The organism is Verrucomicrobiaceae bacterium, assembly GCA_016713035.1.
GTDB lineage: Bacteria > Verrucomicrobiota > Verrucomicrobiia > Verrucomicrobiales > Verrucomicrobiaceae > Prosthecobacter.
Genome location: JADJPW010000002.1, coordinates 1 through 57671, shown reverse-complemented (window position 1 = coordinate 57671; position 57671 = coordinate 1). Strand labels below are relative to the sequence as shown.

At 58.5% G+C, this 57671-nt stretch carries 52 protein-coding genes, 1 tRNA gene and 3 pseudogenes (1 of these 56 running past the window's edge); 29 read left to right on the top strand and 27 right to left on the bottom strand.

Annotation, left to right across the window (positions count from 1 at the left end; translation table 11 throughout):
* From IPK32_07175 to IPK32_07145, 7 genes are all read left to right on the top strand, one after another.
* On the top strand, positions 1-396 hold the 3' end of the coding sequence (locus IPK32_07175) for an ATP-binding protein (GenBank protein MBK8091757.1). Its footprint begins 1173 nt before the window's first position; the window shows 396 of its 1569 coding nt (coding positions 1174-1569); the start codon falls outside the window, past its left edge; its stop codon occupies positions 394-396.
* Positions 397-659: 263 nt separating this feature from the next.
* On the top strand, positions 660-1229 hold the full coding sequence (locus IPK32_07170) for a hypothetical protein (protein ID MBK8091756.1): 570 nt from the start codon (positions 660-662) through the stop codon (positions 1227-1229).
* A 68-nt stretch (positions 1230-1297) separates the two neighbouring features.
* Positions 1298-2086, top strand: coding sequence for a hypothetical protein (locus IPK32_07165; GenBank protein MBK8091755.1), 789 nt, complete (start codon positions 1298-1300; stop codon positions 2084-2086).
* A 17-nt stretch (positions 2087-2103) separates the two neighbouring features.
* Complete coding sequence (locus IPK32_07160) at positions 2104-2799, top strand: NYN domain-containing protein (GenBank protein MBK8091754.1); 696 nt, start codon at positions 2104-2106, stop codon at positions 2797-2799.
* On the top strand, positions 2792-3346 hold the full coding sequence (locus IPK32_07155) for a hypothetical protein (GenBank protein MBK8091753.1): 555 nt from the start codon (positions 2792-2794) through the stop codon (positions 3344-3346). Before IPK32_07160 ends, IPK32_07155 begins: the two co-directional genes overlap by 8 nt.
* Positions 3347-3474: 128 nt before the next feature.
* Positions 3475-3990 (top strand): hypothetical protein, encoded by a 516-nt coding sequence (locus tag IPK32_07150; GenBank protein MBK8091752.1) that lies wholly within the window; start codon positions 3475-3477, stop codon positions 3988-3990.
* A gap of 26 nt (positions 3991-4016) precedes the next feature.
* Positions 4017-4229, top strand: a complete 213-nt coding sequence (locus IPK32_07145; GenBank protein ID MBK8091751.1) for a hypothetical protein — start codon at positions 4017-4019, stop codon at positions 4227-4229.
* Between the two features lie 177 nt (positions 4230-4406).
* Here the strand turns inward: IPK32_07145 and IPK32_07140 are convergent, their stop codons facing one another.
* Complete coding sequence (locus IPK32_07140; GenBank protein ID MBK8091750.1) at positions 4407-5627, bottom strand: methionine adenosyltransferase; 1221 nt, start codon at positions 5625-5627, stop codon at positions 4407-4409.
* 200 nt (positions 5628-5827) lie between these two features.
* Between IPK32_07140 and IPK32_07135 the strand changes: the two genes are divergently transcribed.
* Positions 5828-6280, top strand: a complete 453-nt coding sequence (locus tag IPK32_07135) for an embryonic protein DC-8 (GenBank protein MBK8091749.1) — start codon at positions 5828-5830, stop codon at positions 6278-6280.
* 88 nt (positions 6281-6368) lie between these two features.
* On the opposite strand, the gene IPK32_07130 is transcribed toward IPK32_07135, so the two are convergent.
* The 3 genes from IPK32_07130 to IPK32_07120 form a co-directional block, all read right to left on the bottom strand.
* Complete coding sequence (locus IPK32_07130) at positions 6369-8660, bottom strand: VCBS repeat-containing protein (GenBank protein MBK8091748.1); 2292 nt, start codon at positions 8658-8660, stop codon at positions 6369-6371.
* 63 nt (positions 8661-8723) lie between these two features.
* Complete coding sequence (locus tag IPK32_07125) at positions 8724-10574, bottom strand: hypothetical protein (GenBank protein MBK8091747.1); 1851 nt, start codon at positions 10572-10574, stop codon at positions 8724-8726.
* 39 nt (positions 10575-10613) lie between these two features.
* Positions 10614-11525, bottom strand: coding sequence for a trypsin-like peptidase domain-containing protein (locus IPK32_07120; protein MBK8091746.1), 912 nt, complete (start codon positions 11523-11525; stop codon positions 10614-10616).
* Between the two features lie 251 nt (positions 11526-11776).
* Between IPK32_07120 and IPK32_07115 the strand changes: the two genes are divergently transcribed.
* The 5 genes from IPK32_07115 (at position 11777) to IPK32_07095 (ending at position 18350) form a co-directional block, all read left to right on the top strand.
* The gene (locus tag IPK32_07115; GenBank protein MBK8091745.1) at positions 11777-12814 is read left to right on the top strand and encodes a transposase; all 1038 of its coding nucleotides are present in this window, start codon (positions 11777-11779) and stop codon (positions 12812-12814) included.
* 79 nt (positions 12815-12893) lie between these two features.
* Entirely contained in the window at positions 12894-15656 is a 2763-nt protein-coding gene (locus IPK32_07110; protein MBK8091744.1) for a 2-oxoglutarate dehydrogenase E1 component, read from the top strand.
* 140 nt (positions 15657-15796) lie between these two features.
* On the top strand, positions 15797-16879 hold the full coding sequence (gene sucB / locus IPK32_07105; GenBank protein ID MBK8091743.1) for a dihydrolipoyllysine-residue succinyltransferase: 1083 nt from the start codon (positions 15797-15799) through the stop codon (positions 16877-16879).
* Positions 16880-17037: 158 nt separating this feature from the next.
* Positions 17038-17940, top strand: a complete 903-nt coding sequence (locus tag IPK32_07100) for a peptidylprolyl isomerase (protein MBK8091742.1) — start codon at positions 17038-17040, stop codon at positions 17938-17940.
* A complete protein-coding gene (locus IPK32_07095) occupies positions 17940-18350 on the top strand; it encodes a hypothetical protein (protein ID MBK8091741.1) in 411 nt (136 codons plus the stop codon). Before IPK32_07100 ends, IPK32_07095 begins: the two co-directional genes overlap by 1 nt.
* 54 nt (positions 18351-18404) lie before the next feature.
* Here IPK32_07095 and dnaJ read toward each other — a convergent pair whose 3' ends face one another.
* The 3 genes from dnaJ to IPK32_07080 all read right to left on the bottom strand — a co-directional run bounded on the left by dnaJ (position 18405) and on the right by IPK32_07080 (position 21723).
* Positions 18405-19574, bottom strand: a complete 1170-nt coding sequence (gene dnaJ / locus IPK32_07090; GenBank protein MBK8091740.1) for a molecular chaperone DnaJ — start codon at positions 19572-19574, stop codon at positions 18405-18407.
* 36 nt (positions 19575-19610) lie between these two features.
* Positions 19611-20204, bottom strand: a complete 594-nt coding sequence (grpE, locus tag IPK32_07085) for a nucleotide exchange factor GrpE (GenBank protein MBK8091739.1) — start codon at positions 20202-20204, stop codon at positions 19611-19613.
* Between the two features lie 115 nt (positions 20205-20319).
* Positions 20320-21723 (bottom strand): SpoIIE family protein phosphatase, encoded by a 1404-nt coding sequence (locus tag IPK32_07080; protein MBK8091738.1) that lies wholly within the window; start codon positions 21721-21723, stop codon positions 20320-20322.
* A 125-nt stretch (positions 21724-21848) separates the two neighbouring features.
* Between IPK32_07080 and IPK32_07075 the strand changes: the two genes are divergently transcribed.
* Both IPK32_07075 and IPK32_07070 read left to right on the top strand, forming a co-directional pair.
* On the top strand, positions 21849-23069 hold the full coding sequence (locus IPK32_07075; GenBank protein MBK8091737.1) for a class I SAM-dependent RNA methyltransferase: 1221 nt from the start codon (positions 21849-21851) through the stop codon (positions 23067-23069).
* A 137-nt stretch (positions 23070-23206) separates the two neighbouring features.
* Positions 23207-23383 (top strand): hypothetical protein, encoded by a 177-nt coding sequence (locus tag IPK32_07070; protein MBK8091736.1) that lies wholly within the window; start codon positions 23207-23209, stop codon positions 23381-23383.
* Between the two features lie 266 nt (positions 23384-23649).
* Here IPK32_07070 and IPK32_07065 read toward each other — a convergent pair whose 3' ends face one another.
* Positions 23650-24555, bottom strand: a complete 906-nt coding sequence (locus IPK32_07065) for a hypothetical protein (protein MBK8091735.1) — start codon at positions 24553-24555, stop codon at positions 23650-23652.
* Between the two features lie 302 nt (positions 24556-24857).
* Here IPK32_07065 and IPK32_07060 point away from each other — a divergent pair, with 302 nt between their 5' ends.
* The 3 genes from IPK32_07060 to IPK32_07050 all read left to right on the top strand — a co-directional run bounded on the left by IPK32_07060 (position 24858) and on the right by IPK32_07050 (position 27770).
* Complete coding sequence (locus IPK32_07060) at positions 24858-26012, top strand: hypothetical protein (GenBank protein ID MBK8091734.1); 1155 nt, start codon at positions 24858-24860, stop codon at positions 26010-26012.
* 99 nt (positions 26013-26111) lie between these two features.
* Positions 26112-26570 (top strand): YhcH/YjgK/YiaL family protein, encoded by a 459-nt coding sequence (locus IPK32_07055; protein MBK8091733.1) that lies wholly within the window; start codon positions 26112-26114, stop codon positions 26568-26570.
* Between the two features lie 309 nt (positions 26571-26879).
* Positions 26880-27770 carry a family 16 glycosylhydrolase gene (locus tag IPK32_07050; protein MBK8091732.1) on the top strand — a complete coding sequence of 297 codons (891 nt, stop codon included), beginning with the start codon at positions 26880-26882 and terminating at the stop codon, positions 27768-27770.
* A gap of 157 nt (positions 27771-27927) precedes the next feature.
* Here the strand turns inward: IPK32_07050 and IPK32_07045 are convergent, their stop codons facing one another.
* The 5 genes from IPK32_07045 to IPK32_07025 all read right to left on the bottom strand — a co-directional run bounded on the left by IPK32_07045 (position 27928) and on the right by IPK32_07025 (position 33768).
* On the bottom strand, positions 27928-28611 hold the full coding sequence (locus IPK32_07045; GenBank protein ID MBK8091731.1) for a recombinase family protein: 684 nt from the start codon (positions 28609-28611) through the stop codon (positions 27928-27930).
* Positions 28612-29103: 492 nt separating this feature from the next.
* Entirely contained in the window at positions 29104-29940 is an 837-nt protein-coding gene (locus tag IPK32_07040) for a DUF4339 domain-containing protein (GenBank protein ID MBK8091730.1), read from the bottom strand.
* Between the two features lie 288 nt (positions 29941-30228).
* Positions 30229-31689 carry a hypothetical protein gene (locus tag IPK32_07035; protein ID MBK8091729.1) on the bottom strand — a complete coding sequence of 487 codons (1461 nt, stop codon included), beginning with the start codon at positions 31687-31689 and terminating at the stop codon, positions 30229-30231.
* Positions 31690-31782: 93 nt separating this feature from the next.
* Complete coding sequence (locus IPK32_07030) at positions 31783-33576, bottom strand: site-specific integrase (protein MBK8091728.1); 1794 nt, start codon at positions 33574-33576, stop codon at positions 31783-31785.
* Positions 33577-33681: 105 nt separating this feature from the next.
* Positions 33682-33768 (bottom strand) — tRNA-Ser (locus IPK32_07025).
* A 101-nt stretch (positions 33769-33869) separates the two neighbouring features.
* On the opposite strand from IPK32_07025, the gene lpxA reads away from it, so the two are divergent.
* A complete protein-coding gene (gene lpxA / locus IPK32_07020) occupies positions 33870-34664 on the top strand; it encodes an acyl-ACP--UDP-N-acetylglucosamine O-acyltransferase (protein ID MBK8091727.1) in 795 nt (264 codons plus the stop codon).
* A gap of 11 nt (positions 34665-34675) precedes the next feature.
* On the opposite strand, the gene IPK32_07015 is transcribed toward lpxA, so the two are convergent.
* From IPK32_07015 to rph, 3 genes are read right to left on the bottom strand one after another with little or no spacing between them, the layout of a single operon-like run.
* Entirely contained in the window at positions 34676-35995 is a 1320-nt protein-coding gene (locus IPK32_07015; protein ID MBK8091726.1) for a PDZ domain-containing protein, read from the bottom strand.
* Positions 35996-36024: 29 nt separating this feature from the next.
* The gene (locus IPK32_07010) at positions 36025-37383 is read right to left on the bottom strand and encodes a sulfatase (GenBank protein ID MBK8091725.1); all 1359 of its coding nucleotides are present in this window, start codon (positions 37381-37383) and stop codon (positions 36025-36027) included.
* 57 nt (positions 37384-37440) lie between these two features.
* Positions 37441-38226 carry a ribonuclease PH gene (gene rph / locus IPK32_07005; GenBank protein MBK8091724.1) on the bottom strand — a complete coding sequence of 262 codons (786 nt, stop codon included), beginning with the start codon at positions 38224-38226 and terminating at the stop codon, positions 37441-37443.
* Between the two features lie 170 nt (positions 38227-38396).
* Between rph and IPK32_07000 the strand changes: the two genes are divergently transcribed.
* Positions 38397-39827 (top strand): S41 family peptidase, encoded by a 1431-nt coding sequence (locus IPK32_07000; GenBank protein MBK8091723.1) that lies wholly within the window; start codon positions 38397-38399, stop codon positions 39825-39827.
* 61 nt (positions 39828-39888) lie between these two features.
* Positions 39889-40800, top strand: coding sequence for a sterol desaturase family protein (locus IPK32_06995; GenBank protein ID MBK8091722.1), 912 nt, complete (start codon positions 39889-39891; stop codon positions 40798-40800).
* A 20-nt stretch (positions 40801-40820) separates the two neighbouring features.
* Here IPK32_06995 and IPK32_06990 read toward each other — a convergent pair whose 3' ends face one another.
* Together IPK32_06990 and IPK32_06985 are read right to left on the bottom strand one after the other, a co-directional pair.
* Positions 40821-42737 carry an adenylate/guanylate cyclase domain-containing protein gene (locus IPK32_06990; protein ID MBK8091721.1) on the bottom strand — a complete coding sequence of 639 codons (1917 nt, stop codon included), beginning with the start codon at positions 42735-42737 and terminating at the stop codon, positions 40821-40823.
* 113 nt (positions 42738-42850) lie between these two features.
* Positions 42851-43396 (bottom strand): NADH-quinone oxidoreductase subunit I, encoded by a 546-nt coding sequence (locus IPK32_06985; protein ID MBK8091720.1) that lies wholly within the window; start codon positions 43394-43396, stop codon positions 42851-42853.
* Between the two features lie 148 nt (positions 43397-43544).
* On the opposite strand from IPK32_06985, the gene IPK32_06980 reads away from it, so the two are divergent.
* The gene (locus IPK32_06980; GenBank protein ID MBK8091719.1) at positions 43545-44819 is read left to right on the top strand and encodes an amidohydrolase family protein; all 1275 of its coding nucleotides are present in this window, start codon (positions 43545-43547) and stop codon (positions 44817-44819) included.
* A gap of 12 nt (positions 44820-44831) precedes the next feature.
* On the opposite strand, the gene IPK32_06975 is transcribed toward IPK32_06980, so the two are convergent.
* The 5 genes from IPK32_06975 to IPK32_06955 form a co-directional block, all read right to left on the bottom strand.
* On the bottom strand, positions 44832-46109 hold the full coding sequence (locus tag IPK32_06975; GenBank protein ID MBK8091718.1) for a c-type cytochrome: 1278 nt from the start codon (positions 46107-46109) through the stop codon (positions 44832-44834).
* A 382-nt stretch (positions 46110-46491) separates the two neighbouring features.
* Positions 46492-48084 carry a hypothetical protein gene (locus IPK32_06970; GenBank protein ID MBK8091717.1) on the bottom strand — a complete coding sequence of 531 codons (1593 nt, stop codon included), beginning with the start codon at positions 48082-48084 and terminating at the stop codon, positions 46492-46494.
* Positions 48085-48154: 70 nt separating this feature from the next.
* Complete coding sequence (locus tag IPK32_06965; GenBank protein MBK8091716.1) at positions 48155-49078, bottom strand: 2-hydroxyacid dehydrogenase; 924 nt, start codon at positions 49076-49078, stop codon at positions 48155-48157.
* Between the two features lie 34 nt (positions 49079-49112).
* Complete coding sequence (locus tag IPK32_06960) at positions 49113-49616, bottom strand: hypothetical protein (protein MBK8091715.1); 504 nt, start codon at positions 49614-49616, stop codon at positions 49113-49115.
* Positions 49613-49978: a hypothetical protein gene (locus tag IPK32_06955; GenBank protein ID MBK8091714.1), complete on the bottom strand. Its 366-nt coding sequence runs from the start codon at positions 49976-49978 to the stop codon at positions 49613-49615. The genes IPK32_06960 and IPK32_06955 overlap by 4 nt, the downstream gene beginning before the upstream one ends.
* 10 nt (positions 49979-49988) lie before the next feature.
* On the opposite strand from IPK32_06955, the gene IPK32_06950 reads away from it, so the two are divergent.
* Positions 49989-51083, top strand: coding sequence for an MFS transporter (locus IPK32_06950; protein ID MBK8091713.1), 1095 nt, complete (start codon positions 49989-49991; stop codon positions 51081-51083).
* The gene (locus tag IPK32_06945) at positions 51059-51319 is read left to right on the top strand and encodes a hypothetical protein (GenBank protein MBK8091712.1); all 261 of its coding nucleotides are present in this window, start codon (positions 51059-51061) and stop codon (positions 51317-51319) included. Before IPK32_06950 ends, IPK32_06945 begins: the two co-directional genes overlap by 25 nt.
* A gap of 326 nt (positions 51320-51645) precedes the next feature.
* Here the strand turns inward: IPK32_06945 and IPK32_06940 are convergent, their stop codons facing one another.
* The gene (locus IPK32_06940) at positions 51646-51798 is read right to left on the bottom strand and encodes a TSUP family transporter (protein MBK8091711.1); all 153 of its coding nucleotides are present in this window, start codon (positions 51796-51798) and stop codon (positions 51646-51648) included.
* A gap of 96 nt (positions 51799-51894) precedes the next feature.
* Here IPK32_06940 and IPK32_06935 point away from each other — a divergent pair.
* A pseudogene (locus IPK32_06935) lies at positions 51895-52543 on the top strand (NIPSNAP family protein).
* A gap of 189 nt (positions 52544-52732) precedes the next feature.
* Here IPK32_06935 and ssb read toward each other — a convergent pair.
* The 3 genes and pseudogenes from ssb to IPK32_06920 form a co-directional block, all read right to left on the bottom strand.
* Positions 52733-53326 (bottom strand): annotated as a pseudogene (ssb, locus tag IPK32_06930) (single-stranded DNA-binding protein).
* Positions 53327-54326: 1000 nt separating this feature from the next.
* A complete protein-coding gene (locus IPK32_06925; GenBank protein MBK8091710.1) occupies positions 54327-54476 on the bottom strand; it encodes a hypothetical protein in 150 nt (49 codons plus the stop codon).
* A 32-nt stretch (positions 54477-54508) separates the two neighbouring features.
* Positions 54509-54709: a hypothetical protein gene (locus IPK32_06920; protein ID MBK8091709.1), complete on the bottom strand. Its 201-nt coding sequence runs from the start codon at positions 54707-54709 to the stop codon at positions 54509-54511.
* Positions 54710-55379: 670 nt separating this feature from the next.
* Here IPK32_06920 and IPK32_06915 point away from each other — a divergent pair.
* The 4 genes and pseudogenes from IPK32_06915 to IPK32_06900 form a co-directional block, all read left to right on the top strand.
* A pseudogene (locus tag IPK32_06915) lies at positions 55380-56127 on the top strand (ATP-binding cassette domain-containing protein).
* On the top strand, positions 56099-56440 hold the full coding sequence (locus tag IPK32_06910) for a hypothetical protein (GenBank protein MBK8091708.1): 342 nt from the start codon (positions 56099-56101) through the stop codon (positions 56438-56440). Before IPK32_06915 ends, IPK32_06910 begins: the two are co-directional and overlap by 29 nt.
* Entirely contained in the window at positions 56437-56829 is a 393-nt protein-coding gene (locus IPK32_06905; protein MBK8091707.1) for a hypothetical protein, read from the top strand. Before IPK32_06910 ends, IPK32_06905 begins: the two co-directional genes overlap by 4 nt.
* A gap of 373 nt (positions 56830-57202) precedes the next feature.
* The coding region (locus tag IPK32_06900; protein ID MBK8091706.1) for a glycosyltransferase at positions 57203-57671 on the top strand (469 nt) is incomplete at its 3' end.

The following is a 57671-nucleotide window of genomic DNA, read 5'->3' as shown; positions in this document are numbered from 1 at the left end:
TGGAATACAACGACGCTTTTTCACGACGAAGACTGCACTGAAACAGCGGCAAGCTTGAACCCAGCACAAGCTGCCGTCTTGAGGTTGCTATTCACAAAAATTGACGGAACGACGCGCACCCCCATCTCTCATGCACAGGCTTTTGATCTGCTGAGCAGAGTGATTGATGTTTTTTCATCCTTTGATGACAGGACGAAGAAAAGTCGCCTGCGAGATATTCGACGCGGGCTTGGTGATATTGCAGCCAGTTTAGGCCTACCCCGAAACGCAATTATGCAAAACGGAACACAAAAATCGTACCCCAAGGGGCAGTACGTGTTTCTAAAGAGCGAGCAAGAAAATAAAATGCCTTTGAGGGAGGATTTTATAAACAGCCCGAGACTTAAAATTCGCTGACTGAGCGCCCTGATTTGATGCTCAGAGTGTGCTGATAGTGTGTTTTTTGTTGTGTGCTATTAGTGTGCTGATGGTGTGTTTTACAGGAGTCTGTTCTGCCATTTTACTGAAGAGACGATGAACAGTTTGGCGGAGGATGTGTGCCTCTAGTGTGCCTAAACGGTCAGCCGAGAATGGCTTAATTGCAGACCATTTTGATGAGATGATCTTCTTTTGTCTTCGCCGCTATTGGCAAGGCACTTACCAACCATAGATCCAAAAACATGACCACCCTCCAATACAAAAACGAAACATACATCACCGCCGGTAAAGGCCCCTGCGCTGGTGCACAATGCTACTTCAATGCCCGCACGAGCGAAGTCCTGACAGTTTATCAGGCCATCTGCATCAACACGGGGCCAGCCTTCTCGCTGTTGTGCGTTCCTGGCAATCCAGCTCTACAGTCCGTCTTCATATCCCGCGCTGTCTTGAGTGGCCTGCGCCTTGAGGACAAGCTGCTTGTTCTCCCAGATCTCACGGACCCTGCCCGCCCTCGTGCGGTAGCAGCGTGGCTTGCTACGCCGTCCCACTTGCCAAAGACGACGTTTCCAAAGCCCGTGCTTGCCAACAAGCCTCGTCCGATGCCGAAACCGCAGCGTCTAAAGGGCGTCATTTGCTTTGTCGCAAAAACAGGCACTTTCGGAAGAATTCTCAGCGACCAGCAGGAGAGTCTCTTCGTCGCTGGTAGTGAACTGGCACCCGGTATGGCGCTCCGCCTCGGCACGCGTGTCTCCTTCACGCGAGTGCTAAACCCACAAGGTCCAGCTGCGTCACAAGTTAGCCTTTCGGCGTGATCGAACTCAGGCGGGCGGCTACCGCCGCCCGCCTGTCAACTTCACCTTCAACGTCCATGCCCACTTCCATGAGCCTCCTCAACGACATCCTCAACGGTTTCTTCAATCCTGCTCCACAGCCCAAACCCACACCTCGTCCGTCCATGAACATTCACACTCCCCCCACTTCGTCAGCCAAACTGCCGGATACCAACACCAAGCTGGCCATCAGCAAAATCGCCGCCCAGATCGACTTTGCCTCCAAGGCTTACCAACGCACGCTCTGGCCGGAAGGCGCTTCGCGTGCCGACCTGCTCCATGACCTGGAACTCATGCTCGCCGCCGCTGATCTCAACCAAATCACCGTGGAACTGCATGCGGGTGGCTGTGTGGCCCACGAGTTCTGCTGGGGTTTCACTGGACGCACCTTGTTGCTGCCAAAGGACTTTGACCTCGCGAAGGGCATGGAGCTGCCACTGCTGGATTTGAAGCGCATCACGGGTCATCGTCTGATGGTAACACGCCACAACAAGGAGCAGAGCTACGCTCATTTACTGAAACTCAATTGGGGGACGGTGACGCCCATGCAGCAGGAGGCAGGCGGCCAGTTCGCTTCCGAACATGCTGCAGCCATCACAGGCGGACGAATCAGCGGCACCATGCGTGTGGGAGACAGCGCCCGACACACCCTCGTGGTCACCTCTGCCGGTGATAAGTTTGCCTTCGCTCAAGACATGCAGCTCAAAGGGCAATCTGTGTGGCTCAATCCCCGCCACGCAGCCCCAGGGCTTCACTTTAAAATCGGTGCCAAGGTCTCCGCCGTGGTCGTCAGCACTCCCCGTGGCCTCCAAGGCCGTGACATTCGTCTTGCCGCGTAAAACTCACACCCATGAATATGAACTCACTCATTTTTCCCAGCCTCGGCTTCTGCCGAAGCCGTGTCCCGCAAACCCGGCACGCTGCGAAATCGCCTAGCCGCCCTGCACTGCCGCAGGAAACGGACCTTTCCGTTTTCAGCCTCAGCCGCGTCATTGCTATCTTCGACGAGGATAACCTTCGCATCTCCATGGGCAAGGAGCACCACGCCCGTCTCTCCTACCGCCTGCTGTATGACAAACTGGTGGCCACAAGTGCCTCCCTCCATGCCGTAGCGGTGCTGACAGATGAACCGGGCCGCCAGCAACGTGCCTGCTACCTCAAGAATCGTGGTTGGGTGCCTTTGGTGATCGAGCGTGAGGTCGTGACTACCTGTCACGGCGCTGAGGTGAAGTCGAACGCCGACACCGATCTGGCGGTGGAGGCCGGGAGGCTGCTGAGCCTACATCCTTGCGACGTGCTCTGCCTCGGCAGTGGTGATGGCGATCTCGTGCTCGCCATCGCCAAAGCAGTGCGTCGTTGCTGGCCGCAAACGAAGGTAGTCACAGTCGCGGTGCCTGGCTGTACCTCCGCTCGTCTTCGCAAGCACAGCGAACTGATCCATCAGCATGTCCCTATCGGGGCGGACATCACGCGCAGTGGCGGAAGCCGTCCGCGTCATCGCCGCATTCGTCCCACCCACACCAACCCCCAACTCCACGCCTGCCATGTGTGACTACAACATCGAATCCGCCAATGCACTGCGCCAACTGAAGGTGAAGCCACGGTTTGCCAGCCAAGTGCTCGAAAAGCGTGCCCATCGTGTGCTGATCCAATCCATCGCCAAAGGGCGTGTGCGCCCAGGTCACGACCTGCGCACCGGCCACAAGCTCCCAGACGGTGAATTGGCACGCGGCCACTACATGGCCCCGGCGAGCTTTGACCAAGCACTCCAGAAGATGAATGCCAGTCCCGACCGGTGTCAGTGGTGCGGGGCCACATTGCCAAAGGCTCTCGTGTCCCAACACCGCGTCCCTCACGACCATCGCGAGCACATTAAGCACCATTTCCATCACGATTGCTGGCAAGCCCGACTTCTAGCTGTGGCTGTCGTTTTTGGGCATGTGCCAGGCCGTGCGTTTCTTTGCGACCATGATCGCAAGCAGCCGAGCAAACCTTCTCGCTCCGCACCAACTGAAACCATCATCATCACCCGCAAGCTGCGACATGTGGTCACGGCGATCCAGCGCTACGTCCTTCGACGTCCCAGCAAAAGCCGCTAACCCAAGCCTCCGTCATGAATCTTCTCCAGATGATCCACCGGTGCTTTGCGCCTCGCCCTTATCACAAGGCCCGGAAGAGTCCGAAGGCCAAGCACCGCCGCAACCAGCCAGCTAAACATCAGAAACCGATGCACAAAGCGAAGGCCACAACACCGTCGCGACCAAAGGGCCTAATACGGCTTTTCAAGCCCACCAAAGCAAGGGAAAGCCATGTGATTGCCTATCACGGAACGCCCCAGGTCGAGAATGCGAGGTCGATCCTTCGTCACGGCTGGATGGTCTCCACCGGTAACGCCTACGGTGATGGAGTTTACCTAGCTGCTGACCTTGTCACAGCGCAGGGATATGCCAGAGGCGGCGGCGTCATCATCAAATGCCGTGTGCGTTTGAGCCGCTGCTGCCAGTGGGACTCCTCCTGGCAGCAGCGCTATGACGACTGGTGCCGCAAACGCAAAGTCATCGCGGACAACTCCGCCAAGACCGCCTTCCTGATCCAGGCAGGCATGCGAGTTCTCCGTGCTGGCAGCATCTTAGTCGTCCTCTCGCCGCAATACGCCAATGCCACGGCATGGAAACTCCGCCGTCCTGAAATCAAAATCCTGTCCATCCACAGCTCCTCCGACATGAAGAGCATCAACGTTTGAACCTCAATCATCCCATCTACCGTATCATGAAAAAGCTCATCATCGAAACCTCTAAAGGCACAAAACACTACCAACTCAGCCCTGATGCGAAGGGTTTTGACATCTATCGCGTCACCACTGGCTTCCTGTGTGACTCACGAAAGTATGTCGGTCACGGTTCATCCCTTGAAAACGCAGTCGCCATTGCCCGAATGGACGTTGGTGAGAGTGTTATTCGTGGAACCAAACTAAAAGACTGATTCATCTGACTGCACGTCATGTGGTCATGTCAGGCCGTGTTTGCGAACTCTGCCTTTTGACTGAATTAAAAAAGCCGCGCAGGGTCGCTGCGCGGCTTCTTTGAGTATTTCGGGCAAAGTAGCTTTGTTGTTGCGCAACAAAGGCTGGTGGCCAGTTGCACCGCAACTGGGCAACTTTTACTTCGCGGCTTTCTTGAGAGCGTCGGCCTTGTTGGTGAGCTCCCAGGTGATGTCCTTGTCGTCGATCTTGCCGAAGTGACCGTAGTTGGTCGTCTTCGAGTAGATCGGACGGAGGAGGTTGAGCTGCTTGACGATGTCGGCAGGCTTGAAGGAGAACACTTTGAGGACGGCGGCGAGGATCTTGTCATCGCTGATGGTGCCGGTGCCGAAGCTGTCGATGTGGACGCTCACTGGCAGCGGGTGACCGATGGCGTAGGCGAACTGCACTTCGCATTTCTCGGCGAGGCCGGCGGCGACGACGTTCTTGGCGACCCAGCGGCCCATGTAGGCGGCGCTGCGGTCCACTTTGGACGGATCTTTGCCGGAGAAGGCACCACCGCCGTGACGGCCCATGCCGCCGTAGCTATCGACGATGATTTTACGACCTGTGAGGCCGCTGTCGCCCTGAGGGCCACCGACGACGAATTTGCCGGTCGGATTGATAAGATACTCGGTGTCCTTGGTGAGCATGTTCTTCGGCAGGACTTTCTTGATGACCTGCTCGATGCAGAATTTCTCGATCTCGGCGTGGCTCACGTCTGCGGTGTGCTGGGTGGAGATGACGACGTTCACGATGCGGGTGGGCTTGCCATCGACGTATTCGACGGAGACTTGGGATTTCGCATCTGGGCGCAGCCATTTGGCGAGCTTGCCAGCCTTGCGGATGCGGGTCAGTTCGCGGCCGAGGCGGTGGGCAAACATGATGGGCGCGGGCATGAGCTCGGGCGTTTCGTTGCAGGCATAACCAAACATAATGCCCTGGTCGCCTGCGCCTTGTTCGCCGTGCTTTTTGCCTTCGGCTTCCGCGGCGTCCACACCTTGGGCGATGTCGGGGCTCTGGATGGTGAGGTAGTTATTGATGAAGATCTGGTCGGCGTGGAAAACATCGTCCACATTCGTGTAACCGATGCCGCGAATGGCGTCACGGATGACTTGGCCAACGTTGATGACCTCGTCGATGGGCTTGGTGGTGCCGAGCTTCTTGTTCTGGAGCTTCGGGATGGTGATTTCACCACCGACGACGACGACATTGCTCTTCACGAAGGTTTCGCAAGCGACGCGGCTTTTCAGGTCAATCTTGAGGCAGGCGTCAAGGATGGCGTCAGAGATGGTATCGGCGACTTTGTCAGGATGGCCTTCGCCGACGGACTCGGACGAAAAGATATAGCTACGGGGCATGGTGGTAGGTAGGTTGGGTGTCGTGTGCCTGGAGCTGCGGCCCTAGGCGTGGAGGGCCGCGAGGGTAGTCCCCGATACATGGGCGTCAACGTGGAATTCGGAGCCGCTGAAGTTGCTCATTTTAAGCCGGGACAAGGTCCGCAATGCATGCAATGCGTGCCGCGCCGACATCCAAGGCACAAATACATATCCACCCCATTATGAAACCTACCCAACTCATCCTGGCCATGCTCGCTCTCTGTGGCATGACCGCCTGCGAAAAGACACCGGAAGCCAAAAAAGCCGCCGACGACACCCATAAGGCCGTAGAAGCCGTCAAAGACGCTGCGAAATCAGGCATTGATGCTGCTGCTAAAGAAGCAGAAGCCGCCAAGACCGCCGTCACCGACAAGGCTGCCGAAGTCAAAGACGCCGTCGCCGACAAAGCTGCTGAACTGAAGGCCGAAGCCGAAAAGAAAGCCGCTGAACTCAAAGCTGCTGCTGAAAAGCAAGCCCAGGAAGTCAAAGACGCTGCCGCTGCCAAAGCCGGTGAAGCCGCCGCTGCTCTGCAAGATGCTGCAAAGAAAGCCCAAGAAGCTCTGACTCCCGCCGCTCCTGCTCCCGCCGCTCCTGCTCCTGCTGCTCCGGCCCCAGCCCCTGCTCCAGCGAAATAAGTCGAGGCACCCGTCTCTAGGACTCTGCCCGTGGACCCACCTGACCTCAGGGAGGCTCCACGGGTTTTTTGTGCCCTGGGGGCACCCTTCAGCGCTTCCGCGTATAGAAAAGAGCCCGGTCGTGGCAGAGGAGCACGAGGTCGAGCTTGCCATCAGAGTCGATGTCGAGCGCGGTGTAGTCATGGGGCTCGTTTTCACGGCCAGCCTTGCCACGGAAGTGCGGATCAGTTTCAAAGATGCGGAAATGCAGGCTGCTAACCCATTCACGATCTTTTTCGGGCTGAAAAACTTCAATGACACGACTGCGAGTGGTATCGAGCAGCGCAATGTCATCCACCTCTGCTCCAGAAAAGGCTGCGGGAATGAGGTCGGTCGGTTGGGTGTCCTTCAGGTCACTATCGAAGGTGGCGACCGTTTCGAGCTGGAGGCTGCCCCCATCGAGTGGCGTGATCTGGAAGCTGGATTTCCCCAGCAGCAGCAGGCGCTCCCCGATGCTGCTCTGCACCAGGCGGATGAGGTCTGGCGTCATGGCTGGCAGCGGGTGACTGTGCTGGCTGCGATAGACTCCGTCGCCCCCTGCGGCGAGGTCGTAGAGGCGGCTATGTGCAGTATCGATGAGTACGACACGGAGCTTTTTATCCGCGCCACGCTTCAGCAATGCTGCGTGGATCTCCGCACCAGAGTCTGGTGCATTGAATTGCTCCACGACGCTGGCTTTGCCATCCGCTCCCGCACGGAAGACGCGGGCGAGCTGATCGCGTGCGATGATAAACTCATCCTTCCCATCTCCATCGAGGTCCCCCGTGGTCAGCGCCGTCGGGGTGAGCTTACTGACAAAGGCATCTGGGATGCCATCGAGGCGTTTGAAGGGCGTTTTTGCCTCTGCCGTGCTCAGGAGCACCTGCATGGGGCCGATGCTCGAAAAGACGGCGAGGTCGCCTTTGCCATCCTGATTGGCATCCAGCACGCGGAGGGCGCTGGCACGGCTACTGCCTGTCAGAGCACTGAGTTCATGCATGCTGCTGCTCCATTTGCCGTCCTTCGCAGCGAGAGTGAGGAGTTGCGGATTTGATTTGATGTCCATGACGACCTGGATGAGCCCAGGTGCGGCCGCGATGCTGCCGTGAGCGAGTGCGAGGAGATTCTCCCCCTCTTTGGCCTGATGGATGATCTCTGGGTAAGCGAGGCGGTCCTCTTTCCAATGAGCGACACCGACGGCCTTCTCCGAGCTGCTGAGGAGAAGGACATCATTTTTTTGATCACCATCCGCATCCGCCACGATCAATGAGTCCACACCACCGAGGATTGGGAATTCGCGCCCTTGACTGAAGCTGCCATCTTTCGCCCCGCTAAAGAGCCACAGGCGGGCACTCTTCGGCTCGGACATGATGACATCCGCATTGCCATCGCCCGTGAGGTCGCCATAGGCCACGGCTCCGCCCTTGCCCTCTGTCGGCGGCATGGCGTGGCGGATGGTGGAGGCACGGTCGCTGCCGGGTTGAGCCTTTGCCTCCGTGAGGCGTGCTACCTCGACCATACCAGTCTCATCTTGAATCCAGGCGATACCCGTCTTGCCAGCACCAATGCGCACCGGGTGTAGCCAGTGCCTACTGTTGGGTATTTCGACCCGCCACTCTTCGCCAAAACCGCCGCCACTGCCCTGCTGCAGTCGCACGAGCAGCGCATCCCCCTCCGGTGCGGTGTAGAAAAGATCCGGCAGCTTATCCGCATCGAGATCCGCGACATGTAGCCCCGCACAGCCACTCTCCCCGAGTGCGTATCCCAGCGGCTCGGCCCACTCACCAGGCTTCCCCTGCTGCAGGAGCACCAGCAGCCGCGTATTCGTCAGCAAGGCCAGATCGGTACGTCCATCCGCATTCAAATCCGCTGCGGCTAGCACCTCGGTATCCTCTGTGACGGAATCGAGTGCGAATTCTCGCTTCGCTGTCCAGCCGCCTTTCCCATCCTGCATGCGCAGGACCAGCTTGTCCTCATCCGTGACGATCGCGAGATCCGGCTTTGCATCCCCATTCCAGTCACCCACAGCCATCGCCATCGCCGCATGGCCGATGACCAGCGGTTCCTTATCAAAACGCGAGACTTCGAGCACCGGATTCCACCGATCCTCGCGGGAAGTCTTCTCCGGCGTGCCGGATTTCACGCCATCTTTCCGCTGGAGCAGCAGCTCGATGCGTGCGCGGTCAGAATTGATGATGGCGATGTCCGTGAGGCCATCGCCATTAAAATCTGCCGCTCGGGGGCAAGCTGTCGCCCAGTCGATCTTCACCACCTCCGGCCCATCGAAGTAAAGCGGCTCCACCCCTGCGGCCATGACGCCACACGCAGCCCAGGCCGCGAAGCAGACTCTAGGTGAATGCACCCACGACAACGAAAATGGCGACCTCATAATAGACAGAAGATGGTTGAGAGCGAGAGAGCAGGGCTATTTGGCCTCGACTGGCGTCGTCAGGCTGCGCCCATGGATGCAGTCAGCATGCGTGTAGCTAGAGCTAAGCATCGTGCCGAAGTACTTGCGGAAGGTAGCGTCCGAAGGCCGATTTTTCGCATCCAGTAGCTTCGCTAGCGTCTCGTCTGAGTTTTTCTCAGCACCTGTAGCATCACCCGACTTCGCAGGGCCCTTGCCAGGGCCTTTTTTCTTGGCGGCACCAGCTTTTTTCATACCAGCCTGCTGCTTCGAAATGGTCTCCATCGCGGTAAAGAAGGTGCTGATGAGTCGGCTAAAATCCGTCACTCCCACGCCATTATTGCCCTTTGGCAGCATCGCTAGCTGCGCCTGTGTGCGCGGGGAATCCCAGAGCGATGGGCCAGCAGGATCCTTGAGCCGACCGAGCACTTTCTTCATCACATCGAGCTGACCGATGCCGATAAAGAGCTGCTTCCCTGTATTGCAATACGCGATCTCCTGACCACCCGAATTGCTCTTCGCGGCTTTGAGGCTGTTCAGCGTGTAACCTAGATAATCAGACTCCTCAAAAGCTCCAAACCCACTCGTAGAGAGCATGTTCCCCAGCCCCTTCAGCGCAGAGCCGAGCTTCTCGCTATTTTTGACCGTGAAGCCGATAACTTGGCTCTGCTTGAGCGCATCCACACCATCCTGCGCCTGATACATCTCGTCCCCCAAGCTCGCGAAAAAGTCATCCCGCAGCTTAAAGCCAGCCTGCTGCTCCATGCTCCCCAGTCCCATCGCCGCCATCATACCCATCTGCGGACTGAGCTTCATCACCGCGCCCATGAGGCCATCGTAGAAATTCACCCAATCAAAACGGCCCACACTCGCCGCAGCGACATCCGCAGGCATGAAAGCGGGCAGTGTCACCTCAGTAGCCGGATGCCGCATCCAGGAGAGGATGCCCTCAGGCTTTTCTTTGTGCATGATGAAGAAATCCGTCGTGGAGCGATCATCCTGCATATCGACCGTGAAAGCCAGTGACTCAAAGGCATCCAGCCCCAATGCGGCAAAAATCTGCTCCGCTGTGACAGGCACCGGAGATTTGCTCTTTTTCATACCTTCCACAGCAGCCTTTTTTGCGATGACGAGCAGCGGCTTCAAATTGAGGTGAACAAAGATGTCTGCCGTCCCTTCGCGGAGCTGCGAGACACGAGCCGCTTGAGCCATGAGCTCCGCCCCACCCTCACCGCTGCCAGACTTCAGGGCAGCGATCATGGAGGAGAGACCCTCGCGGTTATTACCCTCTACAAAAACGCCGTCGATGATCGCATGCGCATCCAGCCACTTCGCATCCGCCGCATCAGATTCAGCCCGGATATGCACTGTCACACCGTGGATTTCCTCCGTGAGCTCCTTGAGATTCGCGTGCTTCTTCTTTTTGTTTTCGATCTCCTGCTTCTTTTGCTCGGTCAGCCTAGCCTCGTTATCCCCAGCCTCACTGAGAGCGACGAAAAACATATTCTCCTTCTTTTCGAACGCCACCCCCTTGGAACCCAGAAAAACCACCGTCGAGCCTCGCGCCTCCTTCAAGGTATCGTACAAACCTGTGCCGTAGATTTCTTTGAAATGCTTATCCCAGGGGAACTCGCCATCCTCCTTCGTCGGCTCCAGCCAGCGCACCGCTTCCTCATCCTGCATGAACTTCGCAAAGCTACTCTTGTCCCAATCCGCCAAGACCTCCTGCGTATCCTTCATCGCCAAAGTGAAGAAAGTGTCCTTGGGAGCGAGTTTGATCCATTGCTCCACCTTATCCGCATGAGCGGCAGGCAGGACAGATAGAAAAGCAGCCGTCAAAGCGGCGAGGAGTGAGCGTGTGTATTTCATGGGATAAATCAGCTAAGGGAAAGGAGAGGGAAGAATCGATCAAGAACGAGGAGAGGCCGCATCAGGCCCTTTTTCACCCGCAGACGGAGCCGGTGGTGGCAGGTAGCGGAAGCCAGCATTCGGATTGCGCGGATCGAACGCGAAAGCCTCGCGGTTCTTTAAAAAGAGCCTCAGCATATTCGCCGGGATCGAAAACCCCAGCCCCTCCACTCCCACACCAGCGGCCTTCATATTGTTCACACCCACCACCTCACCACGGGAATTAAAAAGCGGGCCACCCGAGTTACCAGGATTGATCTGCGTCGTGCTCTGGATGTACCAGCGGCCACTATTTTCTCTCGCTCGAATGCTCACAATCCCCTGTGACACACTGCGCTCCAGGCCCAGCGGGCTCCCGATCGCGAAAACCTGCTGCCCCTGCGTCAGCGCATCCGAATCGCCCAACGGCACAAAAGGCAGCGCCTCCACAGCTTTCTCATCATCAATCTGGAGAATCGCCAAATCCAAATAGCCATTCATAGCGACGATCTTCACCTTCGAAAACGACTGCTTCTCCAAACCGCCCTGCTTTTTCCGATACACCAGCACCGTGATCTCGCGCTCGCCCGCAATGACATGCTGATTTGTAATCACATGGCCCATTTTATTGATAATAAAGCCCGACCCCAGCCCCGAAGCCGTCTGAATCTGCACCACCGCCTCAGCCACCCGCTGCACATTCTTTTCCACCGTCATCGACTCACGATTCGGCTCCACGAAATACATATCCTCGCCCAGCGTCGTCGATTTCTGTCCATCTACAGGTTTCGCAACATCCTTATCAATACGCGCAATATCCACACGCGGCAGCGAAAGGATGGTTTGCCCTAAATCGAGCACCAAAGAGTCCTCACGCTCCTTCAAAACCTCCGCACGGAGCTCCGAGCCATTTTTCAGCACGACCAGCACCATCTCCGCCGCCGAAGCCACACCCGCAGCCCCAAGAGCTACGATAGACATAGATAGAATAAAATTTCGAGTCACAGCCAGAAAGCTAAACACTCCCGCCGGTTCATACGAGCACTTTTTACCCCCCAACCCAAAAACCGCCTCCGCCCTGCCCGAACCACGCAATACATCCACACGCCCAACTGAACGTTTAATAGTCTGTCCCTTTATCAATATGTTATTGCACGACCTCTCTTTCTCGCCACGCTCCGCCCATGCGTCAGCCTCGGCTCAAGGCACCCAAGCACCACCCCACTGCTTTTTACCACTGCGTCTCACGCATCGTGAACCGTGACTTCGTCCTCCTGGAGCAGGAGCGGGAGCACTTCGTGCGCCTCATGCGCATGTATGAATCCCTCTGCCAGGTCCGCGTGATCACTTTTTGTGTCCTCTCCAATCATTTTCATGTCCTCGTCGAGGTGCCGCGCAGACCGGATGTGCCGCCAGATGAGTCTGCGGGGCTGGAAATCATCCGCCAGGCCTTCGGCAAGTCCGTCGCCGGGATCGTGGAGGCTGAATTGCAGCACTTGCGCCAGATCGGAGCAACAGCGCAGGCCGAGCAGATCCTCGATGGCTGGCGGGCACGTATGTGGGACATCAGCGCCTTCATGAAGTCCCTCAAGCAACGCTTCAGCCAGTGGTTCAACAAGCGCCACAAGCGCCGCGGCACCCTTTGGGAGGAGCGCTACCGTAGCACCCTGGTGGAAGGTGGCACCGCCCTGGCCATGACCGCCGCGTATGTCGATCTCAATCCCGTGCGGGCAAAGCTGGTCACCGACCCGAAAGACTACCGCTGGTGCGGCTATGCCCAAGCCGTCGCGGGGGTGAAAAAAGCCCGCCAAGGCATCGAAAAGGCCGCGCAGGCACAATCGAGCACCACCAGGCCTGACGTCGGGTATGTGGAGTACTACCGCACCCTGCTCTTCACCTGGGGCACGGCGAGTAAGGCGAGAGCGGATGGCAGCAGCCGGGGCAAAATCCGCGAAGAGGACTACCAGAGCGTGCTCCAAGCAGGCGGAAAACTCCCCGTAGCTGAGGCGCTGCGCTGCCGGGTGAGATACTTCACCGATGGAGCCGTGATAGGGGGCAAAGACTTCGTCAATGCCATCTTCCGGGCGCGGAGATCACGCTTTGGAGCAAAGAGGAAGGACGGAGCCCGGAGGCTACGCGGAGTGCAGCAGGATGACCCCGCCGTGGAGCTGCATGTACTGCGTGATTTGCAGGTGGACGTGATTCGGCCTGCCCAGGGCTGATTTTAAGGCCATCACAGGTTGCACTTATGTGCTTTGGGCGCATTCTGGCAGCCCCCTTCCCCCCACTGAAAAAAGCTCAATGAGTGCCTCACTCCCTTACCGCGCCAATGCGGACTTTCTCGAGTCAAAATATCTCGAATGGAAAAATGACCCTAGCTCCGTCGAGCCGCTTTGGTCCTCCTTCTTTGAAGGATTTGAGCTCGGCATGGCGAAACTAGCCACCAGCAGTGCAAAGAGTAGTGGGGACACCACGCCTGCTCTCTCTGAAAAGACTCTGAGCTTCCGCATGCGTGTGACGAACGCCTTGCAGCACTTCCGCGCTCTGGGACACACGGCTGCGCATTTGGACCCGCTTAGCCAGCAGGGGCCGGAGATCGCCTCATTCTCACTCGCGGGCCTGGGATTCACCGAGGACGAGCTGGAGGAGGAGGTGCAGACGCACATGTTCCGCAGCGGCCAGGCTATGAAGCTCAAAGACATGCTCGCAGACCTACGTCGCCTCTATTGCGGCAAAACGGGCTTTGAGTTCATGCACATTCATCACCCCGAGGTGCGCACTTGGCTCCTCGACCGCATCGAGGTCGACAACACCACTCCACCGAGCGCCAAAGAGCATATCGACGCTCTGCGTTGGCTTTTGGAGGCTGAGTCCTTCGAGCGCTTCCTGCACCGCCGCTTCGTCGGCCAAAAGCGCTTCTCCGTCGAAGGCGGTGAGTCCATGCTCGTCGCCCTAGAGACCATCCTGGAGGGTATGCCTGCCCACAGTGGACGTGAAATCGTCCTCGGTATGGCCCATCGTGGTCGTTTGAGCGTTCTCGCCAATTTCCTGCGCAAGCCACTCGAATACCTCTTTTACGAGTTCAGCGAGAATTACGTGCCAAACATGGTCAGTGGTGATGGCGATGTGAAATACCACCTCGGATTTGAGACGGTCCGCAAAACCACCAGTGGCGACAGCATCGGTGTCATGCTCGCACCGAATCCGAGCCATCTTGAGGCTGTCGATCCCGTCGTGGAGGGCATGGCCCGTGCACGGCAGCGCTCACTGGGTGACACCAAGGACCGCAAAAAAGTCATCCCCGTGCTCATCCATGGCGACGCCGCTTTCGCAGGCCAGGGACTCGTCGCGGAGGTGCTCAATCTCTCCCAGCTCCCCGGCTACCGCACGGGCGGCACCATCCACATCATCGTCAATAACCAGATCGGCTTCACCACGATGCCTGAGGATGCCCGCAGCAGCCATTACTGCACGGATGTGGCGAAAATGATCGAGGCCCCCGTCTTCCATGTGAATGGAGACTGCCCCATGGAGGTCGTCCGCGCGGCGAAGCTCGCCCTCGACTTCCGCCAGACCTTCGGCCGGGATGTCATCATCGACATCGTCTGCTACCGCCGCCACGGGCATAATGAAACCGATGAACCCGGCTTCACCCAGCCGAACATGGCCCGCGCCATCGCGCAGCACCCATCCACCGCGACCCTTTTCCGGCTCGATCTCGCCACCCAGGGCATCCTCGACGAAGCCGGGGCCGCAGCCCTCCAGCGCGAGCTGGACGAAGAACTCGAAGCCGGCGTCACCACGCTTGCTGAAAAGGACAAGTCCGCCAACGGAGGCAATCCCTTCGAGGGCAGCATGGCCATGCCACAGCCCGCCTATGACTACACACCCGTAAAAACCGGCGTGGAACTCAAAAAACTCACCCAGGTGGGCCAGCGCCTGCTGGAAGTGCCAGAGGGCTTCAATCTACACCCGACCATCTCCAAGCGCTTCCTTGCGGCACGGAAAAAAGCCATCGAAGCCGGCGAAGGCATCGACTGGGCCTACGCCGAATCCTTGGCCTTCGGCACACTCCTCACCGAGGGCCACGGCGTGCGACTCAGCGGCCAGGATGTGCGCCGCGGCACCTTCAGCCACCGCCACAGCGTCTTTTATGATAGCCAGACGCGTGACCGCCACATCCCGCTCAACAACCTCCAGACCGAGCAGGGCCGCTACTGCGTTTATAACAGCCTCCTTTCCGAAGCTGCCGTCCTCGGCTTTGATTACGGCTACTCGCTGCTCGCCAGCAATCTCCTCGTCTGCTGGGAGGCACAGTTCGGCGACTTCATCAACGGAGCCCAGGTCATCATCGACCAATTCATCGCCAGTGCCGAGAGCAAATGGCAGCGCCCCTCCCATGTCACGCTGCTCCTGCCCCACGGTTACGAAGGCCAAGGTCCCGAGCACTCCAGCGCCCGTTTGGAGCGCTTCCTCCAGCTCTGCGCCGGTGGGAACATGCAAGTCTGCAATTTCACCACTCCCGCTCAATACTTCCATGCCCTGCGCCGCCAGCTCAAGCGCAGCACCCGCAAGCCCCTGGTCGTCATGACGCCCAAGAGCCTGCTGCGGCACCCGAAATGCATCAGCAAACTCTCCGACATGGCTGAGGGGACCACCTTCAAGGAAGTGCTCGATGACGAGCACCTCCTCGCCGCCCCAGAGCGCATCACCCGCCTCATTCTGTGCAGCGGTAAAGTGTACTACGACCTCCTCGACTACCGCGAGGAGCACCAGATCAAGAACGCCGCCATCATCCGCATCGAGCAGCTCTACCCGCTGAACTACGAGATGCTCAAAGACATCGTCGCCAAATACCCGCGAGCCCAGAAAAAGTGGATCTGGTGCCAGGAAGAGCCCCGCAACATGGGGGCCTTCTACTACATCCGCCCGCGACTCGAAGAACTCAGCAACCACAAACTCCGCTACGCAGGCCGAGAGCGCAGCAGCAGCCCCGCTGCTGGATCGAAGGCCATCCACAGCCTCGAGCAGGACAAGCTGGTCGAGGACGCGTTTAGCGTGTAATTGGCCGATGTGCTTAGTTCTCAGTCTTCAAGCTGAGCCTCTGAAAAACTGAGCACCAAGCACTGAGCACCAAGCACTGAGTACCAAGCACTGAGAACTGAGCACTTTTCCCCCACAAACTCCCTTTCCCCTCAAAAAACATGGCTGACATCAAAATCCCCGCACTCGGCGAATCCGTCACTGGAGGCCAGATCGCGAAATGGCACTTCAAATCCGGCGATTTCGTCAAAACAGGCGACATCCTCCTCACGCTCGAAACCGATAAAGTAGCCGCAGAAGTCACTGCCGAGGCTGCTGGCGTGCTCACCATCGTGAAGCAACCCGGAGACGATGTGGTCATCGGCGATGTCGTGGGCCAGATCGCCGTAGGAGCAGCCCCCGTGGCCGAAAAAGCCCCCGAGGCACCAAAACCAGCCCCCACAGCCGCTCCAGAGCCCAAAGCCGAGGCAAAGCCCGCGAAAACAACGCCGCCTGAAGCAGCACCCAAGCCCGCCCCCGCTCCAGCAGCCCCCGCATCCCCAGAGGGCCGGATCACGCGCAAAAAGATGTCTCCGCTGCGCAAAAAGATCGCAGACCAGCTCGTCAGCGCTCAAAAGACCGCCGCCATCCTCACTACCTTCAACGAGTGCGACATGAGCAACGTCATGGCCCTGCGCAGCAAGCTCCAGGACAGCTTCGTCGCCAAGCACGGCGTGAAGCTCGGCTTCATGAGCTTCTTCATCAAGGCCGTGGTGGAGGCGCTCAAAGCCGTCCCGCAGATCAATGTCCGCGTCGAGGGCGATGAGATCATCCATCAGCACTATTATGACATCGGCGTCGCCATCGGCACAGAGCGCGGCCTCATCGTCCCAGTGCTGCGTGATGCGGATCAGAAATCCTTCGCCGAGCTGGAGCAGGACATCCTCGCCTACGCGGCCAAAGCCAAAGACGGCAAACTCCAAGTCTCCGACCTCACGGGCGGCATCTTCACCATCAGCAATGGTGGCGTCTATGGCTCCCTCCTGAGCACCCCCATCCTCAATCCCCCGCAAAGCGGCATCCTCGGCATGCACAGCATCCAGCAGCGGCCGATCGCTGTCGATGGGCAGGTCGTCATCCGTCCGATGATGAACCTCGCCCTCAGCTACGACCACCGCGTCGTCGATGGCAAAGAGGCCGTCACCTTCCTCATCCGGGTGAAGGATTGCATCGAAAACCCGGCCCGCATGCTCGTAGGAGCATGATCAGAGCCAAAAAGGGCCCTCATCGGCCTGTGGGTAACTTCACCTTGCCACAGGGCGGCATCCTCCTACGATGAAGCTGATATTTTATGCGTTTTAATCCTCTCCTAGCCCTCCCGGCCCTGGCTTTGCTCCTTTCGACTCCGTTGGCAGCTCAGAGCATGTCCAACGGCGTCGCTGCCGTCGTACAAGGCAAGCCCATCACCAAGTCCGAGGTGCGTGACACCATCCGCATCCAGGAGCAGATGCTCACCTACCAGCTTCAGAACGATCCAGCGCAGTTGCAGAAGGAAGTCAATCACCTGCGAGCCAATGCCCTGGATGCCCTCATCGACCGCGAGCTCATCCTCATCGAATTCGCCAAAAAAGGCGGCGTCATCCGCCCGCAGTATGTGGACGATCAGATCAACAACATCGTGCGCGAAGGCTACAAAGGCGACCGCGCCGCCTTGGTGAACGATCTGGCCAAAGCGGGCATGAGCATGAAGAAATTCCGTGAGATGCAGGAAAAAAGCATCGTCGCCAATGTCATGCGTGCTCAACACGCCGGCGAGCAGTCGCCCCCCACCCCAAAGGAGGTCGAGGACTTCTACAAAAAACACGTCGATGAATGGCGTGTCGGTGGTCAGGTGAAAATCTCCACCATCTCGATCCCGAAATTCAGCGTGGAAGCGAATGCCACCCCTGAGAACCAGCGCCGCTTCGCCAATGATGTCCGCTCCAAAATCGTCAATGGCTCGGACTTCGCCACACTGGCCCGTTCTTACTCACAAGACAGCCGGGCAGAATTCGGTGGAGCATGGGAATGGATGTCCGTCACGGATCTGGACCCCCTCATTGCCAATACCGCCATGGGCCTGAAGACCGGCGGCATCAGCCCCGTCATCGAAAAAGAAACGAACTACATCATCATCAGTTGTGACGCGAAAAAGCTCGGTGAAGCCCCCACACTGGAAAAAATGCGCGTGGACATCCAGCGCCGCATCCAGCAGGAAAAGTCCAGCAAAGCCGTGAAGGAATGGATGGAGCTACTCCGCAAAAAAGCGGTCATCAAAAAACTCTAATGAGCAGCCCAGAGGTCATCACCACACACGAGCGCGGCGTCATCCAGATCGTCTTTAATGACATCAGTGCAGCGGAGCTCTCACGCCTGCCCTCCAAGGTGCAATTCCAGCTCCTAGAGGCGCTCAACATCCAGCCTGCGGATGCCCGTGATGACATCCTCTCCGCCCGCTATGGCGTCCTGGAGCGCAGTGGGAAGCGCTTTTACCGCTCCCGCGCGGGTGACTACCGCATCTACTTCGGTCTCGATGGCGGGCATGTCCGCGTCCACCGTGTGCTACACGCCAATACGCTTCAAGATTTTCTCTTCCGTAGCAATCTGCCCGGTGGTGGCGAAGACCAGGCTCTCAGCCAGTCAAAGCATTTCTGGCACCTCATCGACGAAGGCGCCAAGACTCTGAAACTGGCCTGATACACCGCCCACCCACTCCATCGCGGAAAGAGCGGCTCGGTGTCTGCTGGAGCTCTATTTGAAGAACTTTTTCGCTTTCTCGAAAAAGCTCTCCTCCATCGGTGAGGTGGTCTCACCCAGGGATTTCGCATACGCATCGAGCTGACTGCGCTGGTCGCTATTGAGCTTCGTCGGCACAGCGATCTGGACATGGACATACAGATCTCCCGTGGCGCTGGAGCCTAGCACAGGCATTCCCTTGCCGCGCAGGCGGAAGGTGGTGCCATTTTGCGTGCCCGCAGGGATCTTTACCGCAGCCTTGCCGCCCATCGTCGGCACCATGATCTCTCCGCCTAGAGCGGCGACTGGGAAACTCAGCGGCATGTGACAATGCAAGTCATCTCCCTCTCTCTCAAAGATCTCATGCCCACGCACCTGCACCACGACGTAGAGGTCACCGTTTGGGCCATTTTTGACCCCCGCGTTGCCATTGCCCGTGCTGCGCAGACGAGAGCCGTCTTCGATGCCGGCTGGCACTTTGACACGCACTTTGGCCTTCTCCTCACTCATCCCACTACCACGGCAATCGCGGCAAGGGTCAGAGACTGTCTCGCCCTCCCCTTTGCAGTCAGGGCAGGTCTGCTGAACTTGGAAAATGCCGCGTGACATGATGACCTGGCCGTGACCACCGCAGGTGCGGCAGGTTTTTTTCCCGGCACCACTCGTCGAGCCATTACCTCGGCAAGTTTTGCAGCTATGGAGGCGCTTGTAGTCGATCTCGCGCTCGATGCCGTGCGCTGCATCCTCCAGACTGATCTCGATCCCGATGCGTAGATCGCTCCCGCGCTGCGGGCCATCGCTACGCCGCTGGCGACCGCCACCGCCGCCGAAAAATGCTTCGAAAATGCCACCGCCACCGCCGCCACCACCGCCAAACATCTGGTTGAAGATGTCATACGCGTCATGGAAGCCACCGCCGCCGCCACCCGCCCCCGCTGGGCCACCCATGCCGCCCTGTGTAAAGGCAGCGTGCCCATAGCGATCGTAGGCAGCACGTTTATCTGCATCACTCAGCACATCGTAGGCCTCGCCCACTTGCTTGAACTTATCCTCAGCGGTCTTATCACCCGGATTCTTGTCAGGATGGAACTGCACCGCGAGCTTGCGGTAGGCCTTTTTCAGGTCTTCGGCACTGACGTCGCGTGAGACGCCCAGAACCTCGTAATAGTCGCGTTTATCGGCCATGATGGGGATAGGAAAGGGGTAACGGTGGAAATGGAATTACGCAGCAGGTCCGCTGGAGACAATCACGCTGGTCGGACGCAGCAGGCGGTCTTTTAGCTTGAAGCCACGGCGTGTGACTCTGAGCACCGTGCCCTCTGCCACATCGGCACTGGCCTCTTGGGAGACTGCATCATGGAGATTCGGATCAAAAGCCTTCCCCAACGCCTCCACTTCTGTGACACCCACATCGCGTAGGAAATCCGCGATCTGGCGCTGCACCATGCTCATGCCCATGAAGATCATGCTCTTCTCAGACTCAGCGCGGGCAGCCTCGAGGCCCATCTCAAAATTATCCATGATGGGCAAGATGCCACGGAGCAGGTCTGCGTTCGCATAAGCACGCGTTTCCTGTGCCTCACGGGCACTGCGCTTGCGGAAGTTATCCAACTCCGCCTGTGAGCGGTAGGCCAGGTCTTTCCACTTATCGACCTCGGCGCTCATAGCGGCCATCGGGTCCATGGCAGCCTCTTCAGCGGCTGGCTGCTCATTTTCTGTGGGAGTATCGGCATTTGCGATGTTTTCGGGAGTGGGGGCATTTTCGACGATTTCAGGCTCGGGCGCTGCTGCGGCTTCGGGGCTGGTTTCTGTCATAGGATGGGCTCTTTCAGGTTTAGGGGGCTGCGATTATGCCGCCCTTTGCCGCGCAATCAAGGTGATGTCATCCCGGAACGCGGCATCCGGCCTCTAGTCGAGCGCCGCTCTTCCCTCAAACCGTCCGCTGCAAGGCGATCAGGGTGATGTCGTCATGCGAGCGCTTGCCAGATAAAAATCCATCCAGGTCCGAGATGAGCCCATCGATAATGGCCCGCGGGCCGGAGGGCGCGAGGCGAGTGAGGGAGGAATAGATGCGTTCTTCGCCGAATTCGTCTTCTTGAGCATTCATGGCCTCATTCACGCCATCGGTATAGAGCAGCAGACAGTCCCCCTTTTTCATCTCAAAGGAGGTATCTTTCGTCACACGCTCAAAAACACTGCCCGTGTCGATACCGACACCCAGCCCACCAGGCTCGATAAGCTCGATCTTTCCGCTCTCACTCCGCCAGAGCAGCGCCGCAGTGTGCCCCGCACGGGCGAGATGCACCTGCGGTGAGTCTTTCGCCAAAACCAGATAGGTCATGGTGATGAACATGCCCTCATGCATATCTGGAGCGATGGCACGATTCACACCGGCCAATGCGGCTGCGGGGCTGGCATTGGCCAGCGCTGCGGCACGTAGGAGCGTACGACACATGACCGTGACCAGTGCCCCCGGCATGCCTTTGCCAGATACGTCTGCGATGACGGCCCCGAAGCGGCCCTCTGGCAGCGGGATAAAGTCAAAGTAATCACCGCTGAGCTGCCGTGCGGGGATATTTTTGCCAGCGATGACGTAGCCAGGCACTTGGGGGTCACGAGCGGGGAGGAGGATTTTTTGGATGTCGCGTGCATTGTGCAGCTCCTGCCGGTCGGCACGCAGTTTGGCACTCTCTTGCTGCGTGACCGAGTTTGCTAAGGCCACTGCGGACTGCCCTGCGATGGTGGTGAAAATATCCCGATCCTCCGTACTGTAAGCTCGCTCAGCGATCGGAGCTGTGAGGATGAGAACGCCCAGCTTACGTCCACCGAAGCTCAGCGGGCTGATCAGCGCCGTGGCGGCACTGCCATGACCGAGGTCGCGGATGAGCTCGCTCTTCTGTTGGGTAAAGACACGGCCCATCGCACCCTCATCCTGCGCTGTGGCATGCATGCGCAGGAAGCTGAGCTGCGACGCTGGCTGGTCGAGTACACGCTGCGGCAGCTCCACTGGGGCGGCGCAGTGTTCACTAAAAAACTTCGGCACGAGGCGGCGTGTCGGTGCATCGAGCAGGTAGATCGCTCCGCCGGTGCTCTGGGTCACCCGCATCGCCCCCTCGACGATGAGGCGGTGCATGGCCTGCTGCTGATCCTCGCGGCAGATCGCCTCCCCCAGCTCACGCAGAAAGCGGAACAGGCGCTGCTTTTCCTCAGCGGTGGCATTTTCTCCATTCCGCAGCGCTGTAAGCGCACCCTTCTGTCCACGCACGATTTTAGCGAGGAGGTAAACTGCCACCGCGAGTAATAGCGCGATGAGAATGAGGAGAAGAGTGGTCATAGAGGACCTGAGCGGGCGTATCCAGCAATCCGAATGTCGAAATAAGGCGGAATGTCGAATGCGGAAATGCTATTTCAGTGAGATTTGCGGCGGACAGTATATTCAGCATCCTGCCACTCAAGATCATGCCAGAGCCCCAGCGCCCCAAAAAATTCCTGCCACACCCCTTCGCCTACCACCAGGAGCTAGAGGTCCGCATCGAAAACCTCACCAATGAGGGCAGCGGCGTCGCCCGCGTGGATGGCTGGGTCGTTTTCATCCCTTTTACCCTACCGGGTGAGCGCGTGCGCTGCCGCGTCTTCCGCAATCACAAAAACTACAGCCAGGCAGATCTCCTGGAGGTGCTGGAGCCCTCTCCCATGCGCACACAGCCACCGTGCCCGCTCTTTGGCCAATGCGGCGGCTGCCAGTATCAGCACCTTGATTACACCGAGCAGCTCATTTGGAAAAAAAACCAAGTCACCGAGCTGCTGCGCCACATGGCCCGCATCGAGCATGAGGTGCTACCGGTCATCGCCTCGCCAGTACAGTATGGTTATCGGTCCAAGATCACGCCGCACTTCCAGAAGCCGCAGGACGGCGTCATCCGCGAGATTGGCTTTCTGCGCATCGGCACACGCACCTCCCTGGTCGATGTGCCGCAGTGCCAGATCGCCATGCCAGAGATCAATGCAGCCCTCACCGGCATCCGCGAGCGACTCCGCGCAGATGGCAGCGGGTATAAGCGCGGCGCGACGATGCTCATCCGTGCCGCAAAGAACGGCGTCCTCACCCTGCCAGAGCAGATCGCCATCGAGGAGGTCTCCGGCGTGAAGTTCGAGTTCCAAGCAGGTGACTTTTTTCAGAACAACCCCTTCATCCTTTCCGCCTTCGTCCAGCATGCTGTCGATGAGGCAAAAGCCAGCGGCGCACGTTTCCTCGTCGATGCTTACTGCGGCAGCGGCCTCTTTGCCCTCAGTGCAGCGCGGTCATTCGAGCAAATCGTGGGCGTCGAGATATCTGAGACCGCCGTGGCGAAGGCTGCACACAATGCACAGCTCAATGGCATCACGAACTGCCGCTTCATCGCAGCAGATGCCCGTGAGGTCTTCAAAGCCGTGCCCCATGCCGGAGCGGAGACGGTCGTGCTCATCGACCCCCCGCGAGCAGGCTGTAGCCGGGAGTTTCTCGATCAGCTCTTCGCCTTCGGCCCGAAAAGCGTCGTCTATGTGAGCTGCAATCCCGCCACGCAAATGCGTGACCTCGCCATCTTCACCGAGGCCGGCTACCAGCTCCGTAAAGTGCAGCCCTTTGACCTTTTCCCGCAGACCAAGCACCTCGAATGCGTGATGACGCTCTCCAAGTAAGCCAAAAACGATCGTAGAACTGTTTGAAAAACGACGGGGTCGTGAACACTAGACCGTTCGATAAGTCGCTAGCCCCAGAGTCCGACGATCCCTTTGCTAGGTGATAGTGATTTTTAGCCTGCGGGCAGCATGGCCTCATCCCTGGACAGCAACAACAGAAACTATATGCCTGGCTACTATTCAAATGCGAACGCTGCTGGCGCCTCCTCCCCGACGTCGGCACCCACGCTGCGCATCCGACGCTGTGCGGACGCTGTGCGGACGGTGTGCGGACGGTGTGCGGACGGTGTGCGGACGGTGTGTGGAGGCGGTGATTTGACGATCAGTGCGCAGGATTATTTTTTTTGATGTTTTCTAACCAAGAACTGCAAGCCACGTACCGCGTTGACTGTGATAAACCAAACATCCCCTTCCATCCCGTGTATTTCTGCAAAACAGGTATGGCTCGGGATCCAATGTTAGCAAAAGCCTTTTCGAAGTAGGAATAACTCAAATGTAAGGTGGTGTCATCTTGAAGCAGTTGGTCAAGAAATCGCAGACCATCGTCACCGAACTGACTTAAGATCTCTATGCATATACCTCAATGTCTAAAATCTACCCTTGTTCTTGCCCATCGCTTTAACAGGCTGGCTGAATCTGGGCCGATACGACCGAGAGCCGCTATAACTGAGAACCCCACACCAGAATCATACAAAACGTCTAGTTTCATCGCGAGGGCTTCCAGATGACCAATCAAATCCTTGTTTTCGGGACCATTAATTACGCCAATAACTTCACCAATCAACCGACTGTTGGCCTGGATCATCTCGTTCGGTATCTTTGTGATATTCGTTAGAAATGTGGGCATGGCTTTTTGAAGCAGCGGGATAGCTCTATCAACCCACCCATAATAGTTCGAGTGGAAACAATTTTCTGTACCTTCCATTTCATCAAGTTCTCCGCTAACTCTGGCCACGAGAAAATCAGCAAGAATGCGTGCGGCATCCGGCGAAATACGGCCTGCTTCTTTAGCTGACCGGTATAGAACGTCAAAATCCTCGCGGACTCCTGTTAGGTCCCTCTTGTCGAAACATGCCCGGATTCTGGCAGCCAACGCCTCTTGCCCCTCCAAGCTAGATGCCGACAATTCGTGTCGCCATCCACATTCAGGGCAAATTGCATCATCAACAAAAAATTCTTTGCGACAGGTGGGGCACTTTTGAATGAGAGATTTTGTGCATTGGCAGAAACGTGTTCCTTTTGGTGCCACTCTACCGCAAGCCCTGCATACATGCTCGCCCACCTGACGAAGATAGAGCTGCTTGTTGATGACGAGCACCGAAGTCATGCCACAGGACTCGCACTTGAACTCCGCCCCAAAGGCATGTTCAATCAACTGCTCGCTGTGTGTGTTTCCACAAGAAGGACATTTTAACGGGATGATTTGACCACTCATAGTCTGCACCATCAGGGAAACAACGCCAAGGTGCAACAAATTGACGAGCAACAACGACGGTGTCTAAAAATGATCCACCTGAAATGTTCCACCTGGAATAATGAGCCAGGTTAAACGTTGTAATTGTTATTGCCGCTGATAACCTTGCCCTATAGTCTGCATTGCCCAGCTCCGACCCTCCTACCTCATGAACACTGCTTCCGCTCCACTATCCGTCGATACGATCCGAGACCTACCGCTCGAAGAGCAACTTGTTATAAGTTGCCAGGTTCAAAGTTCAAAGTTGTAATTGTTATTGCTGCTGATAACCTTTCCCTATAGTCTGCATTGCCCGCTTCCAACTTCTCCACCTCATGAACACTCCTGCCGAGCCCCAATCTGTCGATTCGATTAAAGACCTGCCGCTCGAAGAGCAACTTGTAGGCGTAAATGCCAAGACGGGGCCTTATCTCCAGGCGGGGAGGTCTCTGCGCAGGGTGAAGGGGTTTCAGGCGCAGACGAATTGCTTTCACGTGATGTCGCGCACCTGCGGCGGGGCGGTGTTTTGGGATGATGTGGAGAAGGAGGCGCTGCGTAGGGTGCTGTGGAGGCTGGCGGAGTTCTGTGGGGTGCGGCTAATGACGTATTGCGTGATGGGGAACCACTTTCATGCGCTGGTGGAGGTGCCGGATCAGAAGAGGTGGGTGGACGAGCAGTTTGGTGGACCGCAGGGGGAAGAAAGGCTGATGCGGCATCTGCGGGTGCTGTATAGCAAGGTGTTCGTGGAGCAGTTGCAGGAGGAGTTTGCGGAACTGCGGAAGCGGGGCTCGGAGGCGGTGGTGCAGCATCGGCTGGGGCTGCTGAAGAGACGTTTTTGTGATGTGGCGGTGTTTGTGAAGGAGGTGAAGCAGCGGTTTTCGCGGTGGTATAACAAGCGGCACAAGCGGAAGGGAACGCTTTGGATGGATCGCTACCGTAGTGTGCTGGTGGAGGGGAAAGGGAACCCGCTGTTGGCGATGGCGGCGTATATTGACCTCAATCCGGTGCGAGGTGGGCTGGTGACTGATCCGAAGGATTACCGGTGGTGTGGGTATGCGGAGGCGCTGGGTGGGAACAAGGAGTGCCAGCGGGGGATATGCCGTGTGACGGGGCGTGATGCTGCGGAGACGGATTGGGTGAAGAGTGGAGCGCGGGAGGGGTATAGGCAGATGTTGTTTTCGATTGGGCGTGAGGTGAAGGCGGCGGATGGGAAGGCTTTGGCGCGGCGAGGGGTGAGTGGGGAGCGGGCGGAGGAGGTTTTGGAGCAGAGGGGGAAGCTCTCGCTGGGTGAGTTGGTGCGCATGCGGGTGCGGCATTTCACGGATGGCGCGGTGATTGGGAGCAAAGCCTTTGTGAATGAGTTCTTCGATGAGCACAAAGAGCGCTTTGGAGTGAGGCGCAAAGATGGGGCACGGCGAATCCGCGAGGTTGATGGCGATTTGCATTCACTGCGTGATTTGAAACGGCAAGTGCTGCATGACTCGAAATAGCCGAGTCGCCGAGAACCTGTTCTTGAAACGGATGAAACTATTCGACTAGCCAAAACCCGTCTTGACGCCCGATTCACGCGGCCTTTGACGTGCGGCACCATGGTACTCGACACTCTCGCCCACTCTACTCGCTACGAAAAACTCAATTCACGCTTTGCGAAGGCTTTTGCCTTTCTGCGTAGCGTGGATGGCACACAGGAGCTCGGTAGGCATGATCTCGATGGCGATCAGTGCTTTGCCCTGGTGCAGACCTACGAGACGAAGCCGCTCGAAAAGGCCAAATTTGAGGCGCATCGTAAGTACATCGACGTGCAGTTCATCCATAGCGGGCGTGAGACCATCCTCTGGGCACCGCTAGACGCCATGCAGGAGGAAATGATGGCCTACAGCGATGAAAAAGATGCCGCACTCTGGAAGCTCACCCCTGACACCACGCCGCTGCATGTCAGTGCGGGGCATTTCGCCATCCTTTGGCCGCAGGATGCGCATGCTCCCTGCGTGGAGTGGGATCAGCCAGAGACCGTCTTCAAAGTGGTCGTGAAAGTCGCCGTCGAGTAGTGGCTTTCTTTGCCGCTGGTGACATCCTAGCCACTGCGGGCGGCGGAGAGGGTGGGAATAATTCCCACAGCACCGAAAGCGTTGATGTTCAAAGGATTTGCTCTGCTCTATCAGGGACTAGGGTGACAGTTGAGGGTGACAGAATCAACCCCAAAGTGAGCTTCGAATCCGGGTTCAAACGATAACGGGGGCGCGTCGAAATTTAATCGGTGTCCAACAAACGTCTCTCTAGCTGACTCAAGCGATTCAGTCTCGACGGATAGGCGACCAAATGGTTGATAGCTTCGCTTGATGGGTGTCCCTTCTTCAATGATGAAAACCGTTCTTTGCTCCCTCACAACGCTCCTGCTGCTCGCGACCGTTAATGCTGAACAGGCTCAACCCAATCTAGTGACGCCTTTGGGCCAAACCGGTTTTTGGGTGCCAAAGCCCGCTTTCTCCGATGAGTTCGATGGAGCAGTAGTCAATCCTCAGAAGTGGACAACGAATGTTGCGAGCTGGGGACCTTGGACTTGGGATGAGAAAAACGCGGTTCAGAAGGACGGCAAGCTGGTTCTGAGCATGACCTATGAACCTCACACACGGAAGAACGGCCAGCCACTGGCTTACAAGTCGGGCATCTTCCGGTCGAAGCTGAAGCGTACCTACGGCTATTACGAGGCGCGAATCAAAGGTTGTAGCCTCTTCCCGGGGGCCTGTCCAGCGTTCTGGATTTACAGCGATGGCAAGGCCTCAACAGGCGAGGTGCGCTATTGCGAGATCGATTTCGTCGAACTACAAATGAACGAACTCAATCGCGAAACCAAGGTGCGCGACTCTGTGAATCAGATCGACATGAATCTTCATCTGCGACTTGCAGGCAAAGACGGGAAGGTCCGCTGGGTCAGGCCGGGAACGGACCCTGCGCTCTGTAAGAACGCTTGGACGGCCCCTTGGGACCCGCGTGAGGATTTTCACGTCTATGGCTGCGATGTCACGCCTGAAAATATTGTCTGGTATATCGATGGCATGGAGGTTGCCCGGAAGCCGAATCAGTACTGGCATCTGCCGATGAACCTCACTCTATCCCTCGGGCTACGGCATCCGCACATCGGGTGGGTGGGTCAGGAGATGAAACCCCAGCCCCAGGCGGCCACTGAGAAGGGTTTTCCTACATCAATGGAAGTGGACTATCTGCGGGTGTGGGAGCGCAAGCCGTAGAGTGGAGGTTCTGCTACTTGCTCCTCCAAGCCTCAATGAAAGGACGACAAGCATCCATTAGCGACGAGATTTTTGACTTGGCATTCGAAGCTGTGGGGCCTCACCTGCTTTTCGTGTGGCCTAAGGGCGTGCTACTTTGATAGCCTTTCAACTTTACTCAATACGCCAGCGGTTTTTCATTCCGCGCCGCCTTTACGCGTTGAACCGTGAGCTTGGATTTACCAGTGATGCTGGCGATTTGGCGGAGCGAATATGTTCCGGCGTTCAGAAGGCGGAGAATGTCCCGATGCTTCGCCACCCGGTCTTTAGGCTGCATGGAAGTGCCTTTTGGGCGTCCTAGGGTCTTCCCTTTGCGACGTGCTTCCGCCAAGCCTGAATTGATGCGGTCTATCAGCGTTTCGCGTTCACTGCGGGCCATTTCGGCCAGCAAAGCGAACATGATAGCAGCGGCGGGATTCCGCTTCCCGTTCTCCAACAGGGTTTCGATGCCCTGTTGATGCCAGTAGAGGGAGGCGTGTGCCTCTTCCAGTGCTTCAACGAAGCGATGAGCAATGGAGCTACGGCGGGCCAGTCGGGACACTTCATGAACCAGAACTTTCTTCACTGCGCCGCTTTGGGCGAGGAAGAGCGCCCGTTGAAGCCCTTCGCGGTCTGACTCATCGGATTTGCCGGAAACCGTCTCTTTGCACACTTCCACCACTTCATAGCCCTTTTTGGCCGCGTAGGCGGTGAGTTCTGAAACTTGCCGGTCTGTCTCTTGGCGGTTGGTGGAGACGCGAACGAGGATAGCAACTGGCAGTGACCTTTTTTCCATGGCGGCGATTCTGGCGGAGTGGGCCACTTTAATCAAATGATTTTTGTGACCCAGTCGGAACGGGTGGAACCCGGTGCGCCACACAACGCAACCTTGTCCAAAAGTGGGCGGATGATTTTTGTGGCCCACTCAAGCCGGGATGCGAGCAAAGAGAGGCAGCAACCGTGCTTCAAATAGAGGCTGGAATAGGTGCCTTTGCTTCCTGCCCCCGCTGAAGGGTGAAAAATCGCCCCCCCTCGCATCTTGTCCTAATAGATGCAGTCGCCGTGTAGCCGCTTTGGATGTCGCGAAATCGGACCCCCTCTTGATTTTTGAGGCGTGGAGTAATAGGTGCATCGGCTCTACGCCTCTCCGGCATCTCGCAAAATCGTCCCGTGCTCGTTTGTGTCGTGTGGTAATAGGTGCATCGGCCATCCCTCGCCAAGACGGCTCAGGAAATCGGACCCCGGTTGAGGTTCCCACTTTCCGCTCTTCTCTGCGCTCGTGAAATCTGGCCGAGGATGTGAAGATGAAGGGGCGTTATTCCAATACGCGATGCTTCAAACGCACTTCCCAAATCTTCTCCAAAGAAACCCATTCAGCGTTTTGCCAATTCACCTTTGCTGCCTCGTTGGAATGCAAAGAGCACTTGTGAACGATCTCGTCTGACTCGTTGCCGTATCGGTCCACTAGCTCGCCGTAGTTCCAAATGACCACCTCCCAAATCGGTAGGCCGGAGGTGTAGAGGGTCTTGAATGCCTGGTTCAGCTTCTGTTCGAGTTGGAACATGTTGCTCGAACCGGATAGGCGCAAATCGGCGTTCACTCGCACATAAACGTTCAGCTTCCCATCGGCTATGCTGCTGTCCCCAATCTCGGTTGCGCTGGTTTCCCGGAGGGCGCTTCCATAGACGCCCTTCATGAGCTTTTGCACTGCCTCTTTGGGATTCTGCCTCTCGGAGTCGCTGAGGGTCAAATCCGGTTTTGAACATGTCTCAAGGATCATGCCCAAGAGCATGCAGACAACGATTAGCCCAAGACAGCCAAAGCAGCCCTTTCTACAGCCTTCCTCCTGCCGCGCTGCCTTGCCGCCTTTTCTGCCGGGAAACGCGCCCAAGCCGCCGCTAGGGGCCTCTGTGTCTTCCTTCTCGGTAGCGCTGGACTTGATAGGCAGCGGCGGCGGTGGCGATGAAGCCTGCCACTGTGAAAAAGCCTTCCAGTCTTCCCGGCCTTCCGGCACGGCCAGCACATCGGATGGAAGCGTTCCACTTTGGACGTGCGATGCTAGCTCTTGGAAGGAAACAGGACCGGTGACGGCCTGATTGACTGAGTAGAACCAAAGAAGGCTGGCGAGGTCGGTTTTTGAATCTGGATTCATGGGTGCGAAATGAGGCAAGCTGTCTTGCTCCCCTTCGCGCCCGGCCTAAGGAGAGCCGGGGCTTCTAAACCGTGAACACACAGCCGTCATAGCCTTTAACCCCAGCCGAAGCCGGGGTCTGGACATCAAACGCTTACGCGTCGCTATGACACCCCGGCTCGTTTGAGCGGGGTGTTGATTTTCGGCACAACACCGTTGCCGGTGTTCAAGGGTTTAGAAGTCCCGGTTCGTGTCTCCACGAACTGCCGCAAGTGTAGGGCGGGGGGCGCTGTTGTAAAGAGCGGTCGCCTACCGTTTACGGGGTGGGGGATGTGTCCAAAAATCAATCAGCCGCGTGTCAGTCTCCCTCAGTCGTTGAAGCGCCCAACGGTAGCGAGCGGCTACTGTGTAGCCCTTTGATTTGGGGTCCCGGACTAGCACGTTGTACCGTTTTGATGTCAACCTGAGCAGGATTGTTGCGAGGCGTTCGGGAGTTGGCGTGCCCCGAACCCCCTTTTGAATGTTCCCGTGCGTGATGAGCATGGAAACGACATCTCGGAGGGAACGTCGATCTTCACACGCCTTCGCCAAGTCCGAAAGGAGTCCGAACACAGAGTGCTGGCGTGTTCTCAAGTCGGGCATTTCAGCAAGCGCGGGGAAGACGATGGTGTTCAAGATTTCGGCTCCTTGTTTTCGAGTCTGCTCCAGCAATACACACATTTCTAAATGCGGTTTGCTCTCTGATGAGAAGGGAATTTTGGTGGTGCTCAAGAGCCTGGATCGGGGAACGCTAGTGTGGATTACTTCAAATCGGACGCGGCGATTTGTTTTTGCATACACACTCAACTCGAAGCCAGCGCGAAGAGCGATTCTAACGCCAGGAGAATTGAATTCACGGGTCTCTTGTCCCCGGTAATTCATCATATTTACCTCGGCATGATGGATGCTGATTCTCGCGTCCTTCTGTCCCAGGTCCAACAGCCTTTGCTTGATGCTCCGAACCCGCTCCCAAGGGTCTGAGTCTTCAAACTCCCAGGTTGTTTCAAGCTCACGGATTTGGTAGTCTTCACATTCCACCGGAGCGCCGAAACCTCCATTTTCAGCATTTGCCAGCGCGACAGCTTCTTGAACTTTGTCTCGCATCAAAGTGCTGACCCGTGAAATATACCGCCGAAGATGACGCTTCCAATTCGAGGGCGTGGTGAAGTCGTCCCAAAGGCCCATGCTTGGTATCCAGTTGTCTTCTCCATCTAGTGCAAATTCTCCGCCTGTCGCAATCGGGATGTTGTTCGTGTGCCACTTTGCTTTTCCCCATTTGGCCCCTTTTGTAGAAGGTGGAATCTGATGTCTGACGTAGCGCATCGGATTCAGGTAAAATGATTTGAAAGTCAACTGCACACAAGCGTTGAAGGTGCCAGCGCCTAGCGTGGAAGGGAAGTCTTCGTGATTTGAATAGATTGTTCGAGTGTTTAGTTCACCACCGAATAGAGGGATGTTTTCCCCGGTGGAAAATGGCTCTTTCGGATCGTCCCCCTGCCCGCCTTTGGCAAGTCTCACGGGTATGGGTCTGTAGGTGTCTTTGATCGAGGCTTTGGCAAAGACGTTTCCGTACATGATGGCTCCGCGAAGCAGCATCAGTTTAGCCTTCGACTCTGGCTGTCCTGTAGTTTTGAGAGGCACGTACCAACTGCCAAAGGACATTTGAATGCGGTCTTCTTTGCCACTGGTATGAAGCACTGGAACTTTAGGATCAAATGGAGGAAGCGGCACGGGTGACGTTGATAAAGTTGCTCCAAATGATGTTCCTGCTGTACGTTTTCCTCTACTATGTAGGACGTGCTAAAGCTGTGAGGCAAGAGACGCTCATCGTTCGCGAATAGACCGGTGTTTTTTTGAAGGCGAGGCGGGGGAAGGCACCAGATGATTCAAATTCAAGCCAGGGAACGTCACTTTGGCAAGGTCTTCTGCAAGCACTCGGAAGTACTCGTCCCCGCGTCCATACTGGTTCATCACCGTTTCCTTTTCCCCCTTCCCGTTCTCCCATCCGCCAAGAAGGGCAACGGTTTCGGTCGGCAGGCGTGCGGCCCGGCATGCATCGCGGAACTGGTGGCGGAAGCTGTGGAAAGTTCCCTTGGGCTTGTAGCCAAGCGCGGCCTCACAGAACCGCCCAAAGTACTTTGAAAATGCATTGCTAAAGTAGCCGGTGGCCCCTCCCGGCAATTCGGGAAAGAGGCGGGAATCCTTGGTCTTCCTGCGGGCCTTTACGAAGTCAAGGAACCCCAGCTTTATGAGCATCGGGTGCAAAGGCACATCCCGGATGCCTGCTTTGATTCGCTTTTCACTGTCGGAACCGTCTTCTTTCGTGGGACGGATGGCAAGGAATGGAATGCCAAGCTGCTCCTTCACGTCTTCTAAAAGAAGCTGGTATGCCTCGTTCAATCGCAGGCCATGGAACAGCGCCAGCAAAGGAACCCAATAGCGGCCTCGTTTGGGGCGCTGCGGTCCGGCGATGGCGTAGCCGCCTTCATCGTTCTGGCAACCCGTGTAGAGAGGGGCTTTGAAGAGAGTGTTCAGTTCCGCGATGGTGAACTGCGCCTTGGGTGGGGACTTCTCCTTTTGAAAGTAGCGGCGGAAATAGCGGTCTTTGGCCGGGTTCTCCGCCATGAGCCGTTTTTCCACGGCGAAGTTAAAGATGGCTACCAGTGTGTTGAAGTAGTTTGACTGAGTGCGCTTTTTTACCCGCCGCTTGTCTCCGGTCTTGTTCGCTGCCATTACAGCTTGCGGCAAGGTCAGCCCCTTGTATCGCTGCTTTGAGTTCTGAGGCATGTTTCGCAGCACGTCACACACCGCTTGAATGGAATCCTTTGTGATGGATGAAAGGCCGATGTTTGGCTTCAACGTCTCCCGAAGCAGGCGAAAGGGCATCTCATAGGCTAGGAAGGTTGCCGGGGAACGGTTGGCGTCTTTGAGGTGTTTTGTGAAACGCTCCAACAGTTCGGCAAGAGTGGTGTCCCTCTTCTTTTCAGGAACCTCTACATGGGCAAACACCTTTCGAAAATGAGTGTCCCTCGCCTTCACGGTGCGCCCTTCTAGCATGTCCAAAGAGCGGGATGAGTGTTCTTGCTGCGCTGCCCGGAACAACGGGCGGAGCATCTGAAAAGCCGGGCTTGTCGGCGGGCAGTCGTAGCCTTCGGCCTGCAAAAATTGCTTCACAAGAGAAGAGCCATCCTCCGGCGTGTGGTGCGCGGAACCGGCTCCAAACGCGGCAGAATCGGTGCTGACATTGCCTTTGCACTCGTCCAGTTCCTCCGGTGTCAGGAGAAGCCCTTCCTGGTCCCACCACGCCCGGAACTCCCGTTCCCGCTCAATCAGGAAGCGGCATGCCATTTCGTAGGCTTGCTGTTCGGTGAGCCTCAAAAGAACCTCCTTTTCCCGTGGCCCGTCCGCCTTCGGCGCAAGCTGGCGCTGTTCCTTCTCAAAGAGGGTTTGCCAACGCATCCGCTGAAACGTGATTTTACTGCATGCTTCGCGGTAGTCCGAAGTGCCAAGCGCTTCCCGGATGTGGTCCTTCCTCAGCACGGAAATCAGTTCCTTGGGAACCTTAAAGTTGGTGTAGTAGCGCATGCCGCGCCGCAACAAACCGGGCTGGTTTGGCATTTCGGAAGGAGGTTCAGGGGTGACAGTCGGGGGTGACATATCGCAGTTTAGAACCTCGGAATACCGTGCTGTGCCTTGATTTACAAGGCTTAGCGAGCGCAAAACCGGAGAGGGTGGGATTCGAACCCACGGTGACATTTCTGCCACGCCAGTTTTCAAGACTGGAGCCATAAACCACTCGACCACCTCTCCTGGTGCCGCGTTGCGGTGTGTGGGGCGGATGTTAGCCACGCCATGCAGGTTGCAAAGAGGAAGTTTGCCCGCTGCGATGCGCGGTGCATGGTCTGCGCCACATGATCCACTCTACCGCCCTCATTGATTCGCGTGCCCAGATCGACCCGACGGCTGAAATCGGCCCCTACGTCGTCATCGACGGCCCAGCGGTGCTGGCCGCAGGTGTGCGGGTGGAGGCGCATGCGCAGATCGTCGGGAAAGTCACCGTCGGCGCAGGAACGGTCATCGGGCGGGCCGCCGTGATCGGTGCGGAGCCGCAGGATCTGGGTTTTGACCCGGCGACGGATAGTGGCGTGGTGCTGGGTGAGCAGAATGTCATCCGCGAGCATGTCACCATCCATCGCGGTAGTAAAAATGGCGGCCTCACCCGCGTGGGGGACCGGAATTTCATCATGGCCACGGCTCACCTCGCGCATGATGTGGTGCTGGGTGATCGGAATGTCATCGCCAATGCCGCGCTGCTGGCCGGGCATGTGCAGGTGGGCAATAACAGCTTCTTGGGCGGTGGCGCGGTGTTTCACCAGTTCATCCGCATCGGAGATTTCTGCATCGTGCAGGGCAATGGCGGCCTGGGCAAAGATTTGCCGCACTACTGCATGGCGCAGCGCATCAATCGCATGACGGGGCTGAACGTGATCGGCCTGCGCCGGGCTGGATTCAGCACGGAGGACCGTGCGACGCTGAAGGAGCTCTTCAGCCTGCTTTTTACTTCGGGGAAAAATCTCTCGCAGGCACTCGCGGCAGCGGCGGAGCGTGAATGGCCTGCCAAAGCGGCGCGGATGCTGGAATTCGTCCGAGCACCGTCAAAGAAGGGCGTCTGCCCCGTGCGTCGTAGCCGTGTGGAGGAGGAGTGAGGACCGCTCACTTACTGCTGCGGCATGTCGAGCGTGACTTTTTTGCCGCCGCGTAGCACGACGGAGGGGAGTTTTTCTCCGGGTTGATGGCTGGCGAGTAGATAGCCGATGATCTGGCTTTCGGTCATGCGGTTCTGAATGTCACCGACCTGGATGAGGATGTCCCCTTTCTGAAAACCGGCCTTCTTCGCGGCGGCATGCGGACCGTATTGACCGACGTGGTCGATGTGGAGGGCGAGTTGGTCAGTGGTGAGGCCTTGCTTCTCACGCTCGGCATTTTCTAGGTCGATCATGTGCATACCACCGAAGGCCATCGCACGCATGGGCCAGGTGCCAGCACGCTTCGAGATGTCTGAGTGCGTGCGCCAGCCTGCGGGCAGGAGCAGCGTGAGCTCCTGCGGCTTGCCTCCGCGCTGGATGGTGGCCTTCACACTGCCTGCGGGTGATGCACGGTGCAGTACATGGCTGAAGTCTGCCGTGGAGATGAGCGGCTGGCCCTCCATCGCGGTGAATTCATCCCCGACCTGCACACCGGCCTTTGCGGCGATGCTTTCGGCGGTCACGCTCTCGACTTTCGCGATCTCATCGGCGGCTAGGGTCAATCCGAGCACATCGGGCATCGGATGCGGGTAAATGAGCTCCAGCGGCATGGGTTTATTCTGACTGCGGTGATGCGCACGGAAGGCATCTCCGACCATGTGGCAGTGCACGCAGCTCTGGACGACTTTTCCGTCCCAATCGAGCTTGCTACCGTATTTCGCAGCCAAAGTGGGGAACTCGACCGGCGTGCGGTAAGGCGTGGCGACGGGCTGTTTGCCTGCCAGAGAGGCTTTATTGGCCGGATAGCGTTTGTGCAGCTCCAGGGCGGCTTGGAGCGTTTTTTGGAAACCGGTGACGGATTTGTTCAGGGGGTCTTTTTGATGCGACCAGGAGGCGAATCGGCCATACACCGTGCCATCGGCATGGAAGACGATGGCGGTCAAAGACAGATCGTAATCAAACTGGAAGCGAGTGAGGTCCAGCGCGTTCGCATTGATCACACGCACACACACGAACTGGTCCAGCAGCGTCGCGAGTGCCGCATCATGCAAAACGCCCGCGTCCATGCCTGCGCAGGACATGCAGGGCAGGCAGCGCAGCACGACGAGCAGCGGCTTGCCGGTCGTCTTCGCCAGGCGGAAGCCAGCGTCGATGTCGTTGTAATTCCAGCGCGGATCGTTTTCGAGTGCGGCCTTGTCGCCACGCACGGCACCTTCGCGGTCCTTGACCGTTTCAGCCGTGGCGAGCGATGCAAACAGGAGCGAGGCGGTGATGAGGAGGTGCTTTTTCATGGGTGGCGATATTTAGCGATGGTAGTGGCTTACGGCTTCTTCTTTTTGGCTGCGGGTTTGCCGCCTTTGGGGCTCTGGAAGGTGGGTGCGATGGTGCCTGTTTCCCATTCGGCGATGGCGGCGACGAGTTCCTGCACGACGGCGGTTTTCTCAGCGGCGAGGTTTTTTGTCTCACCGATGTCTGTGGCCAGATCGTAGAGTTCGGGGGCATTGGGGCCTTGGCGGAAGAGCTTCCAGTCGCCACGGCGCACGGCGTAAGTGCCACCGGGGCCATTCATGCGCCAAAAGAGCATCTCATGGGGTGCACCGGTTTTTTCGCCGGATAAAAACGGCAGCAAATTCACGCCATCGAGGTTTTTGGGCGTGAGATCGCTCTGTTCTGCTGCAGCGAGCGCGGTGGGCAGGAAATCCAGCGCGATGACGGGCTGCGCATACACGCCGGGCTTGATGCGTGCTGGCCAACTCACCAAGAAGGGCACACGCATGCCGCCTTCATGCAGGTCGCCCTTTGCTCCACGCAGGGGCGAGTTGTCGGTGAAGTTCACGCCCATCCGCGCGGAGAGATTGGGGCCGCCATTGTCACTGATGAAGAAGATGAGCGTGTTCTCGGTCTGCTGCGTTTTATCGAGCTGGGACAGCACGGAGCCGATGGCGGCATCCATCGCGCCCACCATCGCTGCGTAGGTGCGGCGGCTTTCGTTTTCGATGTGCTTCATCTTCTCCAGCCATTCTTTCGGAGCCTGGAGCGGTGTGTGCGGTGCATTGAAGGCGAGGTAGAGCATCCAGGGCCTCTCCGCGCCTGCATGGCGGCTCACAAAGGCAGCTGCTTCATCGCCGAAGTGCTCCGTGAGGTATTTGGTCTGCTTTTCATCCTGTCCGTTGCGATTGAGCGGGATGGTGTACTCGGCACTGCCTCGAACATCGGGAAAATACATGTGCCCGCCGCCCAGAGCACCGAAGTACTCGTCGAATCCGCGCTGCATCGGGTGAAACTGCGGATGCGCTCCGAGATGCCACTTCCCGACCGCGCCGGTGGTGTAACCAGCTTTTTTCATGAGCTGCGGAAAGGTCGTCTCCTGGAGCGAAAGGCCCGCTGTGGTGCTCTCTGGCAACCAAGCGGGATTATTCTCATGCCCGAAGCGGTGCTGGTAGCGGCCCGTCAGCAGCCCTGCCCGTGTCGGGCTGCAAAAGGAATGCGAGACGTAGCCATTGGTGCAGCGCAGGCCCTGCGCGGCGAGCTTGTCCAGATGCGGTGTGGCGATTTCCTTTGATCCCTGAAAGCCGACATCGCTGTAGCCGAGGTCATCTGCGACGATGACGAGCACATTCGGCTTGGCAGCGAAGAGGCAGGAGGCACTGAGGAGCAACAAAGCGATGAGAAAGCGCATATCGGCTGCGTGAACGATGCCGCGATGCGCCTCATTTCGCCCGATGCGTGGCGGGCATCACTTCTTGGCGAAAAAGGCCGCCAGATTCTGCAACTGGCCGCCGCTCGCCGGACGCATGGCACTCTGGATGGCCTGATCTTGCAGGGCGCAGAGCTCGCGGATGCCTTTGCGGCTGACTTCGAGCATGCTGTGCAGTTGGGACTCAGAAAAGGTGGCCTCTTCTCCGCTGCCCTGGATTTCGACAAAGTCGCCGTCCTCGGTGAGCACGACATTGCAGTCCACATCGGCGGCGGCGTCCTCGACGTAGCAGAGATCGAGCAGCGTTTCGTTTTTCAGGATGCCGGCGCTGATGGCGGCGACTTTCTTTTTGAGCGGCTGGCGGGTGATTTTGCCTTTTTCGAGCAGGCGATTGAAGGCGATGGCGGTGGCGACGCAGGCTCCGGTGATGGAGGCCGTGCGGGTGCCACCATCGGCCTGGAGCACGTCGCAGTCGATGCAGAGCGTGCGCGGCCCCAGCAGCTCCAGATCCACGACGGCACGCAGACTGCGGCCAATAAGGCGCTGAATCTCTGTGCTGCGGCCATCTGGCCTGCCACGGCTGCTTTCACGCTCTTTGCGATCGAGAGTGGAATACGGCAGCATGGAGTACTCTGCGGTGAGCCAGCCGCCTTTGACGTTCTGCACCTTCATCCAGCGTGGCACTTCTTCCTGGATGCTGGCGGCGCAAATCACGCGGGTATTGCCAAAGGCGATCAGGACCGATCCGGCGGCGTGTGGGGCGACATCGAGGACGAATTCGATCGGGCGGAGTTCATCGGCCTGGCGGCCGTCAGTGCGTGGCATGGTGGTGAGTCGTGAGGGGGTAATGTGTGCCGCAAAGCGGCGGCGGATGGTGTAGGTGATGCTCCGCGAGATGCAACCGCTGTCCAAAAGCCGCCCTGCGGCCCCTGCGGGCGAGATCGGCCTCTGGGACACTCCTTGCTCCCAGCGCGGAGAGGTGCAACATGGCCGCCATGCGTCACCTGCTCCTGTTTCTCGCCCTCGGGGCCACTCTCCATGCTGCGCCCACGGCACCGTCGAAGCCCACTTTGCCGCCGGCGGCCCCGAAATCCGCCCCGGCTGCCACCAAGCCCAAATCGGCCCCTAAATCGGCTCCAAAACCCGCTGCGACGCCTGAAAAGCCCGCAAAACCTGCTGCGCCGCCCATGCAGCCTCCGCCGGAAGATGCCTACAAGCAGATGGAAATGCTCACGCGTGCCATGGAGATCGTGCGGCAGAATTACGTCGATGAATCCAAGATCACCTACGCGGAGCTCGTCGAAGGGGCGCTGGAGGGCATGCTGCGGCGGCTCGATCCGCACTGTGAGTACATGGGCAGCAGCCTCTTTGAGGACATGCAGCGTGAGCAGCGTGATACCTCCGAAGGCGTGGGCATCACCATCGCTCTGCGCCAGGGCGTGCTGACCATCGTCACTGTGCGTGAGGATGGCCCTGCGGCCCGCGCAGGCGTGCTGGCCGGGGATAAGCTGGTGCGCATCGGTGAGGTGCTGACGGACTCCGTGGGCGTGATGGAGGCCATGCAGCTGCTCAATGGCAAAACGGGCGAGGAAGTGCGCCTCACCGTGCATCGCCCAGGCACGAAGCAGTTCCTTGATTTCACCATGAAGCACGAAACGCTCTCCGAGCAGAGCGTGCATGATCCGATGCTACTGGCGGCAAAAATGACCGGTGAGTTCAAAATCGGCTACGTGCGTGTTTCGCAGTTCAATGAGCCCACTGCGGCGGAATTGGCCTCAGAGCTCGATTCGCTCGAAAAACAGGGCCTCCAGGCGCTGGTGCTCGATCTGCGTGGGAATCCCGGTGGTCTGGTGGATAGCGCGGTGAAGATCTGCGGCGAGTTTTTGCCCGAAGGCACCGTCGTAGTCACCACGGAGGGCCGCGTGGCCTCTCAAAACCCACCTCCCTACCGCACACCCGCTCGTCCAGGCCGTGAGCCGCGCAGATACCCGCTGGCCGTGCTGCTGAATCATCACAGCGCCAGTGCTTCGGAGCTGACAGCGGGCGCTTTGCAGGATCTGAAGCGTGCCATCGTGGTGGGCACGACGAGCTTCGGCAAAGGCAGCGTGCAGACCATCCTGCCGATGAACAATGGAGCCGCCATGCGCCTGACCACGGCGAAGTATTACACCCCCGCTCACCGCACCATCCATGAACACGGCGTGGAGCCAGACATCCACGCCACCCTGACGACGGAGGACGAAAAGCGCATCGCGGAGTGGCGCACCTCTCACGGCAGCGGCGGCACCGCTGCGCTGGAGCTAGCCTCGCTGGGGGATAATCAGCTAGAGCGTGCTGTGGATGCACTCAAAGGCGTGCTGGTCTTTGATGCCTTTGTCGCACGGCCACTCGCCCCTGCTGCCAAGCCAGCGGTGGAGAAGAAATGAGTAATATCCGCACGGTTTTTGCCATCGCGGCATTCCTCGCCACGATGAAGACTTTTCGCCCATGCGTCACGCTTTCGGAACTCTCCTCGATTACCTACTTTGGCCGCTGCTTCTCGTAGCGGCGCTCATTCCTACCGGCATCGGCATCGCTGCCGGGCATGGGAAACTGGCTTTTAACTGCACGTACTTCAGCTTCGCCCTGGTGCTGTATTTCCTGGAGAAATGGCGGCCGCATGAGCGCGAGTGGCTGCACTCCGATGGGCAAGAACTGCCTGATCTGGCGCACACGGCTTTCACGAAGTCCTTTGTGCAGCTCACCATCGTCGCACTGGGCTACATGGGGCTAATTCATAGCGTGGGCGGCGCTGATGGCACTGGTATCTGGCCGAATGACTGGCCCATGTGGGCGCAGGTGGTGCTGGCGCTGGTGATCGCGGAGTTCGGGCTGTATTGGGCGCATCGGCTAGCGCATGAGTGGATGCCGCTGTGGCACTTCCACGCCGTGCATCACAGCGTGCGGAAGCTGTGGTTCTTCAATACAGGGCGCTTCCACATCATCGACACGCTCAAGAGCATGATTTTCAGCGGGCCGCTGCTGGCACTCGCGGGCACACCCAATGACGTGGTGCAGTGGTTCGGAGCGATCACGGCCTACATCGGCTTTTTGACGCACTGTAACATCCGCATGCGCTTCGGTTGGCTCAATTACATCTTCAACACGCCCGAGCTGCACCGTTGGCATCACAGCACCGATCTGCGTGAAGGGGATAAAAACTATGGCGAGAACCTCATGCTCTGGGATCTCATCTTCCGCTCCTTTTACAATGATCCATCACGGCACCGGCCAGACATCATCGGCATCAAGTCCGCCATGCCACGCACCTTCTTAGACCAGCTCGCGATGCCCTTCCGCTGGCACCGTTTCCAGGACAGCTACAAAGCAGGCCAGATCGACAAAGAGAAGCTGATGTGAGGTGTTTTTTGGCGCTGTGCCTACACGGACACTCGCCAGGGCTGTACTTTCACCTGCATGCCCTTCAGTTGCACGGGCTCCAGGGGCTCTGCGGCGACGAGCGACCGTGCCTGCTCGTAGGTGGCATCATCCATGATGATCTCCCCACGGCCAGCGATGCCACAGAGGCGGGATGCTAGATTCACACTGTGACCGAGCACGGTGTAGCTCAGGCGCTGATCACTGCCCATGCAGCCTGCTACCACATCCCCCGTGGCGATACCGATACCGACCTCGATGGGATGTTTTGCCGATTCATTATGCGCACGCCGCACCTCCAGCATGGCCTGGGCACACTGCACCGCCCGCGCCGCATCACTGCCACCACTCACCGGAGCGCCAAAGAGCACCATGATGAGATCACCGACGAATTTATCCACGATGCCCTCATGGGCATAGGCCACCTCCGTGAGGGCGGTCATGTGATCATTCAGCAGCTCAATGACCTCTGCCGGTGGCATGTGCTCGGTGAGGGCGGTGAAGCCACGGATGTCGCAGAAAAGCATCGTCACATTCCGCAGCTCACCACCCAGACGGCCAGTCTGCTCGATGAGCTGCTGCGCCACGGTGCGATCCGCCACCGCATTGAGCACGCTGCGGTATTTTTCCTGGAGTGAGAGTCCCGCCGCCATTTGATTGAAGGAAAAGGCCAGCGCTCCCAGCTCATCACGCCGCGTCACTGGCACTCGCACGGAGAAGTTCCCCTGCTCGATCTCGCGGGCGGCCCGCGACAGCTCCGTGACAGGGCCAGAGAGATTCCTGGAGATCCAAAGCACCGCCAGCAGTGCCACCAGCAGCGCCAGCGCCACCAGCGCAGCCACCGCGCCACGCAAACCACGTATCTCCGCATCCAGTGCGGAGAGTGGATACAGATTCACCTGTGCCGCGATCGGAAAGGGCGAGCCTGGATTGAGCACACGAAAAAAGATCTCATGCCGCACACCGCCGATGCTCACCTGCATCTCCCGCCGTGCACGCCGAGAGTCTGCCATCGCCTCAGCCACCTGCGCGGCCACTTCAGCACGCTGCTCCTTCGGGATCGTGGTGCTAACCAGTCCATCCTCCACCCAGATGCCGCTCATGATTTCCCCCAGCTCTGAACGTCGCGACTGCTCATAAAGCATGCGCTCCAACTGCGACACCAGCGGCAGGCCGAAGAGGAACGCACCGAGGAAGCGCCCGTCCTTTTCTTCACGCAGCGGAGTGATGAAGACCTCACGCACCTGCTCCGTCTCGCGGTTTTCGCGATCGGTGAACTCCAGCTTCAAATAGCCCACCTCCTGCTCCTGGAGCACGTCCTCCAGTCGCCGATCCTCCAGCCACGGCAGCTTATCGCCTTTTCGTCGCACCTCCCCATTCGCATCCTGCGAGAGTCCAGCTCCCAGCAGCCCCAGGGCTCCGGGGATGCGCTGTTGGGAGGTGGCGATGAATTTCCCCTTCTCATCGATGAACGCCACGAATGGCGCTTGACCAGGTGGGTATGAAAAGCGCCCTTTCGCATCCTCTCCACGGGCACCCGCAGAGCGCGACCCGCCGCCCTTTGCCCCATCACGCTTCGGTCCCAGCTTCGGCATCTCAGACTGCATCCGCTCTGAGGCCAATTGATCGAGCTGGGGCCGCAGATGCTGTGCGAGCTGCTTAAAATCATGTTTGGATACCGCCGCCAGCACCTCGGGCTGCTCTGACATTTGCAGCAGCACCTTGGATAGAGCCTCAAAGCGCCGAGTCCGCGCCAGCGTGAGCGTGGCGATCTGTTGCTCGAATTGTTCTTCAAAGAGCTGCCGGTAGGCCGCTGTGAATTTCCGCTCGGCCAGCAGCAGCGCCGCCGTCGTCACCACCGCCACCACGGGAAAGATGGTCAGGATGAGCTTGGCACGGAAACTAGTGAACCACTGCATGCGAGTGTGAAAAGGGAGAGTGTGTAGAAGGATCTACCAGCAAAACGCCGCTCAGCTACCAAGGTTTCTCACAGACAAAGCACTCGCCGCACACCTGTGCAGCTCCACAAGGCTCACTTCATCTCATTCCACTTATTCACTAGGCCCACGCGTTGGCCGCCGATCTGGTAGAGCTTCGCTTTGTCATGCACCATTTCCTTGCGGCTGAGACCGGTGATGGCGTAGTCCTTGCGCAGGAAGATGGCCTGCTCTGGGCAGACCTCTTCACACATCCCGCAGTAGATGCAGCGGATCATGTCGATGTCGAAGGCCTGCGGACGCTTCTCGACCTTGGCCCACGGATCGTCGCTGGGGATCTCACCGGGGGTGATTTTGATGGCCTTCGGCGGGCAGATGAACTCGCAGAGCTGGCAGCTCACGCAGCGCTCACGACCGTGCTCATCCGTCACCAGTGCAGGAGCCCCGCGATAGTGCTCTGGGAGCTGATCGTCCCATTTCTGCTCTGGGTACTCCATCGTCACCTTTGGCTTCTTGCCCGCGATTTGCAGGAAGGTCTTGATACCGTGGCTGACGGTGATTTTGAGGCCCTTCACGAGCGTGGAAAGGAACCAGCGCTCGTGCCAGGCGAGCTTGGGGCGTTGAACGACGATGGTAGCCATGAAAAATGCGGAGTGCTCCCCAGAGGGGCTGCGGAGCGGGGTTTTCGGGTGCGGAGTATCGGAACGCACAGCGCACGGGCAACCGCATTTTTGGCCAAAAAAACAAATCTTCTCCTCCCAGCGCCCGTTTTGTTGCCTCTCTCCACCCATGAAGCTCCAATCTGGCACCACCCTCATCCAAAATGGCCAACTCATCGACGGCACGGGCGCCCCTCCCGTCCCGAATGCCAGCGTGATCGTCACCGACGGCCTCATCACCTACGCCGGCCCCGCCAGTGAGGCCCCTCCGGCACCCGATGCCCAAAAAATCGACGCCCAGGGCGGCACCATCCTGCCAGGACTCATCGAGGCACACATCCACCTCACCTATTTTAATGTCACCGAGCTACAGGACCTCGACATCAAGTTCCCCGTCGAATACGTCACGCTCCAATCCGCCGTAAACGCAAAAACCGCCCTCGAATGCGGCTACACCAGCGCGCGCAGCGGCGGCTGCCTGCACAACATCGACGTCTGGATGAAAAAGGCCATCGAGGAGGATATGATCCCCGGTCCGCGGCTCGCCACCAGTGGTCGCGAGATCTGCGGCGCAGGCGGTTTGATGGACTGGAACCCCGATTACCGGAAAATCGGCATGGAAGGCATCGTCTTCATCGTCAACGGCCCCGATCAGGCACGCACCGCCGTGCGCAAGCTCGTCAAAGACGGCATCGAGTGGGTGAAAACCTATCCCACCGGCGATGCCGCCTCTCCAGACATCAATGACCACCACACCCTGTGCATGACCTTTGATGAAATGCACGCTGTCGTCGCCACGGCGCATAATCACGGCCTGAAAGTCACCGGCCACTGCCGTGCCCGCGAAGGCATCTACAATGCGCTGAAAGCCGGTTACGACGCCATCGAGCACGGCACCTTCATGGATGCAGAATGCCTCGACCTGCTACTCAAGCGCAACGTGCCCATGTGCCCCGGCCTCGGCTTTGAGCTCTTCAGCGTGCAGCGCGGCAAGGAATTCGGCCTCTCCCAGCGAGTGCTCGATGGACATCAGGAAACGCTCGAAGCCGGAGCCGAAAGCGCCCGCATGGTGCTCAAAGCCGGCGGCACCCTCGGCCTCGGCGGCGATTACGGCTTTGGCTGGACTCCGCACGGCACCTACGCCCAGGAGCTGACCTTCTTTGTGGACTATGTCGGCTTCAGCGTGCTGGACACGATCCAATGCGCCACCCTCGGTGGTGCGAAGATGATGGGCCGTGCCCATGAGCTGGGCTCCGTCGAAAAAGGCAAGCTCGCAGACATCCTCGTCGTCGATGGCGATGTGATGAAGGACATCCGCATCCTTGAAAACCGCAAAAACATCCGCGCCGTGATGCAGGGCGGCATCATCAAAGCAGGCACACTGGTGCAGCCGCCACAATGGTAAAGCACCACCCCATCACGGCGTCTTCTCCTTCAATAAAAAGGCCAACAAGTCCGCGAACTCCGCTTCCGCGATGCTTTGGGCAAAGGTCGGCGGCATCAGCGACATCGGCACCACGTCCCGCTTCGCGATGTCACGCTGGCTGATGCGGTGTTCTTTGCCTGTGGCATCTGCTAGCAGCAGCACCTGCCCCAGCTCCGCTTTCAGGAATCCTGCGATCACGGCGCCATCCTTCAGCGTCAGCGTGTGCAGATGGAAATGCGCATCCACATTGCGGTAGGGGTCTAGGATGTCCTCACACAGCCGCGCCACACCGCGTGCGCCGATGCCATCGAGCTGCGGGCCGATCAGGCCGCCTTCGCCTTTGATTTGATGACAGGCGGCGCAGTTCATCTTGAAGACATTCGCTCCGACTTCGAGATCGGGCTTCGCTTTGGCAAAGGCGGCGACTCGGGCAGCGATCAGCGCATCGAGTTGCTGGCGCTGCTCCGGCGAGACGGGCAGGGGCGGTGGCGCAGGCCGTGTCGGCAGATAGACGGCCAGTTTTTCTCGCAAAGCAGCCGGGGCGCTGTGCTGGAGCATCACGGCGAGCGTTTTGAGCGATTCGCGAGTGCTGTCCTCGCTTTGGAAATCGTTCACGCTAACCACCGCAGGCTCGATCTGCGATATTCCGAGCCAAGCGTAGGCTTTGCCGTCATCGCCGTCGAAGAGCTCGATGCGGACAGGTTTGCCAGCATGTGTGGAGAGATCCAGCTCGCTACGTTGCGGCTTGTCATCGCGTGGTGGGAGTGCGCGGGCGATTTCACGGCCATTTTCAGCCTCCACGATGCGGAGGATGTTTTTTTCATGCGCTTTGGCCTTGGGGGAGCCGCAGTGGCCATTGAGCCAAAGCGTGAGTTTGGCCGGTGCGTCGAAGATTTTCGACTTCAGCATGCCCGTGCGGCTTTCTTCGTCTCCGCCGCCCTTGGCCATGCTTTGCAGCACGGTGACTTCAGAGCCATCGGCGAGCTTTCGCGGCTGGAGGGACCATTTGGCGTTTCCAGTGCTGGTCCACGCGGGAGCGGGTTTTTGGGAATCGGCTGCGAGGAGCTGTTTGGCCAAATTTTGAGCCCAGGAGAGCATCAATGGCGGTGGCGGCGTGCCGCGTTCGCTGAGGCCTTCGTGGATGGCGGTGAGGAGTGGGAGTGGACTGGTGGAGTTTTGGAGTGATGCTTGTTTGGCAAGAGCGATGACTTGCGGTAGCAGCACGAGATCACCGTAGCGAGCGATGTGGGTGAGGGCGTGTGGCGTCATGCTCCGGCCAGCCTGGAGACACCGTATTTGACCGATTCAAGCCTCCGTAGTGCTTCTTTGTCCTCCAGCCATCCTGGCTGCGAAAGCACGTCCCGAAGCAACAGCCGGAGAGCATACACATAGGAGTCATCTCCCAATCTGTCTGACCAGTCGTTTTCGGGCCCTGGAGGGGAAAGCATATTTTCTATCGTACTGACCAGCATCCATATCATGGAGCTACGCCAGGACGGATCACCCACGAGAAAGTCAGGCCGCCGCAACAAAGCCTGTGTTGAGACTCGTCCGATGGCGCTGCCTCGACCATCGAAGGCAATGCCGAGGTTCCATTTCTCCCAGGGGTGGAGCTGATCATAGGAACCAATCACCTGCGCCGCATGTGACATCAGCAAGCCGTATAACTGATCCCCCCGGTCCTCAATCCAATCTCCGCCGGTGTGGAGATTGCGCAGCGTTGGAGACGAAAGCTCTCCGAGGTCGGCAATGCCCACATTGAATGGGCCAATCGAAGGTCACATTTGGATGAGACATGAAAAATCGAAAATCTCCCGTGATGGTCATTTCTTGACATGGTTTCGCCTGACTCAAAAAGACGAAACAACTCCGGAAGCCATTCTTTGGTGCCGCGCATTCTGACTTCGCGGAGGGCCAAATGGCGACGTGTCAGATTGGGATGTCCTAGTTCCTCCACGATTCGCTTGGCAGGCATTGCGGCAAAGTCGGTGGTCAGCGGTTGTGTGTCTTTCTTCACCACACGCCAAATTCTCCCACGCTCTTTGTCTCTGCCCGGATGATCCAGTGGCACTTCGTAGTGGCCGATGATCTTGTTGTAGAAGTCGGCGATGTAAAGGGCGCTGTCGGGGCCGAGGGTGAGATCGACGGGGCGGAACCATGGATCGTCACTGGTGATGAAGTCGGGCTGCTCGTTCGCCTTGGGGGTGCTGCCGGTGAAGGTGACGTGGTCACGATTGACGCGGGAGGTAACGGGATTGCCCAGCAGGATGTGATCGTCCCACTCAGGGCCCCACACACCGCCGTCGAGATAAACGATGCCGCAGATGCCCGTGGAGCCATGCGTGTGCTGGCACATCACAGGTGCGAAGCCGAGTCCATCATGCGGTTTGCCAAAGCTGGGATAGCAGGCACCGCGAATGAGCTGATACACAGGCGAGCTGTGGCAATCTGCGCTGTAAAGATTGCCGTAACGGTCCCACGCGAGGCCAAAAGGATTCACCTGGCCGCTGGTCCACAGTTCCACCTTTGATCCGTCGGGCTTGAAGCGGAAGACGTTGCCGCTGTGAAGCTCCAAAGTTCCCGGTTCGCGGTTCTCAGTTCCCGGTTGGCGGTTCTGCGGGAGGATTTGGAATTTGCTGGTGTTGTTAAACCCATGCGTGGCATAGACCCAGCCATCCAGGCCGAGGCGGAAGCTGCTGCACATGCCGTGGGTATCTTTTTCATAGCCCAGCGGGCCAAAGAGCACCTCACGCACATCCGCACGGTCGTCGCCGTCGGTGTCGGCGAAGTACCAGATGTTGGGGATGCTGAAGGCGATGCAGCCCGCTTTGTGCTGCGGCTTATGCCATGGTAGGACACCGGTGGGGATATTGAGCCCGTCGGCGAAGTCGGTCACGCGATCCGCGCGGCCGTCGCCATCGGTGTCTTCGAGGATCTTGATGGCATCGCGGCTATCTCGGACGCGGGTGCCTTGAGGATCGGACCAGCGGCTTTTATCGGCGGCATACGGATACTCCACGGTGCTACTGACCCACAGGCGGCCCCTGGCGTCGAAGGCGATGTTGATGGGCTTGTTGATCTGCGGCTCGGCTGCGAAAAGCTGCACCTCAAAGCCTGCGGGCACATGCAGCGCTGCCCGCTCCGCATCTGGAGACAGTGCCTCGGTCTCACGCACGAGTCGGGTGTCCTTTTCGGCGTGCAGCAGCGAGAGGCCTGTCAGGAAGAACAAAGTCGGAAAACGCATGATGAAAGCTACTGCGTAAGCGGTGAGAGCGGTATTTCTAACTTTCTCCGCATTCACACGGATGCCCTTTTTAGCACACGGGCGTGATCAGCTCCCGGTCGGCGAAGTGCGCGGCGAGGTTCTCCAGCACCAGATTCGCCATCGCGAGGCGTGTCTCATGTGTGGCGCTGCCTACATGCGGCAGTAGCACCGCATTTTCGCATGCCAGCAGCTCCGCAGGCACGCGTGGCTCATCTTCAAAGACATCCAGGCCTGCGCCACGGATCGTCCCGGCACGCAGCGCGGTGATCAGCGCCGCCTCATCCACCACACTGCCGCGTGCGATATTGATCAGCGTGCCCTCACGGCCTAAAGCGGCCAAAACAGGCGCATCCACGCGCTTTTGCGTCTCTGGGCCGCCGGGGCATGCGATGACCAAAAAGTCACTTTCTGCCGCGAGAGCCTGCAAATCATCAAAATAGGCCCACGGCACATTTTGCGGCTTCCGGCCGTGGTAGGCGATTTTCATCCCATGGGCCTCAAGACGCCGTGCGATGGCCTTTCCGATGCGGCCGAGGCCGAAAATGCCCGCTGTTTTGCCCCGCACGGCATGTGCCAGTGGGAATGGCCCCGTCAGCCAGCTCCCGGCATGCAGGTAGCGATTGGACTCCACCAGCCGCCGGCTCGTCATCAGCACCAGCGCTACCGCGATGTCTGCCACGTCATCCGTCAGCACATCCGGCGTATTCGTCACGCGGATACCGCGCTCACGGCAATACGGAATAGGCACCCCATCATAGCCCACGCCCATCACGCTCACGATCTCCAGCGCAGGCATGCTCGCGAGCAACTCCGTGCTCAAGACTGTGCCGCCCAGTGGGATCGCCGCACGGATGCGCTCCAGGTGTGGCTGCGCATCCTTCAGCACATGGCAGGTGTAAGCTGCCTCTAGCGGCAAACGCAGAAAATCCGGCAACGGTGCAGCGAGGAGTACTTCAGGTCGGGTAGTGGGCACAGTGTGAGGAGGGTGATGGTGAATGGCGGAGGCATCACGGCTGCGGCGGACTCGTCTTGGGCAGAGTCGGGGCTGCCTCTGGCTCGAAATCCAGCACTGCCTGGTGCGTGCGCAGTGCCTTGCGTGCTTGGCCAAAGAGGGAGCTCAGGTCATCTGCATTCTGCTGCTTTTTATCGTCGATGTAATCCTGCAACTTCTTGATCTGCGCATCTGCATCCAGGCTCACACCGGCCATCGACTTCTGCGCCTTGGTGTAAACCTGTGAAAACACGCCCTGCGCCTGCTCGAAGGCCTGCTTTGCACCCTGATTGCGCTCGTATTCCTTTTCTGCCTCGCGGTAGCTTTTGCTGAAGAGGCGTTTGAAGAAGCTCCCCTTCGGTTTCTCCACCACCTTCGCCGCTTGGGCCTCAAAGTAATCTTGGAGCTCCTTGAACTCCTCCATCGGTTTTTGGTACTGCTTCTTCAGGTAGCCCAGGCCGGTGGTGATCACCGTGAGGCGCTCCACCTCGGCCTTGGAGAGCTGCTGGCCGGACTTCACCTTATCCTCCAGCGCATTGATGTAGCCCAGCGTGGCCTGATTCCCCTCAAAATGCTGCTAAACTCCCGCGCTGCTGCTGTCAGCCGCTTCCGCTCATCCTGGCGCATCGCGGCCACAGTCTGCGCATGCTCGGCATTCAGAGCATCGAGCGCGAGCTGGTGCTTCGCGGCCTGATTCTCCAGCGACCGCTGCATCAGCTCATCCTTATCACGGAGCTGCGCATCATGCTCTGCCTCGATGCGCAGTATATCGGCCCGCAGGGCATCATTCTGCGTGCGTGTCTGGAAAAGAAACCAGCCCAGCACACCAGCTCCGAGCACGGAGATAACGAGGAGAGCGACGAGGTTTTTGATAGCAGTCATGATGGTGACCATGATCCTGTTGCTGCGCAAACTCTGCAAGATCATTCAGCGTGCGGCGCTTGACTGCTCCTACGCTATGCCTGAAGCCGTCCCTCACCCCACTGCCGTCCGCCACCAAGTACTCGCCACTGGCACGGTCGTGGCCTTCCTGATGTACCTGGACCGCATCTGCCTGGCGAACATCCTGGGCTCGGATTCCTTCCAGTCAGACATCAAGCTCGATCAAGGTCAGATCGATGGCATCAAAAGTGCCTTCTTTTGGGCCTACGCACTCTTCCAGGTGCCAGCGGGCTGGCTCAGTGACCGCTTCGGAGCCCGCATGCTGATCACCATCTACATCGCGGCGTGGTCATTTTTCACCGCAGCTACCAGCTTCGCGACCGGCTTCTGGACGCTCTTCATCGCCCGCATGTTCTGCGGCTTGGCGGAGGCGGGTTACTACCCGGCTAGCAGTAGTCTGGTCACACGCTGGGCCCACATCGGGGCACGCGGGCTCTTCAGCGCCATCATCTCCTGGGGTGGGCGCATCGGTGGAGCCGCTGCACCGTGGCTCACGGCTTTCGTCATCCTCAAATCAGGTGATTGGCGCTACGCGGGCTGGATCTACGGCTTTGGTGGGCTGGCCGTGGCAGTGTGTTACTGGACCGTCTTCCGCGAGCACCCGCGCCTGCACCCACGCTGCAATGAAGCCGAGATCACGCTGCTGGCTGAAGGCCGCGGCGACTTCCAACCGGTGAAAAATCCGCCGCGCAGCTTCCCCTGGGCCGCCGCCTGCTCCAGTGGCAATCTGTGGCTCGCCAATGCCGTGCAATTCTTCACCAACATCGGCTGGGCCTTCCTGGTGCTCTCTCTGCCAGATTATTTAAAGATCGTCATGCATCTGGATGACGCAGCGAGCGGCTGGGTTACTACGGCAGCGCTTTTCATCGGCATCTCGGCCCTGCCCATCGGCGGCATCGCGACAGATGCACTCACTCGCCGCTACGGCAAGCGCCTGGGGCGCATGCTGCCGCCTCCATCACCAAATTCGCCGCTGCGGCCTGCTACCTGCTCGCCCTCACCACCGATACGCATTGGGGCATGGCCTTCAGCTTCGGCATGGTGACATTCTTTGCGGACTTCGGCCTACCAGCGATGTGGACGACGATGCAGGACATCAGTGGTAAGTATCAAGCACAGCTCTTTGGCTGGGGAAACATGTGGGGCAATTTCGGCGCCGCCCTGCTGCCGCTCATCTTCACCAAAACCTGCTACTCTACGACACCAATCACGACTACCACGAAGGCGTGTGGGTCTGCGCCATCGCCTTTGTGCTCGCAGGCATCTTCGGCCTCTTTGTGAATGCTGAGAAACCGGTCACGCAGAGCTAGACCTAGCAGCACGAATTATGAAAACGAGCCGGTATAATAGGCGGCAGAATAGTCTGAGCCGAGCTTTTTGAGAACATGTCTAGGCCCGGCCAGCCCAGAGCATGCGGATGCCAAAGATGATCAAAAGCACGCCGAAGCCCTGACTGAGCGTCTCGTTGCTGAGGCGCTTGAGCCATCCCGCGCCGAAGTAGGCCAGGGATGGAGGATGCGATGGCGGTGTAGAGCACGACTTGCCAGTTCACTAGCCCGCGCGGGCGTTCTGGGTGGTGGCCATGAGTGCTGTGGGGATGATGATGGCTAGGGGGTGGCGACGGCGGTTTTCTGCGGCATATCGAGCAGCAGGACAAAGGCCGGGACCATCACCACACCGCCGCCGACACCGCAGAGTGCCGCGATGATGCCGCTAACGACGCCAATGGCGAGACACTTGAGGATGAGCGTGGTAGTCATGTCCTGCTCCGCATAGGCAGGAAGTAGCGAGGGGCAAGGTGGACAAAGAAAAGCATCTTTGCGCTGAAGCGAATCCGCGCCAGCATCCGCACCGCCATGAAAATGCTCCGACTTCTCGCCACTGCGGCTTCACTTCTCTTCACTGCCTTTTCCACTGCTCACGCGGACCCCGTCTATGAGCTACGCATCTATACATGCCATGAGGGGCGGCTCGATGCGCTGCTCACACGCTTCCGCGACCACACCTGCAAGCTGTTTGAAAAGCATGGCATGAAGAACGTGGGCTACTGGGTGCCTGTGGATGAGGAGAATGGCTCCAAAACCACGCTCATCTATGTTTGGAGCATGCCAGCCGCGATGCCGCGAAGGCGAGCTTCAAGGCCTTGGCGCTGATCCAGAGTGGCAGGCTGCTGCAAAGGCGAGCGAGGCAGATGGCAAGATCGTGGCGAAGATCGAGTCGGTCTTCATGACCACCACGCCGTACTCCCCGGTGCTAAAGATCGAAAAAGGCAGTAAGCCACGCGTCTTTGAACTGCGCTCTTACATCACCCCTCCAGGCAAGCTCGATGCGCTGCATGCCCGCTTCCGGGAGCACACCATGAAGCTTTTCTCCAACCACGGCATGAGCCACCTCGCCTACTGGACACCGACGGATGAGGACAAAGGCGCCGGCACCAAGCTGATCTACATCCTCTCTCGACAGCAAGGAGGCCGGTATCGCCTCCTTCACTGCCTTCCGTGCTGATCCAGACTGGTCAAAGCCAAGTCTGCGAGTGAGGCTGCCAATGGTGGCCCTGTTCACCATCCAGCCGCAGGCTGAAGGCGTGAAAAGTGTACATGAAAGCGACGGACTTCGCCCGTGCAGTGACTGGGTTAAATAAAAAAGAGCGGCTGGCTGTGATGCCTGGCCGCTCTTTTTGGGGGAAAGTGGGAATCAAAATGATCCGTCGTCTTCCATGCCCTCGGTGATGGGTCCGTCGCCGAAGTCATCATTCTGGTGGGCTGGGGCAGGGCGTTGGGCTGACGCTGCGCTGTAAGCAGCAGAGCGCTGCATCGGACGCTGGGCAGGACGGCTGTAACCGCCGCCACCATTGCCGCCTCCGCCGCCATAGCCGCCGCCACCACCACCACCACCACCACCATTGCTGCCGCCTTCGTCTTCATAACCGCCGCCGCCAGCAGGGGCACCGCGATCACCTGGGCTGCCGAGGAATTGCATCTGCTCCTGACGACGCGAGGCGTGTGCGCTTCTGGCCAGTCTGCTTGTCCTCCCAGGAATCCATTTGGAGACGGCCTTCGATAAAGACTGGGCGGCCTTTGTGCAGATATTTGCCAGCGAGCTCGGCCATCTTGGACCAGAGCACCACATCGACGAAGGTGACTTCCCCACCTTCTCCCCGCTGTCAGAGGTATAGACGCGATTCACTGCGAGACCGATGTCGCATACTGCGCTGCCTTTGGGCGTATAACGCACCTCGGGGTCGCGGGTGAGATTGCTGATGAGCATGACTTTATTGTAGGAGGCCATAACAGGAGAGGAGAGTTGCCATCATTGCCGGGGCGGCGCTTCCCCGGCAATGTATTTTTGTCTTCAAAGCTCCCCGTGGCATGCTGGCGGCGTGCTGGACCTCATCGACGCCTTTATTCTCCATCTCGCCACGGAACGCGGTCTTCCGTGAATTACCAGCTACTGGTGCGTCGTGCTGGAGTCCTTGCCTCCTGGTTGCGGGCAGATGGCCCCGAGGCTCCCGCAGCCGTCACCACGGAGATTTTGGCGATTTCCTGGCGCAGCGAAAAAGACGGCATCGCCGCCTCTGCGCGGCTAGAGCTGGATCGCGTTGAAGATTTTTTCCGCTTTTTGGCCGCCCGGCGCTACATCACGAAAGACCCTGCGGATGCGCTGTTGCCACCGCGGCTGGAAAACGCCTCCCGGCACTCTGGGCGAGCTGACGTGAAAGCTCATCGAATCCGTGGATGGCACGAGTCCGGCTCGACCGCCGTGACCGGGCGATTTTCGAGCTTTTTTATGCCAGCGGCCCACATACGGCTCTCCGAGTTGCTCGATGCACGGCTGGAGAACCTGAGCCTGGAAGAAGGCTGGATACGCGCGTCACGGGCAAAGGGCGTAAAACACGCCTCGCACTGCAGGAGCAGCTGCACGGGATGCCCTAGCGGCGTATATCGAGCATGGCGGCCAGGGGCTGGTGCGGCTAAAGACGCAGAGTTTTGTGTTTTGAGCAAAACGGCCTCCGCCTCACCAGCGAGCGCATTCAGGCCATCTTCCGGGAGATGAGCAGCGGCCTGTGGCTTCGAAAGCATGTCCACCCGCATAAGATGCGTCAAACAGCTTGCCACGCATCTTCCACCCACGGGCGGATTTACGCGTGATCCAGGAAATGCTGGGCCACGCCGGATATCGCCACCACGCAGATCCACACCCACGTCGATCAATCCCGACTGAAGGAGACACATCGGAAATTTCACCCACGCGGATGATGCCCTGCCGGCGCTGGAGGGCAGAAGGCACACTAGCGCTCGTTCGATGATGTGTTACGATCCGCCCCGTGCCCCTGCCGAATACCAGCGAAGTCCTCGATACTAGTCCAGAAAGTGCCCTCCACCATCTGGGTCACTGCGGCACGGTAGGCTTCATCGCTTTTGGCGGCTGGGTTTTTCACGCGGCGTGATGCGGCAGCTCGTGGGCATGTTCTCACTGGCCATCTCCGCCGGGGGTGGCCTGGTATGTCTTTCGCACCGCGGACATCTTCGGCGCGGCGGGCATCGCCATGACGACCAATCGGCTGCTCTTCTTCTCTCCGCTGCGCCGGGTCTGCTGGCGTATTTTATCTGCAAAGCGGGCGTGTATCTGCTCCGCGTTCGGTTTGCCTGTCAATCTCGTCAGCGGACTCACGGTTGGCGTGGCATGCTCCTCAGTGCCTTCCCCTCCAGCTTTCTGCTATGGATCGCGAGCATGTCGCCGCGGCTGCTCGGCAGCCTGGATAGTCTGGAAAGTGCCGCCGAGATCGTGGAAAAAGAACGGCAAAGTGCAGTCGGAGGCGCAGTCCATCTTTGCCAGCCTGAGCCAGCGCATGGACAGTAGCTTCCTGGAGCGATCGCCCAAAAGCTCGACCCCTATGACATCCGCGCTACGGCGAATCTGTCCCGCCTGCTCATCCTATGGCCAGAGGCGCGGTGTGGTAGCGTCTCGTTGCCCAGAACCCGAAACGGCCCAGGCACTCAATCACTCGCGCATCATCGAGCTGGGGCACGATGCAGAGGTGCGTAAAGCGATCGAGCGGCAGGACTTCGCGCCCTGGCGCTGATGAAAAAGTCGAAGAAGCAGCCCAGCATCCCGATTTGGCGGAAATATCAGCGGCCTAGCGCTCGATCAGGCGATGGACAGCAAGGTCGGGACAGCGTCCGCAGCCGGTGACGCTGCATTGAGTGTTGTTTGTGACGTTTTTGTTGCCCTGGAATCGCTGACAGTGTGTGGTGAATGGGCCAAATACCCTCCTCCTCACTTGCCAGACGTGTCGCCAGCCTCTTCCAACCATCCCTTCCTCTCGTAGAGCGCTTTAATTATGCCTACGGGGACCACCAGGTGCTCTTTTGATGTCGATCTGCCGATCCGCAGTGAAGACGTCACTGCCCTCATCGGCCCATCGCTGCGGTAAGAGCACGCTGCTGCGTGCCATCAATCGCATCAACGATCTGGTGGACAGCGCTCGCGTCGTCAGTGGCACCATTCGCATCGACGGCGTGGATTTATACACTCCACAGGTCGATCCCATCGCCCTGCGGCGGCAGGTGGGAATGGTATTCCAGAAGTACAATCCTTTCCCCCGCTCCATCTTTGAAAATGCCGTCTATGGCCTGCGAGTCGCGGGTGTGACAGATAAGCACGAGCTCATGGATGCCGCAGAGGAGCCTGAAGTCTGCCGCTCTGTGGGATGAGGCCAAAGACCGCCCGTAAGGAGATGGCCAGGGCTCTCTGGTGGTCAGCAGCAGCGTCTCTGCCATCGCCCGGGCCATCGCACTCCAGCCGCGCATCCTGCTCATGGATGAGCCCTGTGCCGCGCTCGATCCCATCGCCACGGCACGCATCGAGGAGCTCATTTATGAACTCAGGGATCGCTACACCTTCATTATCGTCACGCATAACATGGAGCAGGCCAAGCGGATCGCTGACCAAACCGCCTTCTTTTACAAAGGCAACCCATCGAGCATGGTGACACGATGGACCTCTTCACCCTGCCCAAAGATCGACTGACAGAGCAGTATGTGACGGCAGGCTGGTCCAGTGAGGGGCCTGTGTGCGGGTGGTCTTGACGGGCGCGGTGTCTGGGACGACGAGGGACGCCCATGCCCGCAGAAAAACTCATCGCCGCCGCTCTCCCCGCGTGAGGACTTACGTCCGCTCCGCTTCGCAGAGCCCGTGGAGTATGTCTATCAGCCACTCGAGTATGCGTGGGCATCGCATGCGGCCTATCTGACACGGTTCGGCGCCACGCGGAAGAAAGTCGTGTTCGTCGGCATGAATCCAGGCCTTTGGCATGACGCAGACGGGGGTGCCATTTGGGAGATCGCCGCAGTGCGTGATTGGATGCAGATCTGCGAGCCCGTGGGCAAACCAGGAGCGTGAGCACCCGGAAGCGGGCCGTGCGCTGGGGGTTTGCCTGTCCGCAGTCGAAAGTGAGCGGCAGGCGGCTATGGGGCCATTTCGCGGCGAAATTTGGCCCGGCGGAGAATTTCTTCCGAGAGCACTTTGTGGCGAATTTTTGCCCACTCGTGTTCATCGAGGCCGGAGGGAAGAATTTCACACCAGAGAAGCTACCCCGCCGCAGAGGCCGCCGCACTCAACGCACACACTGTGATGCCCATTTGCGTGCTGTGATCGCAGCCCTAGAGCCGCAGGGTGATCGGCGTGAGCCTACGCGGAAGAATGCGCCGGGCGTGCGAAGAGGCCCTGGGGGCGGCTTTAAACCGGCCGCGTGCTCCACCAGTTCCCGCCAGCCCTGCCGCGAACCGTGACTGGGCCGGTGCAGCGACAAAGCAGCCGGAAAAACTCGGTGTGTGGTGAATCCCGATGACACTTAACCCCACGTCTCATCATGTTTAGCCACGGCGAGGAAGTCCCTATCATCTGAAAGGAATCAAACCCGCCGTCGGATAGCTTCCGGGATGTATGTGGTGATCGCTCTTTCTTATCTGGTGTGGAGGCCAACGGTTTTTAACCCTGATGAATGGTGGTTTTCACTGATCTTCTATCTAGTAACAGCTTATGGAATCCTGATAGGTTTGACACTCGTGAAGGTGTGCCCGCACCCGGCATCGCGGACCCGGAGCTTCGGATTTCCGTCCGACGATTGATGTGTTTTTGCCCGTTTACACTGAGCCGGCAGAGATGATCGAGCTGACTGTCATGGGGGCTGTCAGTATCGACTACCCTCATGAGACTTTCTTGTTGGATGATGGCAAGCGACCAGAGATCGCGGAGATCGCAAAAAAATATGGCGTGCATTATCTCACCCGGGCAGACAACTCGGGAGCGAAGGCGGGAAACCTCAATAATGCACTTCGGCATTCAAAAGCTGATTTCGTAGCGACTTTCGATGCAGATCATATTCCACGCCGAGATGCCTTGGATACGCTGGCAGGCCACATGAAAGACCCCCTGGTGGGAATGGCACAGGCACCCCAGACTTTCTACAACGAAGACAGCTTTCTGTTTTTGGACCGTGTCGTAGGCGCGGGACGCTGGCATGAGCAGGCCTATTTCTTTGATGTGCTCCAACCTAGTCGTGATTGTTTTGATGGTATCACGGGTGTGGGCACTGGCGTGATTTACCGTCGTAGCACCTTGGATGAAATCG

Coding starts and splice junctions, on each gene's coding strand:
- IPK32_07170 (MBK8091756.1), top strand. CDS start 660: ATGACCACCCTCCAATACAAAAACGAAACATACATCACCGCCGGTAAA.
- IPK32_07165 (MBK8091755.1), top strand. CDS start 1,298: ATGAGCCTCCTCAACGACATCCTCAACGGTTTCTTCAATCCTGCTCCA.
- IPK32_07160 (MBK8091754.1), top strand. CDS start 2,104: ATGAACTCACTCATTTTTCCCAGCCTCGGCTTCTGCCGAAGCCGTGTC.
- IPK32_07155 (MBK8091753.1), top strand. CDS start 2,792: ATGTGTGACTACAACATCGAATCCGCCAATGCACTGCGCCAACTGAAG.
- IPK32_07150 (MBK8091752.1), top strand. CDS start 3,475: ATGCACAAAGCGAAGGCCACAACACCGTCGCGACCAAAGGGCCTAATA.
- IPK32_07145 (MBK8091751.1), top strand. CDS start 4,017: ATGAAAAAGCTCATCATCGAAACCTCTAAAGGCACAAAACACTACCAA.
- IPK32_07140 (MBK8091750.1), bottom strand. CDS start 5,627: ATGCCCCGTAGCTATATCTTTTCGTCCGAGTCCGTCGGCGAAGGCCAT.
- IPK32_07135 (MBK8091749.1), top strand. CDS start 5,828: ATGAAACCTACCCAACTCATCCTGGCCATGCTCGCTCTCTGTGGCATG.
- IPK32_07125 (MBK8091747.1), bottom strand. CDS start 10,574: ATGAAATACACACGCTCACTCCTCGCCGCTTTGACGGCTGCTTTTCTA.
- IPK32_07120 (MBK8091746.1), bottom strand. CDS start 11,525: ATGGTGCTGGTCGTGCTGAAAAATGGCTCGGAGCTCCGTGCGGAGGTT.
- IPK32_07115 (MBK8091745.1), top strand. CDS start 11,777: ATGCGTCAGCCTCGGCTCAAGGCACCCAAGCACCACCCCACTGCTTTT.
- IPK32_07110 (MBK8091744.1), top strand. CDS start 12,894: ATGAGTGCCTCACTCCCTTACCGCGCCAATGCGGACTTTCTCGAGTCA.
- sucB (MBK8091743.1), top strand. CDS start 15,797: ATGGCTGACATCAAAATCCCCGCACTCGGCGAATCCGTCACTGGAGGC.
- IPK32_07100 (MBK8091742.1), top strand. CDS start 17,038: ATGTCCAACGGCGTCGCTGCCGTCGTACAAGGCAAGCCCATCACCAAG.
- IPK32_07095 (MBK8091741.1), top strand. CDS start 17,940: ATGAGCAGCCCAGAGGTCATCACCACACACGAGCGCGGCGTCATCCAG.
- dnaJ (MBK8091740.1), bottom strand. CDS start 19,574: ATGGCCGATAAACGCGACTATTACGAGGTTCTGGGCGTCTCACGCGAC.
- grpE (MBK8091739.1), bottom strand. CDS start 20,204: ATGACAGAAACCAGCCCCGAAGCCGCAGCAGCGCCCGAGCCTGAAATC.
- IPK32_07080 (MBK8091738.1), bottom strand. CDS start 21,723: ATGACCACTCTTCTCCTCATTCTCATCGCGCTATTACTCGCGGTGGCA.
- IPK32_07075 (MBK8091737.1), top strand. CDS start 21,849: ATGCCAGAGCCCCAGCGCCCCAAAAAATTCCTGCCACACCCCTTCGCC.
- IPK32_07060 (MBK8091734.1), top strand. CDS start 24,858: ATGAACACTCCTGCCGAGCCCCAATCTGTCGATTCGATTAAAGACCTG.
- IPK32_07055 (MBK8091733.1), top strand. CDS start 26,112: ATGGTACTCGACACTCTCGCCCACTCTACTCGCTACGAAAAACTCAAT.
- IPK32_07050 (MBK8091732.1), top strand. CDS start 26,880: ATGATGAAAACCGTTCTTTGCTCCCTCACAACGCTCCTGCTGCTCGCG.
- IPK32_07040 (MBK8091730.1), bottom strand. CDS start 29,940: ATGAATCCAGATTCAAAAACCGACCTCGCCAGCCTTCTTTGGTTCTAC.
- IPK32_07030 (MBK8091728.1), bottom strand. CDS start 33,576: ATGCCAAACCAGCCCGGTTTGTTGCGGCGCGGCATGCGCTACTACACC.
- lpxA (MBK8091727.1), top strand. CDS start 33,870: ATGATCCACTCTACCGCCCTCATTGATTCGCGTGCCCAGATCGACCCG.
- IPK32_07015 (MBK8091726.1), bottom strand. CDS start 35,995: ATGAAAAAGCACCTCCTCATCACCGCCTCGCTCCTGTTTGCATCGCTC.
- IPK32_07010 (MBK8091725.1), bottom strand. CDS start 37,383: ATGCGCTTTCTCATCGCTTTGTTGCTCCTCAGTGCCTCCTGCCTCTTC.
- rph (MBK8091724.1), bottom strand. CDS start 38,226: ATGCCACGCACTGACGGCCGCCAGGCCGATGAACTCCGCCCGATCGAA.
- IPK32_07000 (MBK8091723.1), top strand. CDS start 38,397: ATGCGTCACCTGCTCCTGTTTCTCGCCCTCGGGGCCACTCTCCATGCT.
- IPK32_06995 (MBK8091722.1), top strand. CDS start 39,889: ATGCGTCACGCTTTCGGAACTCTCCTCGATTACCTACTTTGGCCGCTG.
- IPK32_06990 (MBK8091721.1), bottom strand. CDS start 42,737: ATGCAGTGGTTCACTAGTTTCCGTGCCAAGCTCATCCTGACCATCTTT.
- IPK32_06985 (MBK8091720.1), bottom strand. CDS start 43,396: ATGGCTACCATCGTCGTTCAACGCCCCAAGCTCGCCTGGCACGAGCGC.
- IPK32_06980 (MBK8091719.1), top strand. CDS start 43,545: ATGAAGCTCCAATCTGGCACCACCCTCATCCAAAATGGCCAACTCATC.
- IPK32_06975 (MBK8091718.1), bottom strand. CDS start 46,109: ATGACGCCACACGCCCTCACCCACATCGCTCGCTACGGTGATCTCGTG.
- IPK32_06970 (MBK8091717.1), bottom strand. CDS start 48,084: ATGCGTTTTCCGACTTTGTTCTTCCTGACAGGCCTCTCGCTGCTGCAC.
- IPK32_06955 (MBK8091714.1), bottom strand. CDS start 49,978: ATGACTGCTATCAAAAACCTCGTCGCTCTCCTCGTTATCTCCGTGCTC.
- IPK32_06950 (MBK8091713.1), top strand. CDS start 49,989: ATGATCCTGTTGCTGCGCAAACTCTGCAAGATCATTCAGCGTGCGGCG.
- IPK32_06945 (MBK8091712.1), top strand. CDS start 51,059: ATGGCCTTCAGCTTCGGCATGGTGACATTCTTTGCGGACTTCGGCCTA.
- IPK32_06940 (MBK8091711.1), bottom strand. CDS start 51,798: ATGACTACCACGCTCATCCTCAAGTGTCTCGCCATTGGCGTCGTTAGC.